This window comes from Geodermatophilus sp. SYSU D00879, assembly GCF_054050375.1.
In genome coordinates this window covers 333,902-390,508 of the sequence record NZ_JBJGZF010000001.1, presented here as the reverse complement: position 1 = coordinate 390,508, position 56,607 = coordinate 333,902, and the positions used below count along the sequence as shown (strand labels likewise).

Genomic DNA, 56,607 nt, shown 5'->3' with positions numbered 1-56,607 from the left:
GATTTCGCGTCCCTCATGCGGGATCTCGTCCGCGAACACCACCGCGGTTCCGCGAAGTGACCGCCAGCGAGGCCGGCGGTGCCTCGCCGAATCGACAGGAGTCCCCCGCGATGCCCCTGCGCTCACCGCGGGCCACGGTCCGCGCTACCCGATGGAAGGTCGCCGCGCCCCTCGCGGCCGCGACGCTGGCCGTCTCCGCAGCGGCGTACGGCACGTCCTCGCCGGAGCCGGCGCCGTCCGGCACGTCGCTGCCGGAGCCGGGCTCGTCGCTGTACGTCGACCCGCACTCCCAGGCCGCGGTCTGGGCGGAGTCCCACCCGGACGATCCCGCGGCCCGGGAGGTCGAGGAACGGATCGCCAGCCAGCCGACGGGCAAGTGGTTCGGCGCGTGGAGCGGTGACATCACCACCGCCGTGGAGGACTACACCTCCGCCGCGGCCGACGCCGGCGAGGTGCCCGTCCTGATCGCGTACAACGTCCCCCACCGCGACTGCGGCGGCCACAGCGCCGGCGGGCAGAGCGACGAGGACGCGTACCGCCGGTGGGTGGACGGGTTCGACGCCGGACTCGGCGACCGCCCCGCGCTGGTCGTCCTCGAGCCGGACGCGCTGGCCCAGCTGGACACCTGCCTGAGTGACGACCAGCAGGAGGACCGGCTGCGCCTGCTGTCCTACGCGGTGGAGAAGCTGCAGTCGGACGACGTCTGGGTGTACCTGGACGCCGGCCACTCGAACTGGGTCCCCGCGGACGTGATGGCCGAGCGGCTGGAGGCGGCCGGCATCGCCGACGCGCACGGGTTCGCCCTGAACGTGTCCAACTACAACGCCACGGACGACGAGGTCGCGTACGCGGACGAGCTCAACGGTGCCCTGGGGACCTCCAAGCCCTTCGTCGTCGACACCAGCCGCAACGGCAACGGCGCGAACGGCGAGTGGTGCAACCCCGGTGACCGGCAGATCGGCGAGGCCCCGGGCGCCGAGGACGGGGGAGAGCTGCGTCTGTGGCTCAAGGCCCCGGGCGAGTCCGACGGCGACTGCGGGATCGGCGAGGGGACCGCGGCGGGCGAGTTCTCCCCGGAGCTCGCGATGAGCCTGCTCGAGGGAGCGGAGCCCGTCGAGCCGTGACGTCGGGCCGGGACCCCGCAGTCGCCCCGCCGCGACCCGGCGCCGGGCGGGACCAGGACGACGTCCCGGCGGGTCAGCCCGGCCAGCTCCCACCCCGCAGCGGCCCTGCGTCGGGTGGCGGGCCGGACGGGACGGTGACCCGCACCCGCGTCCCGGCGCCGAAGGAGCTGGTGATCTGCACCGTCCCGCCCATCGCGGCCGCGCGCTCGCGCATGGAGCGCAGCCCGAGGTGCCCCGGGTACTCGGCGTCGGGCTCGAAGCCGACCCCGTCGTCGACCACCTCGAGGACCACGGTGGACCCGTCGGCGTGGAGCCGGACGCCGACGTGGTACGCGTGCCCGTGCCTGGCCGCGTTGTGCAGCGCCTCCTGCGCGATCCGGTACAGCGCGTGCTGGGCCTGGAGCGAGACCTCGGGCACGTCGTCGAGGGCCGTCTCGACGACGAGCCCGTGCCGGGCGCGGACGGCGTCGGCCTCCTTGGTGAGTGCGGCGTGCAGTCCCTCCAGCTCCAGGGACTCGGGGCGCAGTTCGAAGATGAGTGCCCGCATCTCGGCGAGGGCCACGTCGGCCAGCTGAAGCACGTAGTCCGCCGGCCCGGAGATCTGTCCGGGGTCCCGGTCGAGCAGCTCGCGGATGGTGCGTGCCCCCAGCGCGATCCCGTAGAGCGCCTGGGACACCGAGTCGTGCAGTTCCCTGGCGAGGTGCTGCCGCTCGGCCAGCGACCCCCTCTCCCGGGCCGCGGCGAGCAGCAGGAGGTTGCCCACGATGGTCGCGGCGTCGCTGGCGACGACCCTGAGGAAGGCGACGTCGGGATCGTCCGGCCGCTCGGCGAAGAAGCAGCACAGCGCCCCGCGGGTCGCGACCGGTCCGATGAGCGGGAGACACACCACGGTGGTCCAGGCCGCCTCGTCCAGGAGGCCGTGCACCGGGCACAGCCGGTCGTCGCCGCGCAGTCGCGCCCTCGCGTCCTCGACGACCACCGGGCCGTGGCCGGTGATCGCCTCCATCGCCGGGTGCTCGCCTCCGGGGTACGCGGCATCCAGTCCCAGCACCAGGGCCGTCGGCAGGCCGTGGCTGCCCACGGTCCGCAGCCTCTGGTCGCCGTCGAGGAGGTGGACGGAGCACGCCTCGGCGTCGGCGAACTCGACGACGCTGCGCGCCAGGTCGTCGAGCGTCTCCTGCAGCGGCCGCTCGGCCAGCATCGGCGTCACGGCCAGCTGCCTCAGGTGCTCGCGCATCCGGACCCGTTCCACCGCGACCGCGGCGTCGGCGGCGAACAACTGCACGGTCAGCACCTGCTCGTCGTCGAACGCCACCTGCCCGTGCCGGTTCACGAGCTCGACCACCCCGACGACCCGCCTCCGGACCAGGAGCGGGACGAGCAGCGCGGACCCCGCGCCGCCGTCCGTCGGGGGGCCTGCGCCTGCCGGGAGCTCCCCGGACGGGTCGGCGACGACGCAGACGCGTCCGCTGCGCATCACCTCCGCCGCCGTCGCCGACACCGCGGACGAGACCGCCCCCTGCCCCGCATCCGCGTCCGGGCCGTCGGTGGCCCGCGGCACCAGCTCGCCGCCGGGGGAGGGCATGAGGACCGTCGCGGCCGCCGCCCCCACCAGCCACCGGGCCAGCCGGGCGGTGCGCCGCAGCAGTTCGTCGCTGGGCCCCGCCTCCAGCACGGCCTGGGTGATCTCGGCCAGCGCCCGGAGGAGGCGCTGTTCCAGGCGCCCGCGCTGCTGCAGCTTGTCCTCGAGCGACTTCTGCGCGGTGAGGTCCTGGACGACCAGGCAGAACCCCTCGAGGTGCCCGGCGTCGTCGGTCGACGCCGACAGCACCGTCCTGGCCCAGAACCGGGCCCCGTCCCCGCGCCGGAGCCACCCGACCCCCGTGCAGCTGCCCCGGCGCGCCGCCTCGGCGAGGGCCCTGCCCGGTTCGCCCGACTCGGCGACCGCGGAGGGGTACAGCCGCTCGATCGGCTCACCGATGATCTCGTCGGACCGGTGACCGAAGCTCTGCGCGGCCCCGTGGTTCCAGCTCGCCACCCGGCCCCGGACGTCGACGGCCACGATCGCGCAGTCCGTCACGGAGTCCACCAGGCGGCGGAACAGCGACCCGTCCGCGGGGCGTGCGACGTCGCCGTCCGCGAGGGCGGCCCGCGGCGGGGGCACCCCGAGGCGGCCGGTCTCGTGCCGCAGGGCACTCGACGCCTCGACGTTCACGGCAGCCACCACCCCTGGTGTCGATGCTCGCGTGAGGTGACCGGGGGAGGGGAGAGACCACGGGCTCGGGTCCGGGGAGCCTATCGCTACCGGTCGTTGCGTAGAAGGAGCTCCGCCGTGGTCCGGTGGCCCGCCCGGCCCCGGGCCGAGGTCACCGCGGTTCCCCGGGGGACCGCGGCGTCGGCACGATCCCCGACTCGGTGGCCTTCGCGACCGCCTCGAGCATGGAGCGGGCGTCCAGCTTGAGCAGCACCTTGTGGACGTGGCTGCGCACCGTCGAGTACTCGATGCCCAGGTGGCGGGCGAGTGCGCGGTTGTCCATGCCCCTGGCCATCAGGCCGAGCACCTCGCGCTCGCGGGGCGTCAGGCTCGCGCCGAGCCGGGTGTGCCGGGCCCGTTGGCGCGCGATGGCACGTCGCCGGGTCAGCAGCTCGGCGAGCCGCTGGGCGGGGATGAGGATCTCGCCGTCGGCCGCCCGGTGGATGGCGCGGACGAGGTCGTCGCTGGGGGCGGACTTGAGCAGGTAGCCCGCCGCGCCGGCCTCGACGGCGGCGGTCACGGCGTCGTCGGACGAGTCGGCGCTGAGGAAGACGACGGCGGCGTGGGGGCGCAGCTCGCGGATCCTGGCCGCTGCCTGGGCGCCGCTGCCGTCCGGGAGCCGGAAGTCGACCAGGACGACGTCCGGCTCGGAGCGCTGGACCGCCTCGACGGCCGCGGCGACGGTGGGGACCCAGCCGAGGACGTCCAGGTCGGGGTACTCCGCCAGCAGGGCGGCCAGGCTCTCGGCCACCACCTGGTGGTCCTCGACGAGCAGCACCCGGATCGCGGCGTCCGGCGGGCTCTCCGGGACCGTCATGGTGCGTGGGTCTCCTCGTCCTGGCGCGCGCCGTGCAGGGCGTCGGCGGTGTGGGGGATCCAGAACTCCACCGTCGTCCCCCGGCCGGGGGCACTCTCGATCCGGCACCACCCACCCGCGATCTGTGCGCGTTCGACCATGAGCGGCAGCCCCAGGTGCCCCGGTACGGACTCCGTGTCGGGCTGGTAGCCGACGCCGTCGTCGGTGATGGCGACGAGGCACCCGTCGTCCACGGTGGACAACCGGACGGTCACCGTGCGGGCGCGGGCGTGTCTGCGGATGTTGGTGAACGCCTCCTGGGCGATCCGGTACACGATCAGCTGCACGTCCGCGCTGGGCTCGGAGCGGAGCCGGTTCGTCACGGTGAAGGTGGTGCCGGTGTCGGAGCGCAGCTGTTCCAGGTGGCCGGTCAGGTTCGCGACCAGCCCCAGCTCGGTCGACGGCGGCTGCAGGTCGAACGTGAGGTGACGCAGCCGGCCGATGGCCTGCTGGACGGTCTCCTCGACCGCGGCGAGCAGGTCGCGCTCGGCAGGGGTGCTCAGCCGGCGGCGCAGTTGCTGCAACCGCAGCGAGGCCGCGGTGATCGCCTGCAACGGATCGTCGTGGATGGCCGCGGCGATGCGCTTGCGCTCGTCCTCCTGGGCCCGCACCAGGTGGGTCAGCAGCAACTGGTGCTCGTGGTCGCTCTTGCGGAGCAGCTGGAAGCTGCGCTCGAGGGCCAGCTCGGAGCGGCGCTGCTCGGTCCGGTCGCGGATCGTGGCGGCCACCAGGGACCGGTGTCCGTCGCGCAGCCGGCTGAAGACGACGTCGGCAGGGAACCCGGTGCCGTTGCCGCGGCGGCCGGTCAGCTCGACCCCCGGTTCGACGCCCCGCTCGGCCCCGGGCGGTGGCGGGCCGCTCGACCGGCGCACGTACGCCTCGACGGGACCGTCGAGGAGGAGCTCCAGCGGTCGCCCCAGCAGCTCGCCGAGCTCGTGGCCGAACAGCAGCTCGGCCTGCCCGTCGACGAGTTCCACCCGTCCCGCGGTGTCGACCACGACGAGGGCGTCGGGGGCGGACTGCGGCACGTACCGGTGGTGGGTGCCGGCCGCGTCGGGAGTGCCGAGGTCGCGCAGGAACACCGCCACGAGGGACTCGTCGCCGAGGTGCAGGGACCTCGTGGTGACGGCCACCGGGAACTCGGTCCCGTCGCCCCGGACACCGGCCAGCTCGGCCGCGGGGCCGGGGGCCTCGCCGGCCGGTGCGCTCCGCGCGTGGAACAGCCGGTCGGCGAGGGTCCCGTGGTACCTCGGGGGCAGCAGCGTGGTCGCGGGCTTCCCGACCAGCTCGCGCGTGACACGGCCGAAGACCCGGTCCGTCCGCGCGTTGACGAGCCGTATCCGGTCGTCCGGCCCGACCAGCACGACGGCTGCGGGGACCGCGTCGACGAGGTCGTGGAAGGCCTCCTCGCTGTGCCGCAGTTCCGCGGCGGCGCGCCGGTGGTCCTCCCGATCACGCAGCAGGGCCCGGGCGAACCGGGTGCCGAGGTCGACGGGCATGCTGAGCTGGCCACGGCCGGCGCGCTGCACCGCCTCGACGATCTCGGTGCCCGGCGTGCCCTTCAGCAGGTAGCCGGCGGCTCCGACGGCGAGCACCTCGAGCACCAGCCCGTGGTCCTCGAAGGCGGAGAGCGCGAGCACGGCCGTGCCCGGCGACCTCGCCCGGACCTCGCGTGCGGTGTCCGGACCGGTGCCGGCGGGCATGCGCATGTCCACCAGCACCACGTCCGGGCGCAGCTCGGCCGTCTGCCGCACGGTGTCGGCGTGGTCGGCGGCGACGCCGAGGAGCACGATGCCGGGGTGGCTGACGAGGGTGTCGGCCAGCGCGTCGCGCATCGCCCCGTCGTCGTCGGCCACCAGGACCCGGACGACGGCGGCGCTCATCCGGTGCCTCCCGTCTCGGTCGGGGCCGGTTCGAGCCGCGCCTCCCGCGGCGCCGGGACGAGGTCGGCGGTGTCCGGTGCCAACCAGCCGAGCGCGACCGCCATGGGCTCGACCAGCACCCGGTAGGACCCGCCGCTGATGCGGTGCTCGGCGGCGAGCGCGCCGGCGGCGTCCCACGCCGCCGCCCAGAAGGCCCAGTCGGTCCGGTCGTGCGACAGGGCCACGCTCATCGCCCGCTCGCGGGCCACCATGGCGGCGTTGTGGACCAGGGGACGGTCCTCCGGCGGCATCGCGCGCTGGATCGCCGCCCAGGCGGTCGCCCGCGCCTCCGCCGGCGTCCGCCGCCACGCGCCGGCGACGGCATCGACGTCGTCGGGACCGAGGTCAGGGATCTGTACGAGGAACCCGAGCAGCTTCTGCGAACCGGGTCCGAAGATGTCGATCATCTCTGGCCCTCTGTGCCGTGCGTGAGGCCGTCTGTGCTCCTGAACGGGCTGGCGTCATCCTCCGGCCGGCCGGCCACCGCGGACATCCCGCAGGACTCGGAGCTCCACCGGGCACTTGCGAGGGGAGCCGCCGACCCACCCACGGGGGAGGTCGCCCGAGCCGAGAGGGGGACGCCCCCTGCGGACCCGGGGCGGGTCCGGCGGTCACCGCCGTGACGCCACCAGGGCCCCGGCCCCCGAGGTGGTCCGCACCGGGCGTCCGCCGGTTCGAGGACGGTGCAGGACGCGGTGTCCGACTCCCCAGACGGTCACCCGCCACAGCGCCTCGCGGACGATCGCGCCGCTCATCTTGCTGGCGCCGCGTTCGCGCTCGACGAAGGTGATGGGGACCTCGACGACGCGCAGCCCCCGCTCGACCGCCCGGCGGGCCAGGTCGATCTGGAAGCAGTAGCCCTGCGACGCGACGGTGTCGAGATCGAGTTGCTCCAGCGCGCCGGCGCGGATCGCCCGGTACCCGCTCGTCGCGTCCCGGATCGGGAGCCCCAGCGCCAGCCGGGCGTAGGCGGTGCCGCCCCGGGACAGCAGCCGGCGCGTCGCCGGCCAGTTGCGGACCGCACCCCCGGGCACCCACCGGGAGCCCAGCACCACGTCGGCCCGGGTCAGCGCGGCGAGCAGCCGGGGCAGCTCCTCCGGCTGGTGGGATCCGTCCGCGTCCATCTCGACCAGCACGTCGTAGCCCCGGTCGAGACCTTGGCGGAACCCGGCGAGGTAGGCCCTGCCGAGCCCCTGCTTGGCCGGCCGGTGCAGCACCGACACGTGGTGGTCCTCGGCGGAGAGCCCGTCGGCGATCAGCCCGGTCCCGTCGGGGCTGTCGTCGTCGACCACGAGGACGTCCGCTGCGGGCACGGCCGCGCGCAGCCGACCGACCACGGATGCGATGTTGGCTGCCTCGTCATAGGTCGGCACGACGACCAGCACCGCTCCGACGTCGCCCACCGACTCGACTGCACGACCTGCGTTCACGGTTCGCCTCTGGACGGGTGTTGGGCTGTTCCGCCCGGTCGGTCGCCTCGTCGGTCCGGGGGATCCAGAACTCGACGGTGGCACCGGCACCGGGCGTCCTCTCGATCCGGCACCAGCCGCCGGCGATCTCGACGCGCTCGTGCAGGAGGGTCAGGCCGAGGGGGCCGGGATCCGGCCCGGCGGTGTCGGCGGGGTCCCCGACGCCGTCGTCGGCCACGATGGCCAGGACGCCGTCGCTGACCTCGCGCAGCCGGACGCGCACGGTGCTGACCCGGGCGTACCTGCGCACGTCGGTCAGCGCCTCCTGCGTGAGCCGGTACGCCAGCGCCCGGATCTCGACGGGCAGGCTCGCGCTCAAGCCGTGGTCGAGACCGACGGTGGCGCCGGTGTCGGCGCGCAGCTGCTGCAGGCACTGCTGCACGGCGGCGAGGGACCCGTCCCGCTCCGGTCCGGGTGACCGCAGGCTGCCCACGAGGTGGTGCAGCCGGCCGACGGCCAGCTGCATGCTCTCCTCCAGGCGGGTCAGCAGCCTGCGGTCGCCGGGGTCGCTGAGGCGCCGCCGCAGCTGCTGCAGGCGCAGCGAGGCCACGGCGATCGCCAGGATGGAGTGGTCGCGGACGTCGGCCGCGATCCGTCTCCGCTCCTCGTCCTGGGCGCGCACGAGGTGGGTCAGCAGCGTCACGCGTGCCCGTTCGGTCGCGTGCAGCCACCGCACGCTGTCGTCCACCACCCCCAGCGTGCGCTCCAGCTGCGCGTCGTTCCAGAAGGACAACGCCAGCCCGTTGCCCGGGTCGCGGCCGAGGGGGGTGATGGTGAGTTCCACGGGGACCTCGGTGCCGTCCCGGCGGCGCGCGGCCACCTGCAGGCTCGTCGTCACCCGCGTGGCGCGGCACCGCTCCAGGCGCTGCGCGACCTCGGCCCGGAAGCGGTCGGGCACCAGCACGTCGACCGGGCCGCCGACCACCTCGCCCGGCGGGTACCCGAACAGCTGCTCGACGCCCGGGTTCACCCGACCGACCCGGTCCTCGGTGTCGACGATCAGGAAGGCGGCTCCGTCCCGATCGAGGACCCGCCCCGGCACCGGGTCGCGCGAGGGGGCCACCTGCCCGCCGGTGGTCATCACTGCCCGCCCTCGGACGGGGCGGCCGGCTCCTGCGGCGCGTCCTCGGGTGGAGTGGCGCCCTCCGGCGGAGTGCCCTCGGGTGGGGCGGCCCCCTCCGGCGGGGCGCCCTCCGGTGGCTGGTCGCCCTGGGGCGTGTCCGCCGTCGCGTCCAGTTCCGGTGGCAGCGTGTACGGCCCCCGCTCGGGGACGTCGTCCACCGGTCCGGTCGGCGCGCTCACCTCGAACTCCACGGTGGTCTGGCCTCCGCTGTCGCGTCCGACGAGCGTGAAGCTCAGGGTGCCCTGGTCGCTCCCGTCGACCTGGAAGCTGCCGCCCGGGCCCGCCTCGCCGCGCTCGTCGACCTGGAAGGCGGTGACCAGCTCTCCCTCGCTGGTCTCGTTGCGGCCCAGGTAGACCAGGACGACCTCCTCCGGGCCGAACCCCTCGGCGAAGAAGCCGAACGTCGTACCGGGGGCGCCGCCGTACGTGCTGGGCCCCGCGCTGGGGGTGTAGGGCAGGATCTCGAAGCCGGACCGGGTCGTCGCCCGGCTCAGCTCCCCGATCATCACGAGGCTGTTCGCCCCCGACAGCCCGTAGGGGACCTCGAACCCGACCCCGCCGAAGCTGCCCTGGCCGTCGGCCTGCGCGGTGAGCAGCGGTGTCCCGCTGGACGCGTTGACGTAGACCAGCACCCGCTCCTGGGGCGCGAAGCCCTCCCCGGACAGCGTCAGCACCTGCCTGGCCTTCACCGCGTACGGCGTCGCGGCCGAGGTCGGGTACAGGCCGTTGAGGAAGAACGCCGCGGTGGCCGTGGTGCCGCTCTCCTCGCCGACCAGCACCAGGGTGTTCTGGCCCACCGTCCCGGTGCCGACCCGCACCTGGGCCTCGTCGACGTTCCCGCCCTCGCCGGCCGTCAGGGTCGTCGAGGGGTCTCCGGACACCCGGCCCCAGAACACGTCGATCGTCTCACCGGCCGTGAAGCCACTCGCCGTCACCGAGATGACGTCGCCCGGCTGACCGGTCTCCTCGCTGAGGCTGACCGACCCCGTGCCGGCGGTGGCGACCGCCTCGGCCTGTGCGGTCTTGTCGCTCTCGCGCTGCTGGGCCGTCACGACCACGTTGCCCGTCGCCAGCTGCTCGGGCAGCGTGACCTGGGCGGTGAACCCCCCGTTCTCGTCGGTCTCCGCCGACCCCACCGGCTCGCCCGCGGGAGGCTGGTCCGCAGGGGCGTCCGCCGGGCTCACCGCGAGGTCGACCGTCGCCCCGGGGTCGAAGCCGGCGCCGTCGACCGCGATCGCCGCACCCGGCTGGGCCACCGCCGGGTTCAACGTGATCAGGGAACCCGCCGGCGCGATCTGCTGACCGTCGACGACCACCGGCTCGGGCGGGGGTTCCGCCGCGGCCTCCGCGCCCCCGTTCCCCGCGCTGGGCTCGGCGTCGCCACCGGAGCTCCCGATGACACCGCGGCCGACCCACACCGCCACCGCGAGCACCGCCAGCACCACCGCCAGGGTCCGCCACCGGACGGGATGCAGGAACGTTCGCCACGCCGGGCGCGGGGACGGGGCGTCGGCCGGGGCGGAGGCGTCCGCGTGCCGGGCACCCGTCGAGGTCGTGACCTCGGGGTCCGGGGCGTCGGGCGGACGCCTCCGCCACCGGACGGGAGGCAGGAACGTTCGCCACGCCGGGCGCGGGGACGGGGCGTCGGCCGGGGCGGAGGCGTCCGCGTGCCGGGCACCCGTCGAGAGCGTGTCCTCGGCGTCCGGGGTACCGGGCGGACGCGCCGGGGCCGGCGGCTCGGCAGCCCCCGTGGCCGGTCCCCGGACGCCGCCGGAGGCGGGCGCGGCCCCCGTGCCAGCGGGGCCGCCGGTCGTGGCGCGCAGGACGTCCGAGTCGTCCGGGAGCACGCCCGTCCCGCCGGTCACGGACTCCGACGGGTGCGCGCTGCGGCTGACCGGGACAACGGGTCGAGGGTCGCCGGGTGCGGGGCGCACGTCCTCCTGGGCGGACGGCCCCGCGCCGGCCGGGCGTGGGGCCGGCTCGTCCGGGACGCCGGTGCGAGTGGCCGCAGGCTCCTGCTCCTCGGCCGCCCGGCGCGGCTTCGGACGCAGCAGCCGCGCGGCCGACCGGTTCGTCAGGACCTTGTCCGGGGCCTCGGTGGAGTCGCTCATCTCGCTGGTACCTCCCGGCCGTGGGGACGGGCGGGGACGTCGTCACCCGACGCGGTACACGAGCAGGGCGACGTCGCCCTGCTCGACGTGCCACACCTGCTCGGAGTGGCTGTCCAACGCGTCGAGGATCCAGTCCTCGCGCCCGTCACCGTTGTTGCGGTCCATCGCGACGCGCATCTTGTTGGACATCACGATGTAGTCGATCTCCTGCCAGTCCTGACCGAAGAGCTCGTCGCGCACCTCGGGGTCGGCCGACGCCTTCCAGTGCGAGTGCGCGAACTCGTATCCGGCCTCGCGCAGCGAGATCCACATGTCGTCGTCGATGATCAGCTTGGCGTCCTTCGGCACGTTGTCCTCGACCCACGCCAGCTGCTCCTCCTGCATCCCCGTCAGGTTCAGCCGGTACATGTCGTGGGCCTGCAGCTGGCCCTGGTCGCCGTGCACGACCAGGTAGCCACCGATCGGCGAGAGCAGCACCGCGGCCGCGGCCGCCAGCAGCGCCCTCCTCGCCATCACCGGGACCCGGCGCACCAGCGTGCCGGTGACCAGGCCGATGTTGAGCGCCAGCAGCGGGATCAACGGCAGGACGTAGAACTCCAGCAGGACGCTGCCGCGGGCGAGGTAGACCCCATAGCTCAGCACCAGCAGGGCCGCGACCAGCTGGTTCTGGTTGCGGCGGGAGTCCCGCAGTCCCCGGACCAGCAGGACGACGGTGGCGGCGCCCCCCGCGACCAGCAGGAACACGTCCTTGGGCAGCCAGAAGTCGTTCGTCATCTGCCAGAAGACGCTGTCGCCGCTGATCGCCGTCCCCTGGGTGCGGTTGAGCTGCCACCACACCGTGTACAGCAGCGACACCCGGTCGGCGGGCGGGTTCTCCAGGTCGAAGTTGAGGCCCGTCGGGAACAACTCCTGCTTGAGGAGTGCGTACATCAGATAGAAGGTGACCGGCGTCCCTGCGGCCAGGAAGAAGAAGCCCCTGGCGAACCGGTGGTTCAGCCGGCCACGGATCCGCCGGTACAGCAGGAAGACGAGGACCGGGCCGAAGAAGATGGCGTTCTCCTTCGTCGTCACGGCGATCCCGAAGGCGAGCCCCGCGACGAGGGAGGAGGTGATGCGGTCGTCGCTCCTGCTGAGCAGGTAGAGGCTCAGCAGCAGCCAGAAGACCATGAGGTTGTCCAGCAGCACCTGCCGCTGGTAGAAGACCGCCAACGGCGACAGGTGGAACAGCGCCGTCGCCACCACCGCGGTGGTCGTGCTCCCCGAGAAGCGTCGCGCGATCTCGAACAGGAAGAACGCCGACGCCGTGTGCACCAGCACCATCAGCACCCGGCCGGTGTCGACGGGGTGTCCGAACAGGTCGAACTGCCCGGGCAGGATCCCGACCCACGCAGCCAGCGTCAGCCACCCACCGGGCGCGTGGTCGTAGAAGTAGGTGTACGGGGACAGCGTCGCTTCCCGCAGCACCGCCCACGCCTGCTGGAGGTAGATCCCCTCGTCGGTCAGGTACAGCGGATAGCGGAACAGGTTGTAGCCATGGGAGAGAGCGCCCGCCGCGAGCAGGGCGACCAACACCCGGTTGTCCCGCGGACCCGCCCCGGCCCCCGGGTCCTGCGCACCGGCAGCCGCCCCCCTCGGCCGGGCGACCCGCGGCCCACCGGCCCGGTCCGACGCGGCCTCCCCGGTCCGCGGACGCACGGGCGTCGCGACCGGGGACCCGGAGGTGTCGGGAACGGTCTGCGTCATCGCCAGCTCCAGCCCCCTCTCGGCGAGGCCCCACCGGGGGCGACCGTCCCGTGGATCGTCCGTTGCGGGGTCCGCCGCCGGCATCCCGCGAGAATCCGTCCCGCCCCCAGCACTTCGGGGGTCCGCCGGCTCACCCGAAGGGTGGCCACCCACCGGGTACCCGCGGCCGTGCGATCGCCCCGGCCCGCCGTGCCGGCTCCCGCGGACGCGCTCACGGCGTCGGGGTCAGGCGCGGGACCGCTGCGCACGCAGCAGGGAGCGGCTGCGCGGTGTCCGTGACGGCGTCGTCGCGCAGGGGTCCGCCGACGGCGAGCGGTCGCCGGTCACCGCGCTCCACCGGTGCGGCCCCGGCACCCCCGGGCCCGTCGTCGACCCCCGCGGGCCCGGCCGGCGCGCCTCCGCGCGCCGACGTGCCGGTGTCGCGCCACACCCACAGCGTGCTCGCACCGAAGTTGAGCCCGGCGGCCACCGCGATCCCGGCCAGGTCGGCCGGCAGGTGGTGCACCCCGACCCCGACCAGGGACCACACCACCGCGACGTTCAGCAGGATCGTGGTCAGGGAGCTCAGGCCGTACCAGGCGAACCGGGCCAGCGACACCCGGCGCCACCCGAAGGTCCAGCGGTTGTTGACCAGGTAGTTGTGGACGACCGCCGTGCCGACGGCCACGGGCGAGGCGACCAGCAGCGGGAGGTCCGCCGCCGCGTAGAGCACCTGCAGCACCAGCACGTTGACGACGACGCCGGCCGTGCCCACCACGGCGAAGCGCAACGCCCTGACGGGCGTCGACACCCGCGGGGTGCGCCCGATGACCGGAGCAGTGCTCCACGACGACTCTGCCATCCGCCCGTCGGCCCCCTCATCCACCGGCACCGGAACCGTGCGCCGCGGGGTCGGCGGTCCGCATCCCGCAACGAAGCGACACCGCAGGCCGACTTCCGGGGGGCACGGCGCTGACCTCTGCTGGGGAGGGGAGGCGCCGGTCACCGGGAGGGGGTGCTCGCCAGGTCAGGGGAGCGCGCCACCGCGACGCCCCGGCGTCGTCCGGTCGCCCCACCGCGGGGAGGGGTCGCCCGTGCGGCGGGGGTGCACCCCCCGAGCGAGTGGGTCCCCCCGACCCCGGGAAGTCCGGGCACGACCTCGCTTCCCGGCGGGATGTCGCCGCCCGTCCTGTGTCGGAACATCCAGGGAAGGCCGGTCCAGCGGAGGTCCGCTCAGCGGGGACGCGGGCCCCTCCCGCACCCAGGCCGACACTCGGCGGAGGCGACCGATGTCCGTGGTGCTCGTCGTGCTGACGGCGCTGTCGCTCATCCTGTCGCTGCAAGCGGGTTACGCGCTGTACATGATGGTCTACACCTGGGACCAGCCGGAGGCGGAGCGGCGAGCCAGGGCGCCGGACGTGTTCGCGTCGCCGGCGGTGTCGTTCACGGTCCTCCTACCGGCACGGCACGAGGAAGACGTCATCGCCCAGACCATCGAGAACGTCATGCGGGCGAACTACCCCTCGCGGTTGCTGCAGGTCTTCGTGATCTGCCGGGTCGACGACGAGGGCACCATCGAGCGGGCGCTGGCCAAGCTCGAGCAGCTCGCCGACGTGGGGCTGGAGAACGTCGACATCGTGGTGTTCGACGACGACCCGATCAACAAGCCGCACGGGATGAACCACGCGCTGGCCTTCGCCACCGGGGACGTGGTGACGATCTTCGATGCCGAGGACGACATGCACCCCGACATCTTCAACATCGTCAACACCGTCATGGTCGAGGAGGGCGTGAAGGTCGTGCAGGCCGGCGTCCAGCTCATGAACTACACGTCCCGCTGGTACTCGGTGCTGAACGTGCTGGAGTACTTCTTCTGGTTCAAGAGCCGGCTGCACTACCACGCCAAGTACGGGGCGATCCCGCTGGGCGGGAACACGGTCTTCTTCAGCCGCGACGTCCTGGACCGCCTCGGTGGATGGGACGAGACGAACCTGACCGAGGACGCCGACATGGGCCTGCGGGTCAGCCAGATGGGCGAGCGCGTCCGCGTCATCTACGACGACCGCTACGTGACCCGCGAGGAGACCCCGCCGACGCTGACCCACTTCATCAAGCAGCGCACCCGGTGGTGCCAGGGGTTCATGCAGACCCTGGCCAAGGGGACCTGGAGGCACATGCCGACCCGGACCCAGCGGTGGCTGGCCTTCTACACCCTCGCCTTCCCCAACGCGCAGGCCGTGCTCGGGATCTACGTGCCGTGCTCGCTGCTGATGATGGTCACCCTGCGGGCACCCGTGGGGATCGCACTCATCTCCTACGTGCCGGTCGTGCTGCTCGCCGCGCACTTCATGATCCACGTCGTGGGCCTGTACGAGTTCACCGAGGCGCACGGGCTCAAGCCGTCCAGGACGATGATCCTGCGGATGGCCGTCGCGTGGTTCCCCTACCAGGTGCTGCTCGCCTACGCGGCGCTGCGCGCTCTCGCCCGGCACCTGCGGGGCGTGCACAACTGGGAGAAGACCGCCCACACCGGCCAGCACCGGGGAGCGGCGGCTGCTCGGCCCGGCGTGGAGCCCACGCACGCCTGACCGGGCCTCCCGCCCCCGGGCACGACGCCCCCGGCCCTGGGCGGCAGGTGCTCCGGGGGAGTCCTTCTGGGGAGCGGTCTTCCCCCGGAGCGGGGAGGGGCCGCCGTCGGGACGCCGCTGACCTGCGGCGACGCTCCCGCCCCGCCGGCACGTGGCCGACCCTGCCGCGGGCGGAGGGGACGAGTGGCGGGGGGAGCCGGGTTCCCCTGACCGACGGAGTCCCTGGACCCTGTCGAGGGGACCTCAGGGACCCATGCTGGGAGTGGTCAGCCCAGGCCCGACGACCGAGTCCTAGAGGTGGTGGCCGTGGCCGTCCGGATCCTGCTGGCCGACGACCACACGGTGGTCCGCCAGGGACTGCGCATGTACCTCGAGCTGGAGGACGAGCTCCAGGTGGTGGGGGAGGCCGCGAGCGGGGAGCAGGCGGTGACGCTGGCCCGGGAGCTCCGCCCCGACGTGGTGGTGATGGACCTGCTGATGGACGGCATGGACGGGATCTCCGCCACCGAGGTCATCCGCACGGAGATGCCCGACGTCGAGGTGCTCGCGCTGACCAGCGTGCTGGAGAACGCGTCGGTGGTGGGAGCGGTGCGCGCCGGGGCGGTGGGGTACCTGCTGAAGGACACCGAGGGCCCGGAACTGCTGCACGCCATCCGGGCGGCAGCGGCCGGGCAGGTGTACCTCTCGCCCGCCGCGGCGGCCCGGCTGGTGCGCGAGGTCACGGCTCCGGTCGCGCCGGCGCAGTTGACACCGCGCGAGTCGCAGGTGCTGGTGCTGCTGGCCAAGGGCAGGGCCAACAAGGAGATCGCCCGCGAGCTGCGCATCGGGCAGCAGACGGTCAAGACGTACGTGAGCAACATCCTGAGCAAGCTCGGTGTGCGCAGCAGGACGCAGGCGGCGTTGTACGCCGTGCAGGCGGGTCTGCTGCCGGTGCAGGAGCTGTCGGTGCCCTGACCGGGGGCGGGGCTCCGTCCGTGCGCCCTGCAGGCGGCAGCCCGGGCTCCGTCTCGTCGTCGCGCTGGTCCTCTGCCACGGTGGGGACCTGGTGTCGCCGGCCGAGCGCCGGGGCACCCCGTCCTCCGATCCGACGCCGGGAGGCGCCAGATGGTGAACCGTCTCGCCGCCGCGACCAGCCCCTACCTGCTGCAGCACGCGGACAACCCGGTCGACTGGCGCGAGTGGGGCGAGGAGGCCTTCGCCGAGGCGCGCGAGCGGGACGTCCCGGTGCTGGTGAGCGTCGGGTACGCCGCCTGCCACTGGTGTCACGTGATGGCGCACGAGTCGTTCGAGGACGAGGCGACCGCGGCGCAGATGAACGCCGGGTTCGTGTGCGTGAAGGTCGACCGCGAGGAGCGGCCCGACGTCGACAGCGTGTACATGACCGCGACCCAGGCGCTCACCGGCTCCGGCGGCTGGCCGATGACCGTCTTCACCACCCCGGACGGGCGGCCGTTCTACTGCGGCACCTACTACCCGCCGCGCCCCGCCGGCGGCGTGCCCGCGTTCCGGCAGGTGCTCGCCGCCGTCTCCGAGGCCTGGACGCAGCGCCGCGAGCAGCTGGAGGAGGCCGGCACCCGGATCGCCGAGGGGATCTCCCGCCGCCTGGACCTCGGGCCGCCCACGCCGCTGTCGGCCGCCGACCTCGACGGCGCCGCAGCCGCGGTGGCCGCCGACCACGACGACCGGCACGGCGGGTTCGGCGGCGCCCCGAAGTTCCCGCCGTCGATGCTGCTGGAGTTCCTGCTGCGGCACGCCGCCCGCAGCGGGGACGCGCGGTCGCTGGAGGTGGCCCGCCGCACGCTGGAGGCGATGGCGCGCGGCGGCATCCACGACCAGCTGGCCGGTGGATTCGCCCGCTACTCGGTCGACGCGCGCTGGGTGGTGCCGCACTTCGAGAAGATGCTCTACGACAACGCGCTGCTCCTGCGCGTGTACCTGCACCTGTGGCGGGCCACCGGCGAGGAGTGGGCGCGCCGCGTGGCCGACGCGACCGCCGCCTTCCTCGTCCGCGACCTCGGCACGCCCGAGGGCGGCTTCGCCAGCGCGCTGGACGCCGACACCGACGGCGTCGAGGGCCTGACCTACGTGTGGACGCCGGCCCAGCTCACCGAGGTGCTCGGTGACGACGACGGCCGCTGGGCCGCGGAGCTGTTCGCGGTGACCGAGCGCGGCACGTTCGAGCACGGCACCTCCACGCTGCAGCTGCTCCGCGACCCCGGCGACGACCCCGAGGACGCCGCCCGATTCACCTCCGTGCGCGAGCGGCTGCTGGCCGCCCGCGCCCGGCGCCCGCAGCCGGCCCGCGACGACAAGGTCGTCACCGCCTGGAACGGGCTGGCGATCGCCGCGCTGGCCGAGCACGGCGTCCTCACCGGCGCCCCCGCGTCGGTGGAGGCCGCCCGCCGCGCGGCGGAGCTCCTCGCGGACGTGCACCGGGTGGACGGGAGGCTGCGGCGGGCCTCGCGGGACGGCGTCGCCGGGGCCCCGGCCGCGGTGCTCGAGGACCACGGCGACCTCGCCGAGGGGCTGCTCGCGCTGCACCAGGCGACCGGCGAGGGCCGGTGGCTGGAGTGGGCCGGCGACCTGCTCGACGTCGTCGCGGAGCAGTTCCTCGACGCCGACGGGTGGCACGACACCGCCGCCGACGCCGAGGCGCTGGTGCACCGCCCGTTCGACCCCGCCGACGGGCCGACGCCGGCGGGGGTGGCCGCGGCCGCGGGGGCGTTCGTCACCTACGCGGCGCTGGCCGGGTCGCCGCGGCACCGCGAGCTCGGCGAGGCCGCGACCGGGCAGCTCGGCGTGCTGGTGCGCCGGGCGCCGCGGGCGGCGGGCTGGGCCGCGGCGGTGGGCGAGGCGCTGCTCGCCGGGCCGCTGGAGGTCGCCGTCAGCGGGCCGGCCGGGCCGGAGCGGGACGCGCTCGCCGCGGTCGCGCGGGGGTCGACGAGTCCCGGCGCTGTCGTCGTGGTGGGGGAGCCGGACGCCCCCGGGGTGCCGCTGCTGGCCGACCGGCCGGCCGTGGGCGGGCGCCCCGCCGCCTACGTGTGCCGGGGCTTCGTCTGCTCCGCGCCGGTGACCGGCGTGTCCGCTCTCGGCGCAGCGATGGCCCCTTCCTGACGCCGCCGTGCGGTCTTACCGTGTAATCACGTAAGCACCGCACTGGAGGAGGCCGTCGTGCACGGACACCACCACCGCTTCGCCGACTCACCCTTCGCGCGCATGGGCGCCCCCGGCTGGCGCCGCCGCGGCCCGGGCGGCCGCGGGGGCGACACCCCGCCGGTCGACCGCGCCGAGGTCGCCGGCTGGTTCGCCGGGCGGCTGCCCGACGGCTGGTTCACCGGGCCGGCCGACATCACCGTCGACCGGGACGAGATCACCGTCGTCGGCCCGCTCGCCGAGCCCGACGCCGGCGAGGGCGACCCCACCGCCGCCCGCGCCGGCCGCATCGCCCGCTTCCGCGAGGACACCCGCGGTCAGCGGATGGCCATCGCCGACGCCGCCCAGGAGCGCTACGGCCGCTCGGTGGCCTGGGGCGCCGCGTGCGGCGACGTCCGCGAGGTGTTCACCAACGCCTCGGTGCCGGTGATGACCCGGCTGCGCCAGCCCGAGCGGCTGGTGCTCGACACGCTCGTCGACGCCGGCGTCGCCCGCTCCCGCTCGGAGGCCCTGGTCTGGGCCGTGCGCCTGGTCGGGCAGCACGCCGACGCCTGGCTGACCGAGCTGCGCGACGCCATGGCCTCGGTGGAGGAGGTCCGGGCGCGCGGCCCGGAGCTGTGAGCCCTGCCAGGCTGGCGGGGTGAGCCTGGAACTGCTGCGGTCGGCCTACGGCGCACTCGGCGGGCTGGTCGCCGACCTGACGCCCGCCGAGTCCTGGCAGCCCAGCGGCTGCGCCGGCTGGACGGTCCTCGACCTCAGCCAGCACCTGCTCGACGACGCCCGCCGGGGCCTGGTCGCGCTGGCCACCCCGGCGGACGGGCCGGCCACCACCGACGCGGTCGCCTACTGGCGGGCCTGGCAGCCCGCGCCGGCCGAGGACGACGACACGCTGTGGCGGACCCGCGTGCGGGCCAGCGTGATGGACGGCCTGCGCGGGCTGGCGCCGCTGTACGTCCAGACGGCGGCCGCGGTCGGGGTGGCGGCCGGCCGGGTCGGGCCCGGCGAGCTGGTGGGCACCCAGGGCTGGGTCGTCCGCGTCGACGACCTGCTGTCCACGCTCGCCGTCGAGGCCGCCGTCCACCACCTCGACCTGGTGGCGCACCTGGACCGGCCGGGACCCGCGCCGGAGCTGCTGGCCGAGGTGCGCCGGGTGCTCGGTGGCCTGCTCGGCGGCCCGCTGCCGGCCGGGTGGGACGACGTCACCGCCGCCCGCCGCGGCACCGGTCGCGAGCCGCTGACCGACGCCGACCGGGCCGCACTGGGCGAGGCGGCGGCCCGCTTCCCGCTGTTCGGCTGAGGAGGACCACCCTTCCCCCCACGCCTCGCAGGCTCGGCGCGGGCCCCTGAAGGGGCGCCGTTCCAGCACCTCACCGTCGGGGACACTGGACGACGTGCCAGCAGCTGCCGCCGTCCCCGCCGCGACCGACGTCCTCGTGGTGGGGGCCGGGCCGGCGGGCTCGGCGGCGGCCGCGTGGGCCGCGCGCGCCGGCCACGACGTGCTGCTCGCCGACGCCGCCGTCTTCCCGCGGGACAAGACCTGCGGCGACGGGCTGACCCCCCGCGCGGTCGCCGAGCTCGACCACCTCGGCCTCGGCGACTGGGTGCGCGGGCACACCCGCAACCGGGGTCTGCGCGCCGCCGGGTTCGGGCGGCAGTGGGAGCTGCCCTGGCCGGGCGGGGAGTTCCCCGACCACGGCAGCGCGGTGCCGCGCACCGAGCTCGACGCCCGCATCCGGGAGGTGGCGCTCGGCTCGGGCGCGGTCCCGGTCGACGGCGCGCGGGCGGTCGACGTCGAGCGCGACGGCGACCGGGTCTGCGCGGTGGTGCTCGAGCTCGCCGACGACGCCCGGGTGCGCGTCGCCTGCCGCCGGCTGGTCGTCGCCGACGGCGTGCGCTCCCCGCTGGGCCGGGTGCTCGGCCGGGAGTGGCACCGCGACACCGCCTACGGGGTCGCCGCCCGCAGCTACGTCCGCTCCGGCCGCAGCGACGACGAGTGGATCTCCTCCCACCTCGAGCTGCGCGGTGAGGAGGGCGAGCTGCTGTCGGGCTACGGCTGGGTCTTCCCGCTGGGTGCCGCAGCTGGGGAGGTCAACCTCGGCGTGGGCACCCTGGCGACGGCGCGGCGGCCGGCCGGCGTGCAGCTGAAGGCGCTGCTGGAGTTCTACGCCGAGGCGCGGCGCGAGGAGTGGCAGCTCGACGGGCCGGTCCGCGACGTCGCGTCCGCGCTGCTGCCCATGGGCGGCGCCGTCTCCGGCGTCGCCGGCCGGAACTGGGCGCTGGTCGGTGACGCCGCCGGCTGCGTGAACCCGCTCAACGGCGAGGGCATCGACTACGGCCTGGAGACCGGGCGGGCCGTCGTCGACCTGTTCGGCGAGGACGACTGGTCGGCCGCCTGGCCCGCGACGCTGCGCCGTCACTACGGCGAGGCCTTCTCGATCGCCCGGCGGCTGGCCGGGCTGCTCACGGTGCCCCGGTTCCTGCCCACGGCCGGCCCGGTCGGGATGCGGTCCCGGGCGCTGATGACCGTGGCGCTGCGGGTGATGGGCAACCTGGTCAGCGAGCAGGACCGCGACGTCGTCGCGCGGGCCTGGCGGGCGGCGGGCCGGGCGTCGACCCGGTGGGACGAGCGGCCGCCGTTCAGCTGAGCGGCCTCACAGGAAGGGCGAGTTGTACATCGCGAAGTAGACGGCGATGTAGTGGCAGATCGCGGCCACGACGGTCATCGCGTGGAAGACCTCGTGGTACCCGAAGACGCCCGGCCACGGGTTCGGCTTCTTGATCGCGTAGGCCACGCCGCCGACGGTGTAGAGCACGCCACCCGCCGCCAGCAGCACCAGCGAGGTCACGCCGGCGATGTGCAGGATGTCGGTGAGGATGAAGACGGCGACCCAGCCCAGGCCCACGTAGAGCGGCACGCCCACCCAGCGCGGCGCCGTCGGCCAGGTGAGCTTGAGGCAGACGCCGGCCAGCGCGCCGGCCCAGACGCCGCCGAGGACCCAGTAGCCCAGCGGCTGGTCGACGGCCAGCAGCGAGAACGGCGTGTACGTGCCCGCGATGAACAGGAAGATCATCGAGTGGTCGAGCCGCTTCATGACCTTCCAGCCGCGCGGTGACCACCGGCGCCGGTGGTAGAGCGCGCTGATGCCGAACAGGCCGCAGATGGTCAGGCAGTAGACGGCGACCGAGAAGCCGGCGCGGGCGCCGAGCACCGAGCCCAGTGGCACGAGGACGGCGCCCGCGACGATCGCCCCGAAGAAGGCGACCAGGTGCAGCCACCCGCGCATCCGCGGCCGCGTGTCGGGGTGGTCCCAGTCGTCGTCGCCGCCGAAGTCCTCGCGTGTCCAGGTCTGCTCGACCCGCTCGCCCTCCTCGAGGACGGTGCTGACGGCCGGCCCGCGCGGGGCCTCGATCTCGGCCCCGTCGGCCTGTACCCGGACCGGCTCCAGTTCGTCGGCAGCAGAGGTCACACACCGAGGTTACGGAGGCGTAGGGAGGGCCGCACCGGCAGAGACCTGTGAGTTCCCCGGCAGCCCGGCGGGAGGGGCGACGCGCGGGCGGGAGGCAGCGGAACGGCGGTGTGCCGAGGCGCCTAGGGTGTGGCCCCGTGGGGGCGCGTCAGTGGGTCCGCGACGTCCTGACGCAGATGTACGAGCGTCGCCTGGCCCGGCAGCTGGTGGGCGCCGACGTCCCCCGGCACGTGGGCGCGATCATCGACGGCAACCGCCGCTGGGCGCGCGCCACCGGGCTGCTCGACCCGAACGCCGGCCACCGCCGCGGCGCCGACCGCATCGCCTCGTTCCTCGCCTGGTGCGACGAGGCCGGCGTCGAGGTGGTCACCCTCTTCCTGCTCTCCACCGACAACCTGTCCCGTCCCGAGCCCGAGCTGACGCCGCTGCTGCGGATCATCGAGGGCGTCGCCCTGGACCTGTCGGCGCCCGACCGCCGGTGGCAGCTGCACCCGGTCGGCGCGCTCGGCCTGCTGCCGCCGGAGACGGTCACCGTCCTCAAGGAGGCCGAGGAGGTCACCCGCGACCGGCCGGGCGCGACGGTGAACCTCGCCGTCGGGTACGGCGGCCGCCGGGAGATCGCCGACGCCGTCCGCTCGCTGCTGGCCGAGCACGCCAGCCGGGGGACGTCGCTGGACGAGCTGGTCGAGGTGCTCGACGTCGAGCACATCGCCGAGCACCTCTACACCCGCGGCCAGCCCGACCCGGACCTGGTCATCCGCACCAGCGGCGAGCAGCGGCTGTCGGGCTTCCTGCTCTGGCAGACGGCGCACTCGGAGTTCTACTTCACCGACGTCTACTGGCCCGACTTCCGGCGGGTCGACTTCCTGCGCGCGCTGCGGGCCTACGCGGCGCGGCACCGCCGTTTCGGTGGGTGACAGACTCGGGCCCATGGCACTCGGCGCGGTCGACGTCCCCCTCGAGTACGTGCGGCTGGGGCTGCGGTTCGACCGGCTGGAGTCCGGTTTCGTCGACGCCTACACCGGCGAGAAGCGGATCCGTGCCGAGGTCGAGAGCGAGCCGGCGCCGACGCCGCAGGGCCTGCGCGACCAGGCCCGGGCGCTGCTGCAGGAGCTGGACCCGGCCGCGCTCCCGGCCGACCGCGCCGCGTTCCTCCGCGGCCAGCTCACCGGCCTGGAGTGCAGCGCCCGGAAGATGAGCGGTGAGCCGGTCGGCTTCCTCGACGAGGTGCGCAGCTACTTCCAGGTCGACCTCACCCTCGGCGACCCGGCCGCCTACGCCGTCGCGCACGCCGAGCTCGACGGGCTGCTGCCCGGCGAGGGGTCGCTGGCCGAGCGCTACGCCGCGCACCGCCGCCGCGAGGAGTGCCCGCCGCAGCGGCTGGAGGCCGCGGTGCACGCGCTGTCCAGCGCGCTGCGCGACCGGGTGCGCGGCCGGTACGGGCTGCCCGAGGCCGAGACGGTGCGCTACGAGGTGGTCACCGACAAGCCGTGGTCGGGCTTCAACTACTACGAGGGCGACTTCCGCTCGCGGGTGGCGATCAACGCCGACCTGCCGCACCGGCTCAGCCAGCTGGTGCACCTGGTGGCGCACGAGTCCTACCCCGGCCACCACACCGAGCACTGCCGCAAGGAGCGCGGGCTGGTCGAGCGGGCCGGCCACCTCGAGCACACCGTGTTCCTCGTCAACACCCCCGAGTGCCTCATGGCCGAGGGACTGGCCGACCTCGGCGTCGACGCCGCCGTCGGCGACGGCTGGGGGCCGTGGTCGGCCGAGGTGCTCGGCGACCTGGGCCTGCGCTTCGACGGGCACCTCGCCGAGCGGATCGCCGCGGCCGCCGCGCCGCTGAACCGGGTGCGCCAGGACGCCGCGGTGCTGCTGCACGACCGCGGTGCCGACGCCGACGAGGTGGCCGCCTACATCCAGCGCTGGTCGCTGGTCAGCCCCGACCGGGCCCGCCAGCAGCTGCGGTTCCTCACCCACCCCCTGTGGCGGGCCTACATCACCACCTACGTCGAGGGCTACGACCTGCTGCACCGCTGGCTCGGCGCCCGGCCGGCCGACCAGGACGTCGCCGACCGCTTCGTGCGCCTGCTCGACGAGCCGCTGACCCCCGCCGTCGTCACCGCCGAGCTCTCGAACGCCTGACCGGTGCCCCGCCGCGACCCCCGGGAGGCCCGCGCCCTCGGCCTGTGGACGGCGGGGTGGCTGTTCGTGCTCCTGCTCGCCGGCCTGCTGTGGATCGGCGACCTCGCCGTCCAGTGGCCGGTGCTGCTCGTGCCGGTGCTGTGGGGGGCGGTGGCGGTGCGGCCGCGGCGGGGACCGCGGCCGCAGACCCGGGAGGCGCCGGAGCACGGCGGCCCGCCGGCCACGTGGGAGCTGCCGGCGTCGCGCCCGCTGCCCCGGCCGCCGGACGCGCGGGGGCGCGAGCCGTACTGAGCGGTGCGCGCCGGCCGTCGCTGGGACGGGCGGTGCGGATGGGACCCCATCGGGTGAACAGTGCGTTTCGGCGCGCTCCGACCGCGCGCTCCTGTCGGTCCGGAGCTCTAGCGTCCGGGGTGGACGACGGGCCCGCCCCGCCGTCCACGGGAGGCCCGGTTGGTGCTGACGTTCTCGTCGACCAGGGGGGCCGGTGCCCGGCCCCTGCGCCGGGGCCCGGCCACCTTCGAGCCGGGGCGCGGTCTCGCGCCCCAGGGGAGACGACCCGTGACCACTCGCCGCACCTACGTCCTCGACACCTCCGTCCTGCTGTCCGCCCCCCGCGCGCTGCTGCGCTTCGGCGACGCCGACGTGGTGCTCCCGCTGGTCGTCATCGGGGAGCTCGAGGACAAGCGGCACCACCCGGAGCTCGGCTGGTTCGCCCGCCAGGCGCTGCGGCTGCTCGACGACCTGCGGGTCACCCACGGCCGGCTCGACGCGCCGGTCCCGGTGGGGGAGGACGGCGGCACGCTGCACGTCGAGCTCAACCACAGCGACGCCGCGGTGCTCCCGGCCGGCTTCCGCAACGACAGCAACGACAGCCGGATCATGGTGGTCGCGCTGAACCTGCGGGCCGAGGGCCGCGACGTCTGCCTGGTCACCAAGGACGTGCCGCTGCGGGTCAAGGCGGCCGCCGTCGGCCTGGAGACCGACGAGTACCGCGCGCTGGACTCGGTCGACGAGGGCTGGACCGGCATGGCCGAGCTGTCGCTGGACGACGCCGAGCTGTCCGGCCTCTACGACACCGGCGAGGTGTACGTGCCGGCGGCCGCGGAGCTGCCCGCACACACCGGGCTGGTGCTGCTGAGCTCGCGCGGGTCGGCGCTGGGCCGGGTGACGCCGGACAAGCAGGTGCGGCTGGTGCGCGGCGACCGCGAGGCGTTCGGGCTGCACGGGCGCTCGGCCGAGCAGCGGGTGGCGCTGGACCTCCTGCTGGACCCCGAGATCGGCATCGTCTCGCTCGGCGGGCGGGCGGGCACCGGCAAGTCGGCGCTGGCGCTGTGCGCGGGGCTGGAGTCGGTGATGGAGCGGCGGGCGCACAAGAAGGTCGTGATCTTCCGCCCGCTCTACGCCGTCGGCGGGCAGGAGCTCGGATACCTCCCGGGCAGCGAGGGCGAGAAGATGTCGCCCTGGGCGCAGGCGGTCTACGACACCCTCGGCGCGCTGGTGTCCAAGGAGGTCCTCGACGAGATCGCCGCGCGCGACCTCATCGAGGTGCTGCCGCTGACCCACATCCGCGGCCGCTCGCTGCACGACTCGTTCGTGATCGTCGACGAGGCGCAGTCGCTCGAGCGCGGGGTGCTGCTGACCGTGCTGTCGCGGCTGGGCAGCGGGTCGCGCGTGGTGCTCACCCACGACGTCGCGCAGCGGGACAACCTGCGCGTCGGCCGGCACGACGGCGTCGCGGCGGTGGTCGAGCAGCTCAAGGGGCACCCGCTCTTCGCGCACGTCACGCTGACCCGGTCCGAGCGCTCGCCGATCGCCGCCCTGGTCACCGAGATGCTGGAGGACCTCGAGCTCTGACCGGCGGGACCGCCCGCCGCACGACCGGGCTCTTGCGGTGTCCTCGGCGCTCCTGCGGTCCTGCAACACCGCAAGAGCAGGGGCGACACCGCACGAGCCCGGTCAGAGCGGCCGTCCGGCCCGGCTGAAGGCCCGGCGGACCCGGCGGTCGACCACGGAGGGCGCCTCGAGGTCGGCCCAGGTCCAGCGGGCGACCTCCCAGCCCGAGTCGCGGATCTCGTCCTCGCGCAGCTTCTCGCGGAACACGACGTCGCCGGGGTCCCGTCCCTCGCTGGCCCGGTACTTCACCCGCCCGTCGAACTCCCCGACGGTCCGCTGTTCGCGCCAGCCGAAGTCGCAGCGGCCCACCACCGACCGGTCGGGCCGCAGGAGCCGCACCTGCAGGTCGGGCGCGGGGAGCCCCAGCCGGTGGAGCAGCACCCGGCTGCGGGTCTCGCCGACGCTCTCGCTGCGTCCGTCGGCGAACGCGACGACCCGGGCAGCGCGGCGCGACCCGGGCACCGGCCCCATCCGCTGCAGGCACGCGGCCAGGTCCGCACGTGTCACACCTCCTGCGCCCAGCGCGGCGTCGGCGGTGACGACCGCGGACTCGAAGGGCACCGACCGCGCCAGGTCCACGACCGTCCGCGCCAGGCCGGTCAGGAGGACGCCGTCGACCAGGGTCAACTCGTCCTCGGCGAGCCGCGCCACGTGCAGGTGCACCCGGGCACTGCCGCTCCCGGCGGCGGGCGGCCGCCTCGTGACGTGCACCCGCTCGGGAGCCACCCGCCACAGCGGCAGGCCGTGGAGCACGGCGGCCGAGGCGTGGCTGACCACGCTGCCGTCCCGGAGCGCAGGCGCCGTCGCCAGGACCAGCGCGCGGTGGTGCGGCAACCCTGCCGTCGGGTCGACGTATGCGCCTCGCCGGATGCGGGTCAGCTCACCCCGCCGGACGGCTGCCGCCAGTTCGTCGTCGGAGAGGCCGGCGGTCAGCGCCTCGGACCTGCGCAGCACCGGTCCCGTGCGCACCCAGTCGATCATGCGCCGACCGTCGCCGGTCGGCGGCCGGGCCGACGTGCGCCGGGTGGATCTGTGGACGACGTCCCGACCTTGCTCCTGCGGTGTCACGTGTGCTCCTGCGGTGCTGCGAGGCCGCAGGAGGGCGGGTGACACCGCAAGAGCGAGGTCAGGCGGCGGGGGTGGGGTCCTCGTCGCGGAGCGCCGGCGCCCGGGACGCGCGTTCGGGGGCCGGGCGGGTCCGCGGCGTCGCGGCCCAGCGCAGCAGCGCCACGGCGCCCCAGCCGGCGAGCAGGCACCAGGGCAGCCGGGTGACGACGTCGTCGAGGGTGAAGTCGCCGCGCAGGTACAGCGCGAGCACCGGCAGGGCCAGCACGAACCCCGCCGTGAGGACGTCCCAGCGCAGCGGGCTCATGCCTCAGCGGTCTCCAGCCGCTCGCACAGCAGCGAGGCCCAGCGGTGCGCGGTCGCCCGCACGCCGTCGAGGAGGGCCACCGGCACCGGCGTCCGGCCCAGCACGGCGGCGGGGTCGGCGGTCAGGTCGGAGTCCTGGACGACGAGCGCGTCGACGCGGGGCAGCGCGTCCAGCCAGGGGCCGACGTCCTCGGGCTTGCGGGTCGCCTCGACGACCGCCCAGACGGCGACCGGCGAGAAGATCGCCATGACCTGCTCGAGCCAGGTCCGGCTCCCGGCGCGCATGGGGGCGTCCACCGCGACGACGGTCGGCGTCCCGGCGGCGGCGGCGTCCTGCTTGCGCGCGATCGCGGTGTCGACCGAGGTGATCCGGCTGGACCCGGGCGCGAGCGCGGCGAGGTCGCCGCGGGTGGCCCACTGCAGCCGGTCGCCGTCGAGCCGCATGCCGGCGGCCAGCGAGCGGGCGGCGGCGAGCGTCTCGACGCCGGGGCCGACGACCAGCAGCACCTCGCCGGCACCGGCCGGGGCCGTCGGCGCCGCGGGCAGCGCCGCGCCGAGCGCACGGGTCAGCGCGGCGTAGGTGCCGGACGTGGCGACCTCGGCCGGGAAGCCGGCGCCCAGCAGGTCCTCCGGCACGCCGAGGGCGCGCAGCCGGGCGACCGTGCCGGCGGCCTCGACCATCCGCGGGTCGACCCAGCCGCGGCCCGGCGCCACCGCGCCGGCCTCGCGGACCGACGGCACGACGACGCGGGCCGGCGTCCACCCGCGGGCGGCGCGGGCGTCGACGGGCAGGCGGGTCACGGTCGCCAGGCCCGGCGCCGGGGCGGCCACGCGGGCGACGGCCTGGCCCGGCGCCGGCGGCAGGCGGCGCGCCGGCGGCACGGGCGGGCGCCCGAGCAGCCGCGGCACGGCCAGCTCGGCGCCCGGGGTGGGCGGCGGCAGCAGCGACAGCGGGGGCAGGACGGCGGTCGAGTCGAGCGCCAGCGGGGCCGGGTCGCTGGCGGTCGGCGCGAGCACCGCCTCCCCGGCCTCCCACTCGTCGGACTCGGCCGCGGCGTCGACCCAGCCCGGCTCGTGGTCCACGCGCTGGGAGGGCGCCGGGACCGGCGGGCGGCCGCGGTGCGCGCCGCCCTGGGTGGAGGCGCTGGCGAGCACGCCACGGAGGATGTCGGTGAGCGCGTCGTCCGGGGTGTCGTGGGCGAGGGCCGCGCGCAGCACCTCGGCGATGGCCTCCTCGCGCCCGGTGACCGGGCCGGTCGGGTCCGCGTCGGCCCAGGCGGCCACCGGCTGGGGCGCCGGCACCTCGATGGGCTCGGCGACGACGGCCGGCAGCACGTCGGTGACCGGCTCGTCCTCGGTCACGGCGGCGGCGGTGTCCTCGACGGCGGTGTCCTCGACGGCGGGGTCCTCGGCGGCGGGGTGCCCGGTCTCGTCGGTGGCGGTCTCGTCCACCTCCGGGCCGAGCAGCTCGGTGAGGAGGGAGTCCTCGGTGTCGTCGAGGTCCTCGGGGTCCTCGTCCGCCGGGTGCTCCTCGACGGCCGGCGCCTCGACCACCGGCTCCTCGACGGCTGGCGCCTCGACCACCGGCTCCTCGGCCACCGGCTCCTCGACGACGGGCTCGGCGACGACGGCGGCGGCGGGGCGGGAGACGGGCACGGGGTCGGCCCACATGTCCACGCCGGGACCGGATTCGTCGGCGGGCTCGGCGACCTCGGGGACCTCGGGAGCCTCGGGCAGCGACGCCTCGGCGACGGGGGCCTCGGCCACGAGCTCCTCGACCACGGGCTCCTCGGCGGCGGGAGCCCCGGCCACCGGGGCGACCGGCTCCGGAGCCGGAGCCGCGGGAGCAGGGGCGGGCGCGGCCATCGCGGCGGCGAGGGCGGCGGCCAGCGGCATCGCCGGCGCGGCCGGGGAGGGCTCCGGGGTCCGCAGCACCGACGGGGGTGCGAGCTCCTCGTCCGTGGCCTCGGCGGTCGCGGCGGCGACGGCCTGGACCGCCCGCAGCGCCTCGGCGGCGGACATCGCGGCGGCCGAGCGCACGGCGTCGTCGACGGCCTCGCGGACCTCCCGGTCACCGGCGACGACCTGCGCCAGCGCGGCGGTGAACAGCGACGGTCCGGCGGGCCCGGACGGCGGGCGCACCGCCGCCCGGGCGGGCCGCCGGGCGGCCGAGGGCGCGGCCGCCGAGGGGGCGGCAGCGGACGGCGCGGCAGTGGACGGGGCGGCGGTGGACGGGCCGGCGGCCGCGCGGGGAGCGGCGGTGCGGACGGCGGCCGGGCGGAAGGCCGAGGTGCCGGCGGCGGGCCGGCGGGTCGCGCCCACCGACGCCCGGGAGTACAGGTCGACGCCGGGGGCGCCGTCGCCGGACCCGAGCAGGCCGGCCAGCTCGGACACCGGGTCCGGCAGCTCCGTCGGGAGGGTCGGGCGCTCGGTGCGGACGGCCGGGCGCGTGGTGGGCCGGGCCGCCGCGGGGCGGCTGCGGTGCAGCTCGGTGGCGCGCAGGAACGCGCCGGTGTCGGCGAGCGGGCCGGGGTCGCGGCTGAGCGCGGCCTCGATCCGGCGGGCCGACTCGGACCTCGGCGCGGGACCGCGCCGGGCCGGCTCGACGTCCTCCACCTCGGCGACGAACCGCTCGGTGGCGAAGAAGCCCAGCACGCCGCCGGACCGGATGCGGCGCACGCCGGTGATCCGCACCGCGTTGCCGTACCGCTCGCGGGCCGCCACGACGGCGGCCTCCGGCGTGGGCGCCTCAACGGATGGCAACGGCACCGTTCACCACTCCCAGTGACTCGATCTGGGCCGTCCGGGAGACCTCCGAGTAGGAGATCACCGGCAGGCGGGGGAGGACCTGACGCATCAGGCGGGACAGCGCGGCCCGCACCTGGGGGGAGCAGACGAGGACGGGGGACAGGCCGTGCTGCTCGGCGTCCTCGAGCAGCCCGCTGCACCCGGTGACCAGCGCGTCGACCGAGCCGGCGTCCAGCGCCAGCACCTGGCCGCCGTCGCTGTGCCGCACCGCCTCCAGCAGCCGCTGCTCGAAGGCGGGCTCCAGCGTGAGCACGTGCAGCCGCTCGTCGGGCGTGACGTAGGGGTGGCTGATCGCCGCGCCGAGGGCCCCGCGCACCGCCTCGACCAGCCCGTCCAGGTCGGTGGAGGTCTTCGCGCGCAGCGACAGCGCCTCGAAGATGCGCACCAGGTCGCGGATGGAGACGTTCTCGGCCAGCAGCGCGTGCAGCACCCGCTGGATCTCGCCGAGGGTGAGCAGCCCCGGGGTGAGCTCCTCGACGACGACCGGGTGGGTCCGCTTGACCATCTCGACCAGCAGCCGCACGTCCTCGCGGCCGAGCAGCTCGGCGGCGTTCTGGCGGACCACCTCGGCCAGGTGGGTGGTGATGACCGAGGAGCGGTCGACGACGGTGGCGCCGGCCATCTCCGCCTGCCGCTGCAGCTCCACCGGCACCCACTTGGCGGGCAGGCCGAACACCGGCTCGCGGGTGGGCCGGCCCGGCAGCCCGTCGAGGGCGTCGCCGATGGCCAGCACGGTGCCGGCGGGGGAGGTGCCCTTGGCCGCCGGGACGCCGTTGAGCCAGATGACGTACTGCGACGAGGGCAGGTCGAGGTTGTCGCGGGTGCGGACCAGCGGGATGACCAGGCCGGTCTCCATCGCGACCTTCCGGCGCAGCGCCTTGACCCGGTCGAGCAGGTCGCCGCCGCGGGAGGAGTCGACGAGGTCGACCAGGTCGAAGGCCACCTCGAGCTCCAGCGGGTCGACCCGCATGCGCTCGGCGATCGCCTCGGGGGAGTCCGGCGCGGGCTCCTCGGCGGCGGCGAGCGCGGGCGTGTCGTCGTCCTCGGCCGGGGTCTCCTGCATCCGCGCGGCCATGACCAGGAACAGCCCGCCGATGACCAGGAACGGCAGCTTCGGCAGCCCCGGGATCAGGCACAGCGCCAGCGCCGCGCCTCCGGCGATGCGCACCGGCTGGCGGAAGCGGCCGAGCTGGGCGAGCAGGTCGCTGCCCATGTCCCCGTCGGAGGCCGAGCGGGTGACGATGATGCCGGTCGCGGTGGACAGCAGCAGCGCGGGGATCTGCGAGACCAGGCCGTCGCCGACGGTCAGCAGCGAGAAGGTGGAGACGGCGTCGCCGGGCGCCATGCCGCGCTGCATGACCCCGACGGCGAAGCCGCCGACCAGGTTGATCAGCGTGATGATGATGGCGGCGATGGCGTCGCCCTTGACGAACTTCGAGGCGCCGTCCATCGAGCCGTAGAAGTCGGCCTCGGCGGTGACCTCGGTGCGCCGCCTGCGCGCCTGCTGCTCGTTGATCAGCCCGGCGTTGAGGTCGGCGTCGATGGCCATCTGCTTGCCGGGCATCGCGTCGAGGGTGAAGCGGGCGCCGACCTCGGCCACGCGACCGGCACCGTTGGTGATGACGACGAACTGGATGATCGTGAGGATCACGAAGATCACCAGGCCGACGACGAGCGAGCCGCCGATCACGAAGTGCCCGAAGGCCTCGATGACCTTGCCGGCGTAGCCGTCGGTGAGCACCAGCCGCGTCGAGGAGACGTTGAGGGCGAGCCGGAACAGCGTCGCGATGAGGATCAGCGACGGGAAGACCGCGAAGTCCAGCGGCCGCTTGATCTGCATCGCCACCAGCAGGATCAGCAAGGACGCGGTGATGTTCAGGCCCAGCAGCAGGTCCAGCACCGCCGCGGGCAGCGGCACGACCAGCATGAGGACGATGGCCACCACGCCGATCGGCACGGCGGCCTTGGTCATCCCTCGCACGGGCACACCATCGGCAGCCGGGGGTCCCCGGCAGACCGCTGACGGCGCACGAGTCACAGGCGTCCCAGGGTCGCGGGTGCCTCAGGAGGCGAGCGGGGTCCTCCGCCGGCCGGCCCTGGGCAGGCCGGCGACGTCGGGCGCCTCGAACCCGGGCCGGTGGAAGCCGCCGCGCACGCCGCGGGCGCCGAGCTGCATGACGAAGGCCAGCACCCGGGCGACGGCGGTGAACAGCTGCGGCGGCACCTCCTGGCCGAGCTCGCAGGAGGCGTGCAGCGCCCGGGCCAGCGGCACGTCCTGCACCATCGGCACCCGCGCCTCGGCGGCCCGCTCGCGCAGCCTCGCGGCGACCTCGTCGGCGCCCTTGGCCACCACCCGCGGCGCGCCCTTCTCCGGCTCGTACCGCAGCGCGACGGCGACGTGCGTCGGGTTGACCAGCAGGACGTCGGCGGTGGCGACCTCGGCCATCATCCGGTTGCGCGACATGGCCAGCTGCATCGAGCGGCGCTGGCCCTTCACGTGCGGGTCGCCCTCGGACTGCTTGTGCTCCTGCTGGATCTCGTACTTGGTCATCTTGAGCTTGCTCATCGTCTGCTTGCGCACCACGACGTAGTCGGCGATCGCGATGACCAGGCCGGTGATCGCCACGACGCGGAACATGAGGACGGCGGAGGAGGCGAACGTCGCCACCACCGCCGACAGCGGCAGCGCCCCGGACGCCGACACCAGCGCCTGCGCCTCGCTGCTGGTCACGACGACGACGGTGCCGAGCGCCGCCGTCTTGATGACCGCCTTGAGCGCCTCCCACAGGCCGTGGGTGCCGAACATCCGCTTCACCCCGGGGAACGGGTTGAGCTTCTTGAGCGTCGGCTTCATGCCCTTGGTGGCCAGCGCGACCCCGCCCTGCGCGGCCGAGGCGAGCACCCCGACGAGCATGAGCGCGAGCGCCATCGGCAGCGCCGTCTCGAGGAACGTCCTCAGCGCCTCCCCGAGCAGCGCGCCGACGGCGTCGGCCTCCGGGTGCTCGACCACCGACCCGAACCGCACGAACAGCCGGCCCACCGCGTCGAAGGCGTTGCCGACCAGCACGGGCAGGAAGACGCTCGCCACCGCCACGCCCGCCCAGGTGCCGAGCTCCTGGGTCCGCGGGATCTGCCCCTCCTTGCGCGCCTCCTTGAGGCGCTTGGGAGTGGGCTTCTCGGTCTTCTCACCGCCCGGTCCGTCCTTGGCCACCGGGCCTCACCCGCTCCGGAAGCCGACGATCGCGCGGGTGGCCTGCTCCACCAGCGCGTCCAGCGCCGGCGGCAGCAGCGGGAAGGTCAGCCCGAGCAGCGCGAGGGTCAGCATGATCTTCACGGGGAAGCCGATGGCGAAGATGTTCAGCGCCGGGGCGGCCCGGGACAGCAGGGCGAGGGCGACGTCGGCCAGCAGCAGCACGGCCACCATCGGGCCGGCGATCTGCAGCGCGGCGAGGAACATCATCGAGAACGCCGTCAGCACGACCTGGCCGACGTCCCCGGCCGGGAACCCGCCGCTGACCGGCAGCCCCTCGTAGGACGTGGCGAACCCGCGCACGATCACGAGGTGCCCGCCGCTGGTGAACAGCAGCGTCGTCGCGAGCAGGTAGTGCAGCTTGCCGATGACCGAGTTGGTGGTCATGGCCAGCGGGTCGTAGGCCGGCTGCAGCGAGAAGCCGCCGGTGAGGTCGATGAGCTCGCCGGCGAACTGCACTGCGGTGAAGAACAGCTGGACGACGAAGCCCAGCGCCGCGCCGATGGCCACCTCGCTGACGGCGGTGACGACGAGGAACCCGGTGGTCGGCTCCGGCAGCCCCGGCGCCACGCGGTCGACCAGGGCGACCGACAGCGCCAGGGCCAGGGCGCCCTTGACCGGCGCCGGGATGGTGCGGGTGGTGAACGGCGGGGCGAGCAGGACGAAGCCGGCCGCCCGGGCGGTGGCCAGCAGCAGGGCCGCGAGGGTGACCGCCGGGACCTCGAGGTCCATGCCGGTCAGGTCCGCCCGAGCAGGCGCGGCAGCTGGTCGAACAGGGTGTGGGTGAAGTCGACCAGCTCGGAGAGCACCCAGTTGCCGGTGACCAGCAGGGCGATGCTCACCGCGATCATCTTGGGGACGAACGACAGCGTCGGTTCCTGGATCTGGGTCGCCGCCTGGAACAGCGAGATGAGGAAGCCGACCAGCAGGGCCGTGAGCAGGACCGGGGCGGCGACCTTCGCGGCCACCATCATGGTCTGGACGGCGATGTCGGTGACGTCGGCGTCGGTCATCCGTACGACCCCACGAGAGACGTGGTGATCATCGCCCAGCCGTCGACGACCACGAAGAACAGCAGCTTGAACGGCAGCGACACGATCGACGGCGGCACCATCATCATGCCCATCGACATGAGCGCGGCGCTGACCAGCATGTCCATCACCAGGAACGGGATGAACACGACCAGCCCGATGATGAAGGCGCTCTTGAGCTCGGAGAGGACGAACGCCGGGACCAGCGTCGTCATGCTCACCGCGGCGCGGTCCTCGGGCTGCTCCTCCCCGGACAGGCCGACCATGAGCTGCAGCTCGTCGTCGCGGGTGTTGTCGAGCAGGAACTCCTTGAGCGGCACGACGCCGACGTCGTAGGCCTGGGAGACCGACATCGCGCCGTCCATGTAGGGCTGCACGGCGACGTCGTTGATGTCGGAGAGCACCGGCCCCATGACGAACAGCGTCAGGAACAGCGCGATGCCGGTGAGCACCGAGTTGGGCGGGGAGGACTGCAGGCCCAGCGCGTTCCGGGTCAGCGACAGGACGACGACGATCTTGGTGAACGACGTGCACAGCAGCAGCACCGCGGGCGCCACCGACAGCACGGTGATCGCGAGGATCAGCGTGATCGAGGTGCTCGGGCTGCCGTTGCCGACCGAGATGTCGACCCCGCCGTCGACCGCGGGCACGGTCGGTGCCGTGGGCGCGGTCGGCGCGGTGGGCGCCGCCGCGGCCGGACCCGCGAGCAGCACGCCGGCGAGCGCGCAGCCCAGCAGGGCCAGCAGCAGGGTGGCGGCCCGGCGCGCGCGGGCGCGCGCGGGGGCGGTGGCGATCATCAGCGACGGACCGTCCGCTCGCGCAGCTGGGTGACGAAGCCCTGCCAGCCCGACCGGTCGAAGACCGAGCCGGCCAGCGCGCCGCCGACGCGGGGCGCGGGGACGGCCGGGCCGCCCGCGGCCGGCGTGGCGGCGGCGCGCTCGGCGAGCGTGGCCTCCACGGCGTCGCCGTCGAGCTCGGCGAGCAGGGTGACCTGCTCCTCGGTGGCGCCGACGACGAGCACCCGGTCGGCGATGCGCAGCACGTTGACCGTGCTGGTGCGTCCCATCCGCTGGCGCGCCACGACCTCGACGAGTCCGCCGCTGGAGCCCAGGCCGCGCTTCTTGGCCAGGCGCGCGGCGAACCACAGCACGCCGCCGACGAAGGCCAGCGACAGGACCAGCCGGATCAGCATCCAGGTCATGCCTGCGCGGCCCCCAGCTCGGCGGCGGCGTCGGTGACGATCTCGCTGATCCGCAGGCCGAAGTCCTCGTCGACGACGACGACCTCGCCGCGCGCGATGAGGGTGCCGTTGACCAGCAGGTCGGCCGGGGCGCTGGCGGCGCGGTCGAGCTCGACCACCTCGCCCGGGTGCAGCGAGAGCAGCTCGCCGACGGTCATCCGGGTGCGGCCGATCTCGACGGTGACCTCCATGGCCACGTGCCGCAGCAGGTCCAGGCTGTTGCGCGGGGTGCGCGGCGCGGTCGGCAGGGTCACCTGCAGCGCGAGCGTGGCCTGGTGGTCGGCGCCCGCGACCAGCGGCACGGCGACGAACATGCCCTTGTCGCGCAGCCCGTCGAGCGCGGTCACCGGGTCCTCGGTGCGCTCGGCGTCGACCCGCACCCGGCCCAGGGTGGCCGCGGCGGCCTCGAGCGCGGGGCGCAGCGCGGTCGCGACGTCCATCGGGCCGACCGGGGAGTTGTCGAGCGCCTCGACCACCTCCGCCGACAGCACCAGGACGACGTCGCCGGTGATCTCCCCGGACAGCCGGGCGCCGACCGCGGCGGCCGCGGCCGGCGGGACCGGGACGGCGTCGGGGTCGGTGACCGCGGGCCCGGGGACCAGCTCGGCGCCGGAGGGGACGAGCGCGGCCGCGGCCCGGGCGGCGGCCACCACGACGGCGGTGATGGTCTCTGCAGCAGCATGGGTGGCGGCCTGGGTGGTGTCGAGCGTGGCGGTCATGCGGGGTCCTTCACGGCGGACGGGGCGGGCACGATGGCGGCGGCCAGCCGGCGGCGGTGGTTGGTGGCGATGGCGTGGGCGAAGACGGCGTCGTTGGTGGTGACCTCGAGCGGCGCGTCCCGCGGGTGCCGCAGCAGCAGCACGTCGCCGACGGTCAGGGAGAGCAGGTCCTCCGAGGACACCTCGAGCGGGCTGAACCGGACGCTGACGTCGACCGGCACCAGCTCCAGGCGGGCGGCGAGCAGCTCGGCGGCGCGCTGCCGGGTGCGCTGGGCCGACTCCGACAGCTGCGGGGAGGCGGCGCTGTCGAGGGCCTGCTGGAAGGAGCTGAAGGGGAGCACGAGCGACGCGGCGCCCTCGCGGCCGCCGATCGACATCGTGTATCGGGCCACCATCACGGTGTCCGAGCCCGCCGCGGCCTGGGCGAGGGCGGGGTTGTACTCGATGCCGTCGATGGCCGGCTGCAGCTCGGTGACGTGCGCGAACGAGGCGGCGAACTCCTGCAGCAGCCGGGTGAGCAGCGAGGTGGTGATGGTGGTCTCCATCGCCGTCATCGGCCGCGCGGGCTGCTGGGCGGTGCCGGAGCCGCCGAGCAGGTGGTCGACGCCGGCCATCGCCATGTCCAGGGGGTAGGCCAGCAGGCCCTTGCCGCCCAGCGGCTCGATGGTGAACGTCGTCAGGAAGCAGGGGTCGGGCAGCGTGGCGAGGAAGTCGTCGTAGGAGTGCTGCTCGATGCCGTGCAGCTCCATCCGGGCGCCGGTGCGCAGCATCGTGGTGAGGACCGTCGTCGCCTGGCGGGCGAAGGCCTCCTGGGCGATCTGCAGCACGCGGACGTGCTCGCGGGAGAGCTTGGTGGGGCGGCGGAAGTCGTAGGTGCGGGGCGCACCGCGCCGGCTGCGGCCGCCACCGGCCGGCGCCTGCGGCCCGGGCCCTGGGGGCGCGGTCGCGGTGTCGGGGCGGGTCACGGTCCCCTCATCGGCGGGGCCGGGACGCGAACTGACCGGCGGCGCGGGGCGCCGCCGGTCAGCCGGGGAGTGTGGGACGGGTGGGACTACTGCGTCACTGGGTGACGTACTCCGTGAGGTAGACGTGCATGACCATCGGGACGCCGTCCTCGGTGTATGCCTCCACGATCTGGTGCTCCAGGGACTCCTTGAGCGCCTCGCGGGCGCCGGTCACGTCGGCCGGCTGGGCCTGGGAGTAGGTGGAGATGAGGATGTCGAGGGCCTTGGAGCCGTCGACGCCGCCGCTGCCGTGCCCGCCGGACGCGGCGGCCGCGGTGTACTCCAGGGTGATGCCGATCTTGAGGTAGCCGCCGCCGGCCAGGTTCACCGCGACGGGCTCCAGCGCGGTGTAGCCGCCGTGCTCGGGCTCCTCGGCCGCGGCCTCGCCGCCGGCGAACAGGAAGAAGTACGCCGCGGCGCCGAGGGCGACCAGCAGGACGGCGACGACGGCGAGCAGCTTCTTCTTCCCGCCGCCCTTGGCCTCCGCGTCCTCGGCGGCGTCCTTCTCCTTGGCCTTGCTCTTGGTGCTCACTCGTGGGTGCCTTCCTGGGCAGGGGCGGCGGCCGGGGCGGGCGCGGCCTGTGCGGGGGCGTCGAGGCCGGGCAGGAGCTCCCGGGCCTCGGCGGAGGCGTCGGACAGCACGACGACGTCGACGCGGCGGTTGAGGGACAGGGCGTCCGGGTCGTTCGCCGGCACCACCGGACGGGTGTCGGAGTAGCCGGTCCCGGACATCCGGTCCTGCGGGACGCCGGCGGCGGCGAGGTAGCGCACCACCGTGGTGGCCCGGTAGGCCGACAGCTCCCAGTTGGAGGGCCACGGCCCGCCCGGGGTCACGGGCAGCGAGTTGGCGTGCCCCTCGATCGCGAGGTCGTTGGGCAGCGCGGCCAGGGTGGGGGCGACGGCGTCGAGGATGGTGCGGCCCTGCGGCTGAAGCGTGGCCTCCTCCGGGCCGAACAGCACCGGGTCGGACACGATGTGCACGGTCAGGCCGCGCTCGTCGATCTCGTACCGCGCGGTCCCGGCGTGCCCGGCCGCCGCGAGGGCGGCGTCGATGGCGTCGCGCGCCGCGGCGAGCTGGTCGTACTCGGCGCGCGCCTCGGCCGCGACGTTCGCGGCCTCCTGGGCGGCGGCCTGGGCGGCCGCCGCGTCGACGTCGGACTCCGCGGCCGGGGCCGGCGGGAGCTGCACGTCGACGGCGGCGTCGAGGGAGTCGAGCACCGACGCGTCGGAGTTGGTGCCCGCGCTGCTCAGCGCGCTCACCGGGGCGCCGAACGCCTCCGACAGGCCGCTGGCCAGCGCGGCGAACTTCTCCTTGTCCACCTGGCTCATCGCGAACAGGACCACGAAGAGCACCAGGAGCAGCGTCATCATGTCCGCGTAGGACACCAGCCACCGCTCGTGGTTCTCGTGCTCCTCCTCCTCGTGCTTCTTCGCCCGGCGCTTGCCGCCGTGGCCGCCGGCGCTCACGCGCGCGCCCGGGCGGCGGTCACGCCGCCTCCTTGGCGGCCTCGCTCGGCGGGATCAGCGCGCTGAGCTTGAGCCGGACGGCGCGCGGGCTGGTGCCCGCCTGGATCTCGGCGATGCCCTCGACGAGCAGCTCCATCTGGGCGGCCTGCAGCTCGCTGACCCGCAGGATCTTCGCGCCCATGGGCAGGAACCAGAAGTTGGCCGCCATGACGCCCCACAGGGTCGCGACGAACGCCGAGGCGATCATCGGGCCGAGGGCCGCCGGGTTGCTGAGGTTCCCCATGACGTTCATCAGGCCGACGATGCAGCCGACGATGCCGATGGTCGGGGCGTAGCCGCCCATCGTGGTCATGAACTTGGCGGCGACCTTGTCCTCCGCCTTCTTGGCGGCGATCTCGCTCTCGAGGACCGCGCGCAGCTCCTCGGGGTCGGTGCCGTCGATGCCCATCTGCAGACCGCGCTTGAGGAACGGGTCCTGGATCTGCTTGACCTGCGCCTCCAGCGCGAGCAGGCCCTCCTTGCGGGCCTTCTCGGCGAGGCTGACCAGGGTCTGGATCTGCTCGGAGGCCGCCGGGACCTTGGCCGGCACCAGGCCGGCCTTGAACCAGCCGCCCATCTTCTTGAGGTCGGCCATCGTCTGGCCGGACATCGCCGCGCCGAAGGTGGCGACGATGACCAGCACGATGGCCGGGAGGAAGAGCAGCGACGTCGGGTCGGCGCCCTCCAGGACCATGAAGACCAGGAGCGCGACGAGCGAGACGACGAAGCCGATCAGGGTCGACGGGTCCACGGGTCAGCGCTCCTCGCGGGCCGGGAAGGGGACGACCGACGCGCGGCGGGTGTCGCCGGCCGGGTCGCTCGCCGGGGCGCCCGTGCCGGCGGTCGTGCCGGCGCGGTAGCTGCCGCGGTCCATGGCGTAGGCGGTCGCGAGGATGCTGGCCCGGTACTCGCGGATCTCGTCGAGCACCGCGTCGACGTCCTCGCTGACGACGTACCTGGTGCCGTCGACGAGGAAGACGACGGTGTCGGGGTGGCCCTCGACCCGCTCGATCAGGTCGGGGTTGAGCGCGAAGTGCTCCCCGTTCAGGCGCGTCACTCGGATCACGGGTGGGTCCTCTGGCTCGTTCGGGAAGGGGGAGGGGCCGCGACGGCGCGGCGCCGGCTACAGGGACCATCGGTCCCGCGCGGGGACTGCTTGAGCCGAACCCGGCCCGCCGCATCACCCCCGGGGGTGAGCCGGGCACCGCGTTCCCGCACGTCACACGCGCACCGGGAGGCGACCGGGGGACGACGCGGCGCGGCCCGGCACCCGGGGAGACCGGGTGCCGGGCCGCGAGCTCGGTCGGACGCGCCGTCAGCGCTTGAGGTTGACCAGGTCCTGCAGGATCTCGTCGGAGCTGGTGATCACGCGGCTGTTCGCCTGGAAGCCGCGCTGGGCGACGATCAGGCCGGTGAACTCCTCGGCGAGGTCGACGTTGGACATCTCCAGCGCGCCGGCGGTCAGCGAGCCGCGGCCGCCGGTGCCGGCCTCGCCGATGACGGCCTGGCCGGAGTTGTCGCCCACCCGGTAGCTGGAGTTGCCGGCCTTGGACAGGCCGCCGGGGTTGGCGAAGGTGGCCAGCGCCAGCTTGCCGATCGGCTCGCGCAGGCTGTTCGAGTAGACGCCCATGATCGTGCCGTCGTTGCTCAGCGAGATCGACTGCAGCGTGCCCATGGCGTTGCCGTCGACGCCGCTCGGGGTCAGCGCCGTCTTGCCGCCGAACTCGGTCATCCCGGTGAGGTCGAGCGGGATGGTGCCCGGCCAGTTGGCGCCGGTGACGCCGAGGGTGAAGGTCCTTCCGCCGGAGGGCCGGCCGGTGGAGGGGTCGAAGGTGAGCGTCTGCGCGGCGCCGATCGCGGTGCCGTTCTCGCTGGCGGCCACCGACCAGGTGTTGGGGCCGGTCTTGGTGAACGTCAGCGCGACCTGGTGCGCGGTGCCGATCGAGTCGTAGGCGGTGATCTGCGTCTGCACCTGGGTGGCCGCGACCGGCGGGGAGGCCAGCGGGTCGGCCGCCACGGACGCCGTCGACAGGTTGCCGGCCAGCGCGCCCGTCGTCGTCGCGGTCGGGGACATGACCTGGCCGAACGGGATGGACAGCGGGCCGATCGGGCCGTTGGCGTCCACCGTGCCGTCCGTGCCGGCCATCCAGCCCTGCAGCTGGGCGCCGTCGGGGGTGACCAGGTTGCCGGCGCCGTCGTAGTCGAAGGACCCGGCGCGGGTGAACAGGTTCTCGTTGCCGGCGCGGGTCACGAAGAAGCCGTCGCCGCTGATCATGAAGTCGGTGGCGCGGCCGGTGTTCTGGGTGGAGCCCTGGCCGAAGTTGGTGGTGACGCCGGCGACCCGGACGCCGAGGCCGACCTGTGCCGGGTTGGTGCCGCCGGTCTCGGCGGTCGGCGAGGAGCCGTTGCGGATCACCTGGGACAGGGTGTCCTCGAAGACGGTCTGGCTGCTCTTGAAGCCGACGGTGTTGACGTTGGCGATGTTGTTGCCGGTCACGTCGAGCTTGGTCTGGTGGGCGCGCAGGCCGGAGATGGCCGAGAACATCGAGCGGAGCACGGGGAGGTCCTCTCAGGTGGGGTCGGCGGCCCCCTCGTAGGGGCCCGCCGCGAGCTTGCGAGCGGTGGGGGGCGAGGGGGTCCTTCTCTAGGCGGGGAGGGAGATCTCGCTGAGGCGGCCGAGGGGCACCTCGGTGCCCCCGACGACGGCGGTCGGCTCGTCCCCGCCGAAGCGGACGGAGGACACCGTCCCGGTCTGCGTGGTGCCGTCCTCGGCGGTCCAGCTGACGCCGTGGCCGACCAGCGCGCCGGCCGAGAGCGAGCGCTGCAGGGCCAGCAGCTCGGCGTTCTGCGCGGCGATCTCCTCGAGCTTCTCGACCTGGGTGAACGTCGCGGTCTGCGACATGAACTCGGTCGTGCTCGTCGGGCTGTTCGGGTCCTGGTACCGCATCTGCGCGACCAGCAGCTGCAGGAACGTGTCCTTGCCCATCTGGTCGCTGCGGTCCACCGCGGTGGTGGCCGTGTACGTGGCCGGGCTGCCGCCCACGCCGCCCACGGGCTCGGTCATCGTCGGCTCCTCTCAGGCCCGGACGTCGAGGACGCTCGACGCGGGGTGGTCGGCGGCGGCAGCCGGGCGGCTCCCGTCGGGGTCGGGGGTGCGCAGCCACGGCCGGCCGCGGTCGTCGGCGGGGCCGCGCCCCTGGGCGGACCCGCGGCCGTGCTCGCCCTGCTGCCAGCCGGCCTGCGCCTGCGACGAGCCGGAGCCGGCCGGGTCGCGGTCCACCTGCAGCCGCGAGCAGACCAGGCCCGAGGCCTCCAGGTCGCGGCGCAGGTCGGGCAGGGCGTCGAGGAGGGCGGCGCGGCCGGCGTCGGAGGCGCCGCGCAGGCTCAGCTCGACCGTGCCGTGCTGGACGCTCACCCGGACCTCGACCGGGCCGAGCGTCTCGGGGGTGAGCACCAGCGTCATGGTGTGCGTGCCGTCGGGCCCAGCGGCCAGCGTGGCGACGGTGGGGGCGACCTGGGCGGCCACCGGCGGCTGCGGCACGTCGGGCCGGGCCGCGGCCGGGGTCGTCGCGGTGGGGGCCGGTGCCGGGGCGGGCGCCGGGACCACCGACGGCAGGGCCCCGCCGGTCCCCGGGTCGCGCTCCTGCGTGCCCGGGTCCGCGGCCACGGCGGGGACCGGTGCGGCGGCCGGGACGGCGGGCGCCTCGGTGGGAGCGGCGGCCGGCGGGACCGGCGCCGGCTGCGGGTCCGCGGCGACGACGACGAGCCCGGCGGGCAGCGCCGCCGCGCCCGGGGCCGCGGGCGGAGGGGTCGCGGGGGCCGGGACGGCGGCGCCGGGCAGGGCGGCGGGCGCGGTGCCCGCCCCGGCCGGCACCCCGGCGTCGGCGGGGACCGGCGCCGCGGCGGCCTGGGGGAGGCCGGCGGCGACGCCCGGCACCGCGACGGCACCGGCGGGGACGGCGCCGTGCGCGGCGGCCGCGCCGGGCGCGGTGGGGCCGGTGCCGCCGGGGGGAGTCGGGCCGGCGCCGGGGACGGCGGTGCCGAGGGCGAGGGCCAGCGCCCAACCGGCCGGCAGCGCGCCCGGCGGGACGGGGGGATCGCCCGCGGGCCGCCCGTCGGCCGGTCCGGCGTCAGTGGGGGTGTCGGCGGTCCCGGGGCGACCGGGCCGGTCGCCGTCGCGGCCCACGGCGCGGCCGGGCCGGTCGCCGTCACGGCCGACGCCGCGGTCGGCGCCCGGGCGCCCGGCGATCGGGTCGTCGAGGGCGTCGTCGAGGGCGTCGTCGAGGGCGGACGCGAAGCCGGCGGCCGAGCCGGGGTCGGACCCGCCGGCCGGGGAGGCCGGGGCGGGCGCGGCCGCGGCGGCGGTCAGGACGGGAGCTGTCACGAGTAGGCCTCCGCGGCGCTGGTGACCTTGCGGACGTAGGACTGGGTCTCGGCGTACGGCGGGACGCCGCCGTGGCGGGCCACCGTGCCGGGACCGGCGTTGTAGGCGGCCAGCGCCAGGTCGGTCGAGCCGAACCGGTCGGTGAGCTGGCGCAGGTAGCGGGCGGCGCCGTCGATCGACGACGCCGGGTCGGTGGCGTCGACGCCGAGGCCCCGGGCGGTGGCCGGCATGAACTGCATGAGGCCGGTGGCGCCCGCGGACGAGACGGCGGCGGAGTCGAAGCCGGACTCGACCTCCGCGACCGCGGCGAGCAGCGCCGGGTCGACGCCGTGCCGGGCGCCAGCGGCGGTGAACAGGTCGGCGTACGGGACGCCCGCGAGGCCGGCGCCTGAGGGGGCCACCGCCGCCGACGCGGCGGCGGAGGCCGGCAGCACCCGGCGGATGACGGTCGGGGTGCCGACGTCCTGCACGCGGACGACGTCGCCCTCCTGCGGCGCGGCGATCATCTTCCCGTCGCCGACGTAGATGCCGACGTGGTCGATGCCCGGGCGCGACAGGGAGTTGTCGAAGAACACGAGGTCCCCGGGGCGGGCCTCGGCCAGGCTCGCGACCGGGGTGCCCGCGGTGGCCTGCTGGGAGCTGGTGCGGGGCAGGTCGATGCCCACGTCGGCGAAGACCCGCTGGACCAGCCCGGAGCAGTCCAGGCCCACCGACGGGTCGGTGCCGCCCCAGGCGTAGGGCACGCCGAGGTAGCGCTGCGCCGCGGCGACCGCCTGCCCCTCCAGGCCGCTGCCGGCGGTCGCCGTCGTGCCGGTCGCCGCCGTGGCCGCGGTGCCGGTGAGCCCGGCGGCGGCCGCGGCGCCGGCCCAGGCGGCCGACGTCGAGGTGGCCGACGCCGAGGCGAGGGTGAGGATCCGGTTCTGGATCGCGGCGATGCGGCCGTGCACCGCGGTCAGTCCCTCCACGGGTCCTCCTCTCCCTCGGGTGCGGTCCCGGCGTGCCGGGCGGTGACCAGGTCGTCGACCGCGCGCTCCTCGGCGCCCAGCTCGGCGGTCCGCAGCGCGAGGAGGTGCCGCTCGCGCAGCTTCTCCAGCGCCTTGGTCTGCTGGGCGGCGGCGGTCCACCGCGCGCGCAGCAGCCCGGCCTGCTCGGCCGAGGCCTGCGCCGTCGCCCGTGCAGCTGTCACATCGGCAGCCGCGGCGGCCGATGCGACCATCGCGGCGACGAAGACGTGCGCGGGCGCGGACGCGGGCGGCACCCGGGCGGCCAGCGCGGCGGCCTGCGCCTCGGCGCGGCGCTCCGCCTCGCGGGCCGCGGCGGCCGCCTCGGCGGCGGCCCGCTCGGCGGCCTGCTCGGCGGCGCGGCGGACCCGCAGCACCGGCTCGAGGCGGAAGGCGGCCGGCCGGGCCACGTCAGCCGGCCGTCACGAGCCGGTGCAGCATCGCCCAGGCGTCGTCGGGGGAGGTCGAGTCCTCCAGCGGCTGGCGCAGGAAGGCGTCGATGGCGGGGGACAGCGCGCGGGCGCGGTCGACGAGCGGGTCGCTGCCGGCCTGGTAGGCGCCGATCTCCACCAGCTCCTTGACGTCGCGCAGCGCGCCCATGAGCCGGCGCATCTCGCGGGCGTCGGCCATCCGCGCGGGCGCGGTGACCGCGCCGGCGACCCGGGAGATCGACTCCAGGACGTCGACGGCGGGGAAGTGGCCGGTGGTGGCCAGCTTCCGGGTGAGCACGACGTGCCCGTCGAGGATCGAGCGGGCGGTGTCGGCGATCGGCTCGTTGTGGTCGTCGCCCTCGACGAGCACGGTGTAGAGGCCGGTGATCGAGCCGGTCGCGCCGGGGCCCGCCTTCTCCAGCAGCCGCGGCATCATCGCGAAGACGCTCGGCGGGTAGCCGCGGGTGGCCGGCGGCTCCCCGGCCGACAGGCCGACCTCGCGCTGGGCCATGGCGGTGCGGGTGATCGAGTCCATGAGCAGCAGCACGTCGCGGCCCTGGTCGCGGAAGCCCTCGGCGATGCGGGTGGCCACGAACGCGGCCTTGAGGCGCACCAGCGGCGGCTCGTCGGAGGTGGCCACGACGACGACGGTGCGCGCCATGCCCTCGGGCCCGAGGTTCTCCTCGAGGAACTCCTTCACCTCGCGGCCGCGCTCGCCGATCAGCCCGATGACGCGGACGTCGGCCTCGGTGCCGCGGGTGATCTGCGCGAGCAGCGTCGACTTGCCTACGCCGGAGCCGGCGAAGATGCCGAGGCGCTGGCCCTTGCCGACCGGCACGAGGGTGTCCAGGGCGCGGACGCCGACCGGCAGCGGCTCCTCCACCCGGCGCCGGGACAGCGCGTGCGGCGTCTCGCTGGCGAGGTCGACCCAGTCGACGCCCGGGCCGAGCGAGCCGTGCCCGTCGACCGGGCGGCCCAGGCCGTCGAGCACCCGGCCGAGCAGCGCCTCGCCGACCGGCACCTGCAGCGGCATGCCGGTGTTCCGGACCGGCGCGCCGGCGTGCACGCCACCGAGCTCGCCCAGCGGCATGCAGGTGAGCCGGTCGCGCGAGACGGCGACGACCTCGGCCACGAGCCCGCGGGGGCCGGGGCCGACCTCGACGAGGTCCCCGACGGCGGCGGCGACGCCCTCGACGGTGAGGGTGAGCCCCATCGCGCCGACCACCGAGCCGGTGAGCTGCGGGCGGGCGGCCAGGCGGGCGCGCTCGATCAGCGTGCGCGTGGTGCTCACGGAGACAGCACCGCCCGCACCCGCGCGAGCGCCGTCGACAGCTGGGCGTCGACCCGGCGGGGGCCGCACTCGGCGACCGCGCCGGCCCGCTCGACGGCGTCGTCGCCGACGACCGTGACCGACGGCGGCAGCGCGGCGAGGGCGGCCGGCGGGACCTCGGCGAGGTCGTCGGGGTGCAGCCGGACGACGGCGGGCGCGTCGGCGGGCAGCAGGGTCAGCGCGCGGCGGATCGCGTCCACGCCGGCGGTGGTCGAGGTCGACAGCTCGCGGCCGAGCAGGTCCTCGACCAGCGTGAGGACGCCGTCGACCAGCGTGTCGCGGACGTCCTCGGCGGTGGGCACCGCGGCGGTGTCGAGGGCGACGACGGCGGCGCCGAGCGCGGCCGTGGCCGTGGCCATCCGGCGCTCCCAGCGGGCCTGCACGTCGGCCAGCCGGGCGGCCGCCTGTGCCTCGGCCTCCGCGACGACCCGGCCGGCCTCGGCCATGCCCTCGGCGTAGCCGGCGGCGTGCCCCTCGGCGCGGGCGAACTCGCGCAGCCGGGCGAGCTCCTCGGCGTAGACGTCGCCGAGCCGCCGCACGCCCCGGCCGTTGGGCACCGGGACGTCGGCGGCGCGGCGGACCGTGGACCGCCGCTCGACCACGGCGGGCGCGCCGTCCACGACCGGCCTCGTCAGCGGCCGGGTCAGCATCTCGTCCGGCGACTGGGGCGGCGGGAGGGTCACCGGCCGGGTCAGCTGCTGGGTCGGCGGGTGGGTCACCGTCTGCGGCGCCGTGCGCGGCTCGGGCACCGTCGTCCCCGCCACCTGCCGGTAGGGCGCCGCCGCGCTGGCCGAGGCCCCGCGCAGCAGCACCGACTCCCGCGCCGTCGGACGGGACCCGTCAGGCGACGAACTCATCGTCCCCACCGCGCGAGATGGTCAGGACGCCCTGCTCCTCGAGCGTGCGGATGACCGCGACGATCTTGCCCTGCGCCTCCTCGACCGTGCGGGCGCGGACCGGGCCGAGCAGCTCGATCTCCTCGGCGAGGTTCTCGGCGGCGCGCTCGGAGAGGTTCCGGACCACCTTGTCGCGGACGTCGGGGCGCACGCCCTTGAGCGCGGTGGCCAGGTCGTTGGCCTCCACCTCGCGCAGCACCAGCTGCATCGACCGGTCGTCGATGGTGGTGATGTCCTCGAAGACGAACATCTGCGCGCGCACCTGCTCGGCCAGCTCCGGGTCGGAGGTGTCCAGCCACTCGAGGATCGAGCGCTCGGTCGGCCGCGGCGAGCGGTTGATGATCTCCACGAGGGTCTCGACGCCGCCCACGGTGGACATGTCCTGGTGGGCGAGCAGCGACCCCATGCGGCGGCCGAGCTCCTCCTCCACCAGCCGGACCATCTCCGGCGAGGTGCGGTCCATCGTGGCGATCCGGTGGGCCACCTCGGCCTGCTGCTCGGGGGAGAAGCCCGAGAGCACCTCCGCCGACTGCGCGGCCGACAGGTGGGCCAGCACCAGGGCGATCACCTGCGGGTGCTCGTCCTTGAGGAAGGTGACCAGCTGGCGGACGTCGGCGTTGCGCAGCGAGGCGAACGGCACCTCGGTGTAGACGACGTTGAGCCGGGCGAGGATGCCCTCGGCCTTGTCCTCACCGAGGCCGGCGGCCAGGATCTCGCGGGCGAAGTCGACGCCGCCGCGGCCCACGTACCGCTGCGCGGCCATCATCTGCGAGAACTCGGTGAGCACGCCGTCGACGTCCTCGGGCTCGACCGAGCCGAGCTTCATGATCTCGCGGGTGAGGGCCTCGACCTCGCGCGGGCGCAGCTTGGACAGCAGCAGCCCGGCCTCCTCCTTGCTCATCTGGGCGAGGAAGACGGCGGCCTTGCGCAGGCCGGGCATCTCGGGGCGCGGGGGAGCCGGCGGCAGCGCGGGCAGGTTGGTCCCGCCCGCGCCCACCAGCTGCTCGACCGGTGCGAGCGTCATTTGACGTCACTCAGCCAGCCGCGCAGCATCTGCGCCACCTCGTCCGGACGTTCGCTGACCATCGTGGCGATCTCCCCCCGCACCCGCTGCCGCTCCGCGGCCTCCAGTTCCAGCGCCCGGTTGTCCAGGACGGCGGTGTCGTCCCGCGAGCTGGACACCCGCAGCCGCTCGAGCTCGGCGATCAGGCCCTCGTCGAGCTCCAGCGGCTCGTCGTCCTCGTCCTCCTCGTCGTCGCCGCGGCGGCGCGAGCGCAGCCACACGACGAGGACCAGCAGCGCGATGCCGAGCGCGATGCCGCCGTTCTTGACCAGCGCCCACACCTGCGCCTGCTGCTCGGCCTCGCGGGCCGCGGTCATCTCCGCGGCGGCGGCGTCGGCGGCGGTGGTGTCGAAGGCCAGCGAGGCGACGCTGATGTCGTCGCCGCGCGCCGTGTCCAGGCCGACGGCGTTGCCGATGAGGTCCTGCACCTGGGTCTGGTTGAGGTTGCCGGCCACCGTGTCGTTGAGGACGACGGCGACGGTGAGCCGGTTGACCTCGCCGGGCGCGGTGACGGTGTTGGTGACCGTCTGGTCCACGGAGTTGTTCGCCGTCGTGGACTCGGTCGAGTAGGTGGAGTTCCCGCCGCCGGTGCCGTTCGCGGCGTCGGCGGTGTTCTCCGGGCCGAGGACGCCGCCGACGGCGGTGCCGTCGCCGGTGTACTGCTCGGTCGAGCGCTGCTCGGAGACCGGCGGGGTGCCCTCGGTGTAGCCGTAGGTGGTCGCGGTGCTGTCGCTCTGCGACATGTCCAGGTCCGCGCGCACGGCGACGCGGGCGTTGCCCGGGCCGAGGACGGTGTCGAGGATGGCCTGGGCGTTGGACGCCAGGCGGCTCTCGTAGTCGGTCTCCATCTGCGAGCGGGCGTCGCCGGAGGCGGCGCTCACGCCCTGGCCGGCGGCCGACAGCAGCTGGCCGGTCGAGTCGGAGACGGTGACCTGGTCGGGGTCCATGCCCTCGACGCTGGAGGACACCAGGTTGGTGATCGACTGGATCTGCTCGCCGGCGAGCTCGGTGCCGGGCTCCAGGTCCAGGAGCACCGAGGCGGTCGGCTCGCCCTCGTCGGAGGCGAACACCTCGTCCTCGGGCAGCGCGACGTGGACCACGGCGGTCTGCACGCCGTCGAGCGCCTCGAGGGTGTTGGCCAGCTCGCCCTCGATGGCGCGCTGGTACTGCACCTGCTGCTGGAACTCGCTGGTGGTGATGCCCTGCTCGTCGAGCAGCGCGTACCCGGTGTCCGACCCGGCCGGCAGGCCCTTGCCGCTCATCTGCAGCCGGAGGTCGTAGACCTGCTCGTTGGCCACCAGGATCGTGCCGCCGCCGTCGGCGAGCTCGTAGGAGACGCCGGAGGCGTTGAGCTCGTCGACGATCGCCGAGGCGTCGGTCGAGGCCAGGTTGGAGAACAGCGGCGCCATGGTCGGCGTCGTGATCCAGCGGTAGAAGAAGAAGCCGCCCAGAGCCAGCCCGGCCACCAGCAGGCCGATCACGACCTTCTGGCCGAGGCTGATGGTGGCGAGCGTGCCCTTGATCTTCGCCAGGGGACCGGCGAGTGCGGCAGGCATCAGACGGGCATCCTCATGATCTCGGTGAAGGCCTCGACCGCCTTGTTCTTGAAGGTCACCACCATCTCGGTGGCCACGGAGGCCTCCTGGGCGGCGATCATGTAGTCGTGCACGTCACGCAGGTCGCCGGTGGCGCCCTGGACGGCGAGGGCGTCCTTGGCCTCCTGCATGCTGCCGAGCTGGTCGAGCGCGCCGGTCAGCACGGCGGCGAAGCCCTCGCCCGAGGGGAAGGCCGCCGGGGCCGCGGCCGTCGTGCCGGCCGCGCCGCCGAGGGCGCCGATCGCCGGGATGCCGGGCAGCGAGATGCCGTCGATGGGGGAGCTCACGGTCAGCCCTTCCCGAGCTGGAGGGCGGCCTGGTAGGCGGTGGTCGCCCGCTCCAGGGACGACAGGTTCGCCTGGTAGCCGCGCTGGGCCATGATCAGCTGGGTCATCTGGTCGCCGAGGTCGATGTCCGGGTACCGGACGTAGCCCTTGGCGTCGGCCAGCGGGTGGTCGGGCTCGTGCACGAGCCGGCCCTCGCCGCTGCCGAACTCGGCCCGGGCGATGCGGACGCCGCCCTCGCCGGAGCCGTAGTCCACGGCCTGCGCGACGACCATGCGCTCCCGGAACGCCTCGCCGTCGGTCGAGCTGACCGTGTTGATGTTGGAGATGTTGTCCGAGACGGCGTCCATCCAACGGCGGTGGACGGACAGGCCGGACCCGGAGATGTCGAGGCTGTCGAACACGTCAGGACGTCCTCAGGGCCGTGCGCAGACCGCTGTACTTGCCGTCGAGCGCGGTGAGCGCGAACTGGTAGCGCAGGCCGGTCTCGGTGGCGATGACCGTCTCGCTGTCGAGGTTGACGTTGTTGCCGTCCTCGCGGGTGGGCTCGAACGAGCGCGCGATCGAGCCGCCGGAGACCGTCGGCGTCCTGCCCTGGCGCAGCTCGGTGCGCAGCGAGGACTCGAAGTCGGTCCGGCCGGCGAGGAAGCCCGGGGTCTGGACGTTGGCGATGTTGTCCGCGGTCACGCGCTGGCGCTGGGCCAGACCGCTCAGCGCCGCGTGCAGCGTCGTCATCGTGACGTCGCTGATCGTCATCGGGTGGACCGCCGGCGGGCAGGACGGCAGGACACGACTGGCCTCCGGGTACGTCGGGGGACCCCGGCGCGCGAGCGCAGGGGAGGGGCCGCCGATCCGTGGCGAGAGTGGTGCTGTCCGTGCAGGACCGTTCTCGGCAGCGGTCCGTCACACCTTGACCACGTTCCGTAACTCGCGTGACGGGTGTGACGGATGACGAGGACGAGCCGGGTGCGCACTGCCGGGGCCCGTGTCGCCTCCCGAGCCGCCTCCCGTGCGCAGGAGGCGGGCCGGCCCGGGGACGCCGACGGCCGGGCCCGCCGCGAGGCGGACCCGGCCGGGCCGGTGCGTTGTGGGGTCGTGCCAGTCGGGGTCAGAGGGCCCTGTCGACGAAGGCGGCCACCGGGCGGGGCCGGTAGGCCATCCGGGCGGCGACGTCGCGCTGGCGCTGGGACTGGGTGATCCGCTCGACGAGCTCCTCGGCGACGGCGAGCTGGTGCTGCAGCAGCCGGGCGGCCCGCTCGCGCAGGTCCGTCGGCACCGGGCCGAGCACGCTGGGCGGGGTCCAGTCCTCCATGCGCCGGCCCCAGGCGGCGATCTCCTCGGCGCGGTTGCCGCGGATGGCCCGCTCGGCGTCGAGGACCTCGACCTCCATCTCCTCGAGGACGCTGGCCCACTCCGCGCGACGCTGCTCGTCTGCGGAGTGTGCCGCGGTCATGCGGTGCCCGCCAGGCTGGCGGCGGCCTGGCGCCAGGCGTCCCGCAGCGGCTCGACGACCTGGAGGCAGGAGCGGACGCGGTTGGCGTCCTGCTTGACCATCGCCTGGTTGAGCTCGGCGATCAGCCAGTTGTAGAGCGCGGCGAGGCGGGGGCCGCCCTCCCAGGCGTCCACCCGCAGGCTGCCGAGCAGCTCGAAGACGATCTCCTGGGCGTGGCGCACCTGCTCGCGCGCGTCGGCGCGCCGGCCCTCGGCCAGCGCGGTGCGGGCGCGCTCGAGGTCCAGGGCCAGGCGGTCGTAGAGCATCACCAGCACCTGCTGCGGCGAGGCGGTGCTCACGGCGTCGCCGAGGTAGCGGGAGCGGAGGGAGGCGGCGGTCATCGGGGGAGCTCCTGGATCGGGGACGGGGGAGCGGGGATCAGGAGAGATCGGGTCAGGCCAGGCCGGCCAGCTGGCCGGCGAGCCAGGTCGACTGCGACTTGAGCGAGCTCAGGGCGGTCTCCATGGCGGTGAACTGCGCAGTCAGGGCCTTCTTGCGGGCGGCCAGGCGCAGGTCCCAGTCGTCGATGCGACCCTGCAGGTCGGTGGCCAACTCGTCCCGGCCCTTGGCCAGCAGGGTGAGCGTGCCGGTGGTCGAGTTCGTGGTCCGCTTGGCCAGCTCCTGCACCCGCGTCGCGACGCCGTCGACCTTCTGATCGGCGACCGTGCCGGCGAGCGCGGTCCGGACCTTCGCCGGGTCGGCCTGCAGCTTTGCCAGGAAAGCGTCCTTGCTGAACTGGACCTTCCCGTCGCGGGTGAGCGCGACGCCGTACGTTCCGGGGGATCCCGGGCCGGCGACGACGTCAGAGACCGCGTTCAAGATCTGGTCGGTGAGCCGGCGCAGGTTGCTGTCGCCACGGAGCACGGCGGTCGAGTCCTTGCCGTTGGCCGACTGCTTGGCGATCTCGGTGAGCGCGGCGTTGGCGGCGTCGACGAAGGCCTGCACCTTGGCCGCGACCGCATCGGGGTCGGCGCTGACGTCGACGGTGACGGAGGTGGTGCTCTTGGCGTTGACCGTGAGCGTTCCGCCGGGGATGACGCCGGTGAAGGTGTTGGTGGCCGACTCGATCGGCAGGCCGGTGGTGGTGGCCGTGGTCCCGCCGAGGGTGATCTTGGCGTTGGCGCCCTCGCGGAGGGTGGTGAAGGAACCGCCGACGAGGGAGAAGCTGCTGGCCGCGCCGGTCGTCTTCGAGGTGACCTGGAGTGCGTACTCGCCGGGCTTCACCTGCAGGACCGTGGCGTTGAGGCCGTGGTTCCCCTTGTTGATGGCGGCCGCGGTGTCGTTGAGGGAACCGGTGCCGAGGCCGGTGACCGGGGTGTCGCCGGAGGCCGTCCGCACGGTGAGGGTGGTGTAGGCGCCGGCGGTCGTGGCCGAGGTCGTGGTCGCGCCCACGACGGTGTGCGCGGCGGCGACGGAGTCGACGGTGAAGCTGATCGAGCCGGTCTGCGGCGTGCCGGTGACGGCGACGGCGACGGCGGTGCTCGAACTGGTCGCCTTGGCGGCGGTCCAGGTGGCGTCCTTGCTCAGCGCCTCCGCGGCGGTGCGCAGGGCGTCGACCCTCGTGTTGATGGAGCGGTAGGCCTCGGCGGCCTTCTGCGTCTCGGAGAGCCGGGTCTTGAGCTGGGTCTGGGTGATCCCCTCGGCGGCGACGAGCTGGGTGACCAGGCTCGTGGTGTCCAGGCCCGAGACCAGGCCGTCGACACTGAGGCTCACCATCGCTGCGCTCTCCTGAGGTCGTGCGGGAGGGGACGGGTGGGGCGGGTGTGACCTGCCCCCGGTGTGCAGTGAGGGGGGAGGCCGGAGCCTCCCCCCTCACCGGGTGGTGCTGTGCGCTAGCGCGTCAGGCGCTCCGTCACCGGAGGAGCTGCAGGACGCCCTGCGAGCTCTGGTTCGCCTGGGCCAGCATCGCCGTGCCGGCCTGGGACAGGATCTGGTTCCGGGTGAAGGCCACCATCTCCTGCGCCATGTCGGTGTCGCGGATGCGGCTCTCCGACGCGGTCAGGTTCTCGACCGTGGCGTTCAGGTTGTTGATCTTGTGCTCGAGCCGGTTCTGCACGGCACCGAGAGCGGCACGCTGCTCGGAGACCTTGCCGATGGCGTTGCCGATGGCGCTGATCGCGGCCGAGGCACCCGACGCCGTGGCGATGGAGCCGGAGGCGCCCAGGGACGAGGCCTGCATGCTCGAGATGCTGACCGACAGCGTCTCGCCGGCGTTCGACCCGACCTGGAAGGCCTTGGACGAGTAGCTGCCGCTGAGCAGGTTGGTGCCGTTGAAGGTGGTCTTGCTGGCGATGTCGTCCAGCTCGTCCTTCAGCGCCGAGAACTCGGCGTCGGCCTTGGCCTTGTCGGTGTCGCTGAGGGCGCCGTCGTTGGCCGCCTGAACCGCGAGGTCACGCATGCGCTGCAGGATCGAGTGCGTCTCGGTGAGAGCGCCCTCGGCGGTCTGGACGACCGAGATGCCGTCCTGGGCGTTGCGGACGGCGACCTTGAGGCCGCCGATCTGCGAGCGCAGGCCCTCGGAGATGGCCAGACCGGCCGCGTCGTCGGCGGCCCGGTTGATGCGCAGGCCGCTGGAGAGCTTCTCCAGGGACTTGCTCATCGCACCATCGGTCACGTTCAGGTTCCGGTAGGCGTTGAACGCGGCGATGTTGTTGTTGACGCGCAGACCCATGGTGTTCCTCCTTGGAATCGGGCCGTTCGGGATCCCGCTGCATCCGTGCTGCGGGTCGTGCACAGGGGGTTACGGCCGGACCGGCGTGGATCTTGAGGCGAACGGGCCACTTTTCTGCCGCGTCCTCCCTCCGCCGAGGTGAGAGGGCCGGGACGCGACGGACGGGTGTGACGGGCGGGGTACCCGGCGGCGTGTCCCGGCGGGGAGGGGGAGGGCCGTGGCGCGCGGCCGGGATCGTGTACCGGCGGCGGGGGCCCGTCCGGTGCCGGACGCCCCGCACCCGTTCCCAGCCCGGCCGGCGCGGCCGCCGGGCGTCGCGACCCAGCGCTCTCCCTGAGCGCGGTGAGGACGTGCCCACCCATGAAGGTGCTGCTGACCACGACCGTGTTCACCGGCTCGATGTACCACCGGATGGCCGAGCCGGCCCGTGCCGTCCGGGAGGCCGGCCTCGACGTCGAGGTGACCGTCCAGCACGGTCTGAAGACCGTCATGGCCCCCGATCCCGCGAACCCGGGCGGTCCGCTGGTGGTGCGCGAGGTCGACGCCCAGGGCGCCGACGTCGTCGTCCTCCAGCTGCCCAAGACCCGGGAGATGCTCGACTGCCTCCGGCTGCTGCAGGCCCAGGGTGTCGCGGTCGTCGTCGAGATCGACGACCACCTGACCGCCCTGCCGCCGGGGCACCAGGGCCACGAGGTCCTCGTGCGCCGCGGTGTCGGGCGGATCGCCGAGGCCATCGCGCGGGAGGCCGACTTCCTCACCTGCTCGACGCCGAACCTCCTGCAGTTCGCGCCGCGGGGGCGCGGCACGGTGGTCCCGAACGCGATCCCGCGGCGGACCGCCGAGCTGACGCCGGCCTACGAGCGGGAGCCGGACGTCGTGACCGTCGGCTGGGCGGGCACCGTCGGCAGCCACCCCTACGACCTGCAGGAGATGGGCACGGGCCTGCAGCAGGCACTCGACCGCACCGCGGGGCGCAGCCGCTTCGCGATCATGGGCCTGGCCGGCAACGCCCGCGAGCTGCTGCGGCTCAGCGAGGACCCGGTGGAGATCCCGTGGATCATGGACGTCGACGGCTACGCCGCGGCGCTGGGTGAGCGGTTCGACGTCGGCATCGCCCCGCTGCGGTTGGACGAGTTCAACAGCTGCAAGAGCTGGCTCAAGGTGCTCGAGTACTCCGCCCGTGGGGTCTTCTCCGTCCGCGCGGCCAGCCCCGAGTACGAGCGGCTGGGTCTGGGCTACCGCGCCAAGCGCCCTCGCGACTGGGCCACCGCCATCACCCGCGCGGTCGAGGACCCGGACTGGCGCCGCGAGCAGGCCGCCGCCGCACGCGAGCAGGTCCTCGCCCGTCACCTCACCGAGCACACCGCCGAGCAGTGGGCGGCGGCGTGGCGCCAGGCCCGCGACGTCCGCTCCCGCGCCGACCGCATCGGGGCATGAGGTCCGGCGCCCAGGCGCCACGGACGACGACAGGCGCGGAGCTCGAGCGAGCTCCGCGCCTGTCGTCGTCGGGGGGCTGGTCAGGCGGCCTGCTGACGGCCGCGCAGCGCCGCGACCTGCGCGTGCAACTCGTCCCGCTCGCCCCGGACCGTCCGCCGGAAGGTCTCCTGCTGCGCCCAGAAGGGAGCGGGCTCGGCCTGCACGGCGGACACCCGCCGGGCCAGCTCTCCGGAGTGGACGTCGGCGTCGTCGAAGCGGAAGAAGTCGGGGACCGGGAAGTCCTCGGCGAACCGGCCGGCGCCGGCCCGTCGCACGAAGACGACCGACCCGCTGACGGCGGCCTCGCGGGGGAGCCGGTCCTTCCCGGGCAGGTGCCCGAAGTCGACGTACACCGACGTCCGACGCAGCAGGTCGACGATCTCCGCCTTGCTCATGCCCTGGATCGGCACCGCCCGGTGCTCGGGGTGGTTGCCGAAGAAGGCGGCGGACAGGTCCGCTCCCTTGACGGGGTTGTGGGCGATGCCGGCGTCCGGGCCGGGACCCAGCGGCTCGTGGGAGGTGAACTCCGGGGTCGTGTAGTCGAACAGGGGCGTGCTCGTGCGCACGCCGTGCCGCCGGAGGAAGTCGGCGGCGTACTCGCTCTGGTGGAAGTGCTTGAGCGAGGTCGCCGCGAACACCCGCCGCAGTGCGGTCTCGTCGTGCGTCACGTGGACGTTGTCCACCGACAGCCACCACACCGCGACCGAGGCGCCGGCGAGGTCGAAGGCGCTGCTCGCGTAGACCTCGGGCAGCACGAAGAGGTGGTGCCGCCGCAGCAGCGCGCCGGTGCACACCCGCGGCTCGTACTGCTCGTAGACACGCAGACACGGGTTGTCCGGAGGCGGCACCACCTCGACCCGGCCGCCCGCGATGGTGACGTTGGCGTTGCCCAGGTAGAGGATGTCGCTGCGCACTCCCTGCCGGTTGAGGACCTGGCTGGCCTGGTGGATCGCCTCCGGCCCGCCCGTCGGCTGGATCGGGCAGACGAAGGTCACCCGCTTGACGTGCTTGATGGTCATCTCGGTGCTCCTCGGTCGTCCTCGTCGACGGGTCAGGCCGGCCGGGCGACCCCGTAGGCCGCGGCCGCCCGGGAGGGCGTCCGCCGCGGCGCCGGGATCGGCGGCAGGCCGCGGTCGGGGAGCGCGGTGCCGCGCCCGGTGACCCGCTCGACGTAGAGCCGCTGCTGGTTGCGGGCGCGCACGCCGCCGTCGGCGGGCACCGCCCG

56 protein-coding genes (2 of these 56 only partly in view) are annotated in these 56,607 nt (G+C 74.9%); 13 read left to right on the top strand and 43 right to left on the bottom strand.

Features of this window, described 5'->3' with window-relative positions:
• Positions 1-60: the 3' end of a response regulator gene (locus ACI79B_RS02035; protein ID WP_456926463.1), read on the top strand. The gene continues 351 nt to the left of window position 1, outside the view; only the last 60 of its 411 coding nucleotides appear in the window; the start codon falls outside the window, past its left edge; the stop codon is at positions 58-60.
• 50 nt (positions 61-110) lie between these two features.
• A complete protein-coding gene (locus ACI79B_RS02030) occupies positions 111-1,124 on the top strand; it encodes a glycoside hydrolase family 6 protein (protein WP_456926462.1) in 1,014 nt (337 codons plus the stop codon).
• Between the two features lie 73 nt (positions 1,125-1,197).
• Here ACI79B_RS02030 and ACI79B_RS02025 read toward each other — a convergent pair whose 3' ends face one another.
• The 9 genes from ACI79B_RS02025 to ACI79B_RS01985 all read right to left on the bottom strand — a co-directional run bounded on the left by ACI79B_RS02025 (position 1,198) and on the right by ACI79B_RS01985 (position 13,443).
• The gene (locus tag ACI79B_RS02025; protein WP_456926461.1) at positions 1,198-3,348 is read right to left on the bottom strand and encodes a GAF domain-containing protein; all 2,151 of its coding nucleotides are present in this window, start codon (positions 3,346-3,348) and stop codon (positions 1,198-1,200) included.
• Positions 3,349-3,490: 142 nt separating this feature from the next.
• Positions 3,491-4,195, bottom strand: a complete 705-nt coding sequence (locus tag ACI79B_RS02020) for a response regulator (RefSeq protein WP_456926460.1) — start codon at positions 4,193-4,195, stop codon at positions 3,491-3,493.
• The gene (locus tag ACI79B_RS02015; RefSeq protein WP_456926458.1) at positions 4,192-6,117 is read right to left on the bottom strand and encodes a PAS domain S-box protein; all 1,926 of its coding nucleotides are present in this window, start codon (positions 6,115-6,117) and stop codon (positions 4,192-4,194) included. Before ACI79B_RS02015 ends, ACI79B_RS02020 begins: the two co-directional genes overlap by 4 nt.
• Entirely contained in the window at positions 6,114-6,563 is a 450-nt protein-coding gene (locus tag ACI79B_RS02010; protein WP_456926457.1) for a hypothetical protein, read from the bottom strand. The genes ACI79B_RS02015 and ACI79B_RS02010 overlap by 4 nt, the downstream gene beginning before the upstream one ends.
• Positions 6,564-6,767: 204 nt before the next feature.
• Positions 6,768-7,559 carry a polyprenol monophosphomannose synthase gene (locus ACI79B_RS02005; RefSeq protein WP_456926456.1) on the bottom strand — a complete coding sequence of 264 codons (792 nt, stop codon included), beginning with the start codon at positions 7,557-7,559 and terminating at the stop codon, positions 6,768-6,770.
• Positions 7,516-8,706 carry a PAS domain S-box protein gene (locus tag ACI79B_RS02000; RefSeq protein WP_456926455.1) on the bottom strand — a complete coding sequence of 397 codons (1,191 nt, stop codon included), beginning with the start codon at positions 8,704-8,706 and terminating at the stop codon, positions 7,516-7,518. Before ACI79B_RS02000 ends, ACI79B_RS02005 begins: the two co-directional genes overlap by 44 nt.
• Complete coding sequence (locus ACI79B_RS01995; protein WP_456926454.1) at positions 8,706-10,190, bottom strand: hypothetical protein; 1,485 nt, start codon at positions 10,188-10,190, stop codon at positions 8,706-8,708. The genes ACI79B_RS02000 and ACI79B_RS01995 overlap by 1 nt, the downstream gene beginning before the upstream one ends.
• Positions 10,191-10,901: 711 nt before the next feature.
• Positions 10,902-12,431 (bottom strand): ArnT family glycosyltransferase, encoded by a 1,530-nt coding sequence (locus ACI79B_RS01990; protein ID WP_456926453.1) that lies wholly within the window; start codon positions 12,429-12,431, stop codon positions 10,902-10,904.
• A 382-nt stretch (positions 12,432-12,813) separates the two neighbouring features.
• Positions 12,814-13,443, bottom strand: a complete 630-nt coding sequence (locus ACI79B_RS01985; RefSeq protein WP_456926452.1) for a GtrA family protein — start codon at positions 13,441-13,443, stop codon at positions 12,814-12,816.
• A 427-nt stretch (positions 13,444-13,870) separates the two neighbouring features.
• On the opposite strand from ACI79B_RS01985, the gene ACI79B_RS01980 reads away from it, so the two are divergent.
• The 6 genes from ACI79B_RS01980 (at position 13,871) to ACI79B_RS01955 (ending at position 20,967) form a co-directional block, all read left to right on the top strand.
• The gene (locus tag ACI79B_RS01980) at positions 13,871-15,169 is read left to right on the top strand and encodes a glycosyltransferase (RefSeq protein ID WP_456926451.1); all 1,299 of its coding nucleotides are present in this window, start codon (positions 13,871-13,873) and stop codon (positions 15,167-15,169) included.
• A gap of 306 nt (positions 15,170-15,475) precedes the next feature.
• A complete protein-coding gene (locus tag ACI79B_RS01975) occupies positions 15,476-16,123 on the top strand; it encodes a response regulator (RefSeq protein WP_456926450.1) in 648 nt (215 codons plus the stop codon).
• 150 nt (positions 16,124-16,273) lie between these two features.
• On the top strand, positions 16,274-18,283 hold the full coding sequence (locus ACI79B_RS01970) for a thioredoxin domain-containing protein (protein ID WP_456926449.1): 2,010 nt from the start codon (positions 16,274-16,276) through the stop codon (positions 18,281-18,283).
• Positions 18,284-18,340: 57 nt separating this feature from the next.
• Entirely contained in the window at positions 18,341-18,943 is a 603-nt protein-coding gene (locus tag ACI79B_RS01965; protein WP_456926448.1) for a hypothetical protein, read from the top strand.
• 19 nt (positions 18,944-18,962) lie between these two features.
• Positions 18,963-19,619, top strand: coding sequence for a maleylpyruvate isomerase N-terminal domain-containing protein (locus ACI79B_RS01960; RefSeq protein WP_456926447.1), 657 nt, complete (start codon positions 18,963-18,965; stop codon positions 19,617-19,619).
• Positions 19,620-19,713: 94 nt separating this feature from the next.
• Positions 19,714-20,967, top strand: a complete 1,254-nt coding sequence (locus tag ACI79B_RS01955) for a geranylgeranyl reductase family protein (RefSeq protein WP_456926446.1) — start codon at positions 19,714-19,716, stop codon at positions 20,965-20,967.
• 6 nt (positions 20,968-20,973) lie between these two features.
• Here ACI79B_RS01955 and trhA read toward each other — a convergent pair whose 3' ends face one another.
• On the bottom strand, positions 20,974-21,789 hold the full coding sequence (trhA, locus tag ACI79B_RS01950) for a PAQR family membrane homeostasis protein TrhA (protein ID WP_456926445.1): 816 nt from the start codon (positions 21,787-21,789) through the stop codon (positions 20,974-20,976).
• A 137-nt stretch (positions 21,790-21,926) separates the two neighbouring features.
• Between trhA and ACI79B_RS01945 the strand changes: the two genes are divergently transcribed.
• The 4 genes from ACI79B_RS01945 (at position 21,927) to ACI79B_RS01930 (ending at position 25,791) form a co-directional block, all read left to right on the top strand.
• A complete protein-coding gene (locus tag ACI79B_RS01945) occupies positions 21,927-22,706 on the top strand; it encodes an isoprenyl transferase (RefSeq protein ID WP_456926444.1) in 780 nt (259 codons plus the stop codon).
• Positions 22,707-22,719: 13 nt separating this feature from the next.
• Positions 22,720-23,937 (top strand): DUF885 domain-containing protein, encoded by a 1,218-nt coding sequence (locus ACI79B_RS01940; RefSeq protein WP_456926443.1) that lies wholly within the window; start codon positions 22,720-22,722, stop codon positions 23,935-23,937.
• A gap of 3 nt (positions 23,938-23,940) precedes the next feature.
• Positions 23,941-24,228, top strand: coding sequence for a hypothetical protein (locus tag ACI79B_RS01935; protein ID WP_456926442.1), 288 nt, complete (start codon positions 23,941-23,943; stop codon positions 24,226-24,228).
• A 267-nt stretch (positions 24,229-24,495) separates the two neighbouring features.
• A complete protein-coding gene (locus ACI79B_RS01930; protein ID WP_456926441.1) occupies positions 24,496-25,791 on the top strand; it encodes a PhoH family protein in 1,296 nt (431 codons plus the stop codon).
• Between the two features lie 102 nt (positions 25,792-25,893).
• On the opposite strand, the gene ACI79B_RS01925 is transcribed toward ACI79B_RS01930, so the two are convergent.
• The 31 genes from ACI79B_RS01925 to ACI79B_RS01775 form a co-directional block, all read right to left on the bottom strand.
• On the bottom strand, positions 25,894-26,811 hold the full coding sequence (locus tag ACI79B_RS01925; protein WP_456926440.1) for a type IV toxin-antitoxin system AbiEi family antitoxin domain-containing protein: 918 nt from the start codon (positions 26,809-26,811) through the stop codon (positions 25,894-25,896).
• Between the two features lie 145 nt (positions 26,812-26,956).
• The gene (locus tag ACI79B_RS01920; RefSeq protein ID WP_456926439.1) at positions 26,957-27,202 is read right to left on the bottom strand and encodes a hypothetical protein; all 246 of its coding nucleotides are present in this window, start codon (positions 27,200-27,202) and stop codon (positions 26,957-26,959) included.
• Positions 27,199-29,970 (bottom strand): hypothetical protein, encoded by a 2,772-nt coding sequence (locus ACI79B_RS01915; protein WP_456926438.1) that lies wholly within the window; start codon positions 29,968-29,970, stop codon positions 27,199-27,201. The genes ACI79B_RS01920 and ACI79B_RS01915 overlap by 4 nt, the downstream gene beginning before the upstream one ends.
• Complete coding sequence (gene flhA / locus ACI79B_RS01910; RefSeq protein WP_456926437.1) at positions 29,951-31,981, bottom strand: flagellar biosynthesis protein FlhA; 2,031 nt, start codon at positions 31,979-31,981, stop codon at positions 29,951-29,953. Before flhA ends, ACI79B_RS01915 begins: the two co-directional genes overlap by 20 nt.
• Before the next feature lie 90 nt (positions 31,982-32,071).
• Positions 32,072-33,220, bottom strand: coding sequence for an EscU/YscU/HrcU family type III secretion system export apparatus switch protein (locus ACI79B_RS01905; protein WP_456926436.1), 1,149 nt, complete (start codon positions 33,218-33,220; stop codon positions 32,072-32,074).
• Positions 33,221-33,226: 6 nt separating this feature from the next.
• Entirely contained in the window at positions 33,227-33,991 is a 765-nt protein-coding gene (fliR, locus tag ACI79B_RS01900) for a flagellar biosynthetic protein FliR (RefSeq protein WP_456926435.1), read from the bottom strand.
• Positions 33,992-33,996: 5 nt separating this feature from the next.
• Positions 33,997-34,272, bottom strand: a complete 276-nt coding sequence (gene fliQ / locus ACI79B_RS01895) for a flagellar biosynthesis protein FliQ (protein ID WP_387987863.1) — start codon at positions 34,270-34,272, stop codon at positions 33,997-33,999.
• Positions 34,269-35,087, bottom strand: a complete 819-nt coding sequence (gene fliP, locus ACI79B_RS01890; RefSeq protein WP_456926434.1) for a flagellar type III secretion system pore protein FliP — start codon at positions 35,085-35,087, stop codon at positions 34,269-34,271. The genes fliQ and fliP overlap by 4 nt, the downstream gene beginning before the upstream one ends.
• Positions 35,087-35,491 carry a FliO/MopB family protein gene (locus ACI79B_RS01885; RefSeq protein ID WP_456926433.1) on the bottom strand — a complete coding sequence of 135 codons (405 nt, stop codon included), beginning with the start codon at positions 35,489-35,491 and terminating at the stop codon, positions 35,087-35,089. The genes fliP and ACI79B_RS01885 overlap by 1 nt, the downstream gene beginning before the upstream one ends.
• Positions 35,488-36,249 carry a flagellar motor switch protein FliN gene (fliN, locus tag ACI79B_RS01880; protein ID WP_456926432.1) on the bottom strand — a complete coding sequence of 254 codons (762 nt, stop codon included), beginning with the start codon at positions 36,247-36,249 and terminating at the stop codon, positions 35,488-35,490. Before fliN ends, ACI79B_RS01885 begins: the two co-directional genes overlap by 4 nt.
• Entirely contained in the window at positions 36,246-37,214 is a 969-nt protein-coding gene (locus ACI79B_RS01875; protein WP_456926431.1) for a flagellar motor switch protein FliM, read from the bottom strand. Before ACI79B_RS01875 ends, fliN begins: the two co-directional genes overlap by 4 nt.
• A 94-nt stretch (positions 37,215-37,308) precedes the next feature.
• Positions 37,309-37,785, bottom strand: coding sequence for a flagellar basal body-associated FliL family protein (locus tag ACI79B_RS01870; RefSeq protein WP_456926430.1), 477 nt, complete (start codon positions 37,783-37,785; stop codon positions 37,309-37,311).
• Entirely contained in the window at positions 37,782-38,720 is a 939-nt protein-coding gene (locus ACI79B_RS01865; protein ID WP_456926429.1) for a flagellar motor protein MotB, read from the bottom strand. The genes ACI79B_RS01870 and ACI79B_RS01865 overlap by 4 nt, the downstream gene beginning before the upstream one ends.
• Before the next feature lie 19 nt (positions 38,721-38,739).
• The gene (locus ACI79B_RS01860; RefSeq protein WP_456926428.1) at positions 38,740-39,510 is read right to left on the bottom strand and encodes a motility protein A; all 771 of its coding nucleotides are present in this window, start codon (positions 39,508-39,510) and stop codon (positions 38,740-38,742) included.
• 3 nt (positions 39,511-39,513) lie between these two features.
• The gene (locus ACI79B_RS01855) at positions 39,514-39,825 is read right to left on the bottom strand and encodes a flagellar FlbD family protein (protein WP_456926427.1); all 312 of its coding nucleotides are present in this window, start codon (positions 39,823-39,825) and stop codon (positions 39,514-39,516) included.
• A gap of 249 nt (positions 39,826-40,074) precedes the next feature.
• Positions 40,075-41,316 carry a flagellar hook protein FlgE gene (locus ACI79B_RS01850; protein ID WP_456926426.1) on the bottom strand — a complete coding sequence of 414 codons (1,242 nt, stop codon included), beginning with the start codon at positions 41,314-41,316 and terminating at the stop codon, positions 40,075-40,077.
• 87 nt (positions 41,317-41,403) lie between these two features.
• On the bottom strand, positions 41,404-41,823 hold the full coding sequence (locus ACI79B_RS01845) for a flagellar hook assembly protein FlgD (RefSeq protein WP_456926425.1): 420 nt from the start codon (positions 41,821-41,823) through the stop codon (positions 41,404-41,406).
• A gap of 12 nt (positions 41,824-41,835) precedes the next feature.
• The gene (locus tag ACI79B_RS01840; RefSeq protein ID WP_456926424.1) at positions 41,836-43,143 is read right to left on the bottom strand and encodes a flagellar hook-length control protein FliK; all 1,308 of its coding nucleotides are present in this window, start codon (positions 43,141-43,143) and stop codon (positions 41,836-41,838) included.
• Positions 43,140-44,108, bottom strand: coding sequence for an NlpC/P60 family protein (locus ACI79B_RS01835; protein ID WP_456926423.1), 969 nt, complete (start codon positions 44,106-44,108; stop codon positions 43,140-43,142). Before ACI79B_RS01835 ends, ACI79B_RS01840 begins: the two co-directional genes overlap by 4 nt.
• Complete coding sequence (locus tag ACI79B_RS01830) at positions 44,096-44,554, bottom strand: flagellar export protein FliJ (protein ID WP_456926422.1); 459 nt, start codon at positions 44,552-44,554, stop codon at positions 44,096-44,098. Before ACI79B_RS01830 ends, ACI79B_RS01835 begins: the two co-directional genes overlap by 13 nt.
• 1 nt (position 44,555) lies before the next feature.
• On the bottom strand, positions 44,556-45,866 hold the full coding sequence (locus ACI79B_RS01825; RefSeq protein WP_456926421.1) for a FliI/YscN family ATPase: 1,311 nt from the start codon (positions 45,864-45,866) through the stop codon (positions 44,556-44,558).
• On the bottom strand, positions 45,863-46,762 hold the full coding sequence (locus ACI79B_RS01820; protein ID WP_456926420.1) for a FliH/SctL family protein: 900 nt from the start codon (positions 46,760-46,762) through the stop codon (positions 45,863-45,865). The genes ACI79B_RS01825 and ACI79B_RS01820 overlap by 4 nt, the downstream gene beginning before the upstream one ends.
• Positions 46,746-47,825 carry a flagellar motor switch protein FliG gene (gene fliG / locus ACI79B_RS01815; RefSeq protein WP_456926419.1) on the bottom strand — a complete coding sequence of 360 codons (1,080 nt, stop codon included), beginning with the start codon at positions 47,823-47,825 and terminating at the stop codon, positions 46,746-46,748. The genes ACI79B_RS01820 and fliG overlap by 17 nt, the downstream gene beginning before the upstream one ends.
• Positions 47,822-49,420: a flagellar basal-body MS-ring/collar protein FliF gene (fliF, locus tag ACI79B_RS01810; protein ID WP_456926418.1), complete on the bottom strand. Its 1,599-nt coding sequence runs from the start codon at positions 49,418-49,420 to the stop codon at positions 47,822-47,824. Before fliF ends, fliG begins: the two co-directional genes overlap by 4 nt.
• Positions 49,420-49,746, bottom strand: coding sequence for a flagellar hook-basal body complex protein FliE (fliE, locus tag ACI79B_RS01805; protein ID WP_456926417.1), 327 nt, complete (start codon positions 49,744-49,746; stop codon positions 49,420-49,422). The genes fliF and fliE overlap by 1 nt, the downstream gene beginning before the upstream one ends.
• Before the next feature lie 2 nt (positions 49,747-49,748).
• On the bottom strand, positions 49,749-50,147 hold the full coding sequence (locus ACI79B_RS01800; protein ID WP_456926416.1) for a flagellar basal body rod protein FlgC: 399 nt from the start codon (positions 50,145-50,147) through the stop codon (positions 49,749-49,751).
• 1 nt (position 50,148) lies between these two features.
• The gene (locus ACI79B_RS01795; protein ID WP_456926415.1) at positions 50,149-50,499 is read right to left on the bottom strand and encodes a flagellar basal body rod protein FlgB; all 351 of its coding nucleotides are present in this window, start codon (positions 50,497-50,499) and stop codon (positions 50,149-50,151) included.
• A 352-nt stretch (positions 50,500-50,851) separates the two neighbouring features.
• Positions 50,852-51,196: a hypothetical protein gene (locus tag ACI79B_RS01790; RefSeq protein ID WP_456926414.1), complete on the bottom strand. Its 345-nt coding sequence runs from the start codon at positions 51,194-51,196 to the stop codon at positions 50,852-50,854.
• Complete coding sequence (gene fliS / locus ACI79B_RS01785; RefSeq protein WP_456926413.1) at positions 51,193-51,576, bottom strand: flagellar export chaperone FliS; 384 nt, start codon at positions 51,574-51,576, stop codon at positions 51,193-51,195. The genes ACI79B_RS01790 and fliS overlap by 4 nt, the downstream gene beginning before the upstream one ends.
• 52 nt (positions 51,577-51,628) lie before the next feature.
• Positions 51,629-52,951 (bottom strand): flagellar filament capping protein FliD, encoded by a 1,323-nt coding sequence (gene fliD, locus ACI79B_RS01780; protein ID WP_456926412.1) that lies wholly within the window; start codon positions 52,949-52,951, stop codon positions 51,629-51,631.
• 136 nt (positions 52,952-53,087) lie between these two features.
• Positions 53,088-53,906, bottom strand: a complete 819-nt coding sequence (locus tag ACI79B_RS01775; RefSeq protein ID WP_456926411.1) for a flagellin N-terminal helical domain-containing protein — start codon at positions 53,904-53,906, stop codon at positions 53,088-53,090.
• Positions 53,907-54,266: 360 nt separating this feature from the next.
• On the opposite strand from ACI79B_RS01775, the gene ACI79B_RS01770 reads away from it, so the two are divergent.
• Positions 54,267-55,343: a glycosyltransferase family protein gene (locus ACI79B_RS01770; protein ID WP_456926410.1), complete on the top strand. Its 1,077-nt coding sequence runs from the start codon at positions 54,267-54,269 to the stop codon at positions 55,341-55,343.
• An 80-nt stretch (positions 55,344-55,423) separates the two neighbouring features.
• On the opposite strand, the gene ACI79B_RS01765 is transcribed toward ACI79B_RS01770, so the two are convergent.
• Entirely contained in the window at positions 55,424-56,401 is a 978-nt protein-coding gene (locus ACI79B_RS01765; protein WP_456926408.1) for a hypothetical protein, read from the bottom strand.
• 32 nt (positions 56,402-56,433) lie between these two features.
• A protein-coding gene (locus tag ACI79B_RS01760) for a sigma-70 family RNA polymerase sigma factor (RefSeq protein WP_456926406.1) crosses the window boundary here: on the bottom strand, positions 56,434-56,607 show its final stretch. Its footprint extends 762 nt past the window's final position; the window shows 174 of its 936 coding nt (coding positions 763-936); the start codon falls outside the window, past its right edge; its stop codon occupies positions 56,434-56,436.

What these genes read in the sequence shown, in the direction of transcription:
- ACI79B_RS02030 (WP_456926462.1), top strand. Translation starts at nt 111, where the DNA reads ATGCCCCTGCGCTCACCGCGGGCCACGGTCCGCGCTACCCGATGGAAG.
- ACI79B_RS02020 (WP_456926460.1), bottom strand. Translation starts at nt 4,195, where the DNA reads ATGACGGTCCCGGAGAGCCCGCCGGACGCCGCGATCCGGGTGCTGCTC.
- ACI79B_RS02015 (WP_456926458.1), bottom strand. Translation starts at nt 6,117, where the DNA reads ATGAGCGCCGCCGTCGTCCGGGTCCTGGTGGCCGACGACGACGGGGCG.
- ACI79B_RS02010 (WP_456926457.1), bottom strand. Translation starts at nt 6,563, where the DNA reads ATGATCGACATCTTCGGACCCGGTTCGCAGAAGCTGCTCGGGTTCCTC.
- ACI79B_RS02000 (WP_456926455.1), bottom strand. Translation starts at nt 8,706, where the DNA reads ATGACCACCGGCGGGCAGGTGGCCCCCTCGCGCGACCCGGTGCCGGGG.
- ACI79B_RS01985 (WP_456926452.1), bottom strand. Translation starts at nt 13,443, where the DNA reads ATGGCAGAGTCGTCGTGGAGCACTGCTCCGGTCATCGGGCGCACCCCG.
- ACI79B_RS01980 (WP_456926451.1), top strand. Translation starts at nt 13,871, where the DNA reads ATGTCCGTGGTGCTCGTCGTGCTGACGGCGCTGTCGCTCATCCTGTCG.
- ACI79B_RS01970 (WP_456926449.1), top strand. Translation starts at nt 16,274, where the DNA reads ATGGTGAACCGTCTCGCCGCCGCGACCAGCCCCTACCTGCTGCAGCAC.
- ACI79B_RS01940 (WP_456926443.1), top strand. Translation starts at nt 22,720, where the DNA reads ATGGCACTCGGCGCGGTCGACGTCCCCCTCGAGTACGTGCGGCTGGGG.
- ACI79B_RS01925 (WP_456926440.1), bottom strand. Translation starts at nt 26,811, where the DNA reads ATGATCGACTGGGTGCGCACGGGACCGGTGCTGCGCAGGTCCGAGGCG.
- ACI79B_RS01920 (WP_456926439.1), bottom strand. Translation starts at nt 27,202, where the DNA reads ATGAGCCCGCTGCGCTGGGACGTCCTCACGGCGGGGTTCGTGCTGGCC.
- flhA (WP_456926437.1), bottom strand. Translation starts at nt 31,981, where the DNA reads ATGACCAAGGCCGCCGTGCCGATCGGCGTGGTGGCCATCGTCCTCATG.
- fliR (WP_456926435.1), bottom strand. Translation starts at nt 33,991, where the DNA reads ATGGACCTCGAGGTCCCGGCGGTCACCCTCGCGGCCCTGCTGCTGGCC.
- fliQ (WP_387987863.1), bottom strand. Translation starts at nt 34,272, where the DNA reads ATGACCGACGCCGACGTCACCGACATCGCCGTCCAGACCATGATGGTG.
- fliP (WP_456926434.1), bottom strand. Translation starts at nt 35,087, where the DNA reads ATGATCGCCACCGCCCCCGCGCGCGCCCGCGCGCGCCGGGCCGCCACC.
- ACI79B_RS01885 (WP_456926433.1), bottom strand. Translation starts at nt 35,491, where the DNA reads ATGACCTGGATGCTGATCCGGCTGGTCCTGTCGCTGGCCTTCGTCGGC.
- fliN (WP_456926432.1), bottom strand. Translation starts at nt 36,249, where the DNA reads ATGACCGCCACGCTCGACACCACCCAGGCCGCCACCCATGCTGCTGCA.
- ACI79B_RS01845 (WP_456926425.1), bottom strand. Translation starts at nt 41,823, where the DNA reads ATGACCGAGCCCGTGGGCGGCGTGGGCGGCAGCCCGGCCACGTACACG.
- ACI79B_RS01820 (WP_456926420.1), bottom strand. Translation starts at nt 46,762, where the DNA reads ATGAGTTCGTCGCCTGACGGGTCCCGTCCGACGGCGCGGGAGTCGGTG.
- fliG (WP_456926419.1), bottom strand. Translation starts at nt 47,825, where the DNA reads ATGACGCTCGCACCGGTCGAGCAGCTGGTGGGCGCGGGCGGGACCAAC.
- fliF (WP_456926418.1), bottom strand. Translation starts at nt 49,420, where the DNA reads ATGCCTGCCGCACTCGCCGGTCCCCTGGCGAAGATCAAGGGCACGCTC.
- ACI79B_RS01795 (WP_456926415.1), bottom strand. Translation starts at nt 50,499, where the DNA reads ATGACGATCAGCGACGTCACGATGACGACGCTGCACGCGGCGCTGAGC.
- ACI79B_RS01790 (WP_456926414.1), bottom strand. Translation starts at nt 51,196, where the DNA reads ATGACCGCGGCACACTCCGCAGACGAGCAGCGTCGCGCGGAGTGGGCC.
- fliS (WP_456926413.1), bottom strand. Translation starts at nt 51,576, where the DNA reads ATGACCGCCGCCTCCCTCCGCTCCCGCTACCTCGGCGACGCCGTGAGC.
- fliD (WP_456926412.1), bottom strand. Translation starts at nt 52,951, where the DNA reads ATGGTGAGCCTCAGTGTCGACGGCCTGGTCTCGGGCCTGGACACCACG.
- ACI79B_RS01775 (WP_456926411.1), bottom strand. Translation starts at nt 53,906, where the DNA reads ATGGGTCTGCGCGTCAACAACAACATCGCCGCGTTCAACGCCTACCGG.
- ACI79B_RS01770 (WP_456926410.1), top strand. Translation starts at nt 54,267, where the DNA reads ATGAAGGTGCTGCTGACCACGACCGTGTTCACCGGCTCGATGTACCAC.
- ACI79B_RS01765 (WP_456926408.1), bottom strand. Translation starts at nt 56,401, where the DNA reads ATGACCATCAAGCACGTCAAGCGGGTGACCTTCGTCTGCCCGATCCAG.